Source organism: Pseudomonas syringae pv. tomato str. DC3000 (assembly GCF_000007805.1).
GTDB classification, from domain to species: Bacteria; Pseudomonadota; Gammaproteobacteria; order Pseudomonadales; family Pseudomonadaceae; genus Aquipseudomonas; species Aquipseudomonas avellanae.
Genome location: NC_004578.1, coordinates 2335532 through 2393202, shown reverse-complemented (window position 1 = coordinate 2393202; position 57671 = coordinate 2335532). Strand labels below are relative to the sequence as shown.

Here is a 57671-nt window from a genome sequence, read left to right as displayed (position 1 = left end):
AGCACATGCTCGACCTCGGAGGTGCCGATACCATGGGCCAGCGCGCCGAATGCGCCGTGGGTCGAGGTGTGCGAGTCGCCGCAGACCACGCTCATGCCCGGCAGGGTTGCGCCCTGCTCCGGGCCGATGACGTGGACGATGCCCTGACGCGGGTCATTCATCTTGAATTCGGTGATGCCGTATTCGTCGCAGTTGTCGTCCAGAGTCTGCACTTGCAGGCGCGACACCTGGTCTTCGATAGCCTCGATCCCGCCCTTGCGTTCCGACGTGGTCGGCACGTTGTGGTCGGGTGTGGCGATGATCGAATCGATCCGCCACGGTTTGCGTCTGGCAAGGCGCAGGCCTTCGAACGCTTGCGGCGAGGTCACTTCGTGGATGATATGACGGTCAATGTAGATCAGCGCCGACCCGTCGTCGCGCTGTTTGACCAAATGTGAATCCCAGAGCTTGTCGTAGAGCGTTTTCCCGGCCATCGGACGTACTTCCTCATCAGCTTGTTTCTATGCCTTGGGCAATCGTGACGATGACCCCTTGGCTTGTGCGGTCATCCTATGGAATGTGCTTAAATAACTCAAATCATAATTTTCATGCTTTGGATAACCAAGTGGAATCCGACTATGGACCTCGCCAATCTCAACGCCTTTATAGCCATCGCCGAGACCGGCAGCTTCTCGGGTGCCGGTGAGCGGCTGTACATCACCCAGCCTGCCATCAGCAAGCGCATCGCCGGTCTGGAGCAGCAGCTCAACGTGCGCCTGTTTGATCGCCTGGGCCGCGAAGTCAGCCTGACCGAGGCCGGTCGCGCCCTGCTGCCGCGCGCCTACCAGATCCTCAATGTGCTGGACGACACGCGCCGCGCACTGACCAACCTGACCGGCGAAGTCAGCGGCCGGCTGACCCTGGCAACCAGTCACCACATCGGCCTGCATCGCCTGCCGCCGGTGCTGCGGGCGTTTACCCGTGCCTACCCCAAGGTTGCGCTGGACATTCAGTTTCTCGATTCGGAGGTGGCTTATGAGGAAATTCTTCACGGGCGCGCCGAGCTGGCAGTCATTACACTGGCGCCCGAGCCCCATGCGTTGATCCGCGCCATGCCTGTGTGGGACGACCCGCTGGACTTCGTCGCCGCGCCGGAGCACCCGCTGGCCAACAGCGGGCCGATGCAACTGGCGGATATCGTGCGTTACCCGGCGGTGTTTCCGGGCAGCAAAACGTTCACCCACCACATTGTCAGCGGGCTGTGCGAGGCCGAGGGCCTGAAGCCCAATATAGCCATGAGCACCAACTACATGGAGACCATCAAGATGATGGTCTCCATCGGCCTGGCCTGGAGCGTACTGCCGCGCACCATGCTCGACGAACAGGTGGCGCGCATTCCTTTGCCGGGCGTGCAGCTCAATCGCCAGCTAGGCTACATCCTGCACACCGAACGCACGCTGTCGAATGCCGCCAGAGCATTCATGAAATTGCTCGATGCGCAGACACAGTGAGTAGACCATGCTGCGCCGCAGCAGACTGATCGCTTTATCGGCTTTATTCAGCAAAGGCTCGTGATCACATGCTCAACCTTCCGCCCGACTCCGTGCCGCAAGCCCCTGCACAGCCAACCTCCAGCGGGCGGTCGACGACAGACACGGAGCGCATTCTCGAGGAAACCCGCGCGCGCCTCGAACTGGCGCTGGACCTGGCGCAGATGGGCACCTGGGACCTGAACATCACGCACAGCCGGCTGCAAGCCTCGGCGCGTGCATCGTTTCTGCACGGCATGGACGCACAGCCCTTCGACGATGACTCCAGGCTGTTTTTCGACAGGTTGCCCGTCGAGGAGCGCGATCGGGTCCGCGCGGCCTATACAGCGGCACTTGAAAGCCGGCAGGATTGTCTGCAGATGACCTACCGCTTTCAAATGAAAGACGGCACTTCACGCCTGATTGAAAGCCGTGGACGGATCTACAGGGATGAAATTGGCAACCCCGTCAAGTTGGCCGGCACCCTGCTGGACATCACCCAACAGTGCGCTCAGGCGGCGCTTGAGGCCAGCGAAGAGAAATTTGCCAAAGCGTTTCACTCAAGCCCTGACTCGATCACCATCACTGAAATCGAGTCCGGTCGCTATGTCGAGGTCAACGACGGCTTCTGTCGCCTGACCGGCTTCAGCGCCAGAGAAGTGCTTGGCCGTACCGCCCACGAAATCGGCATATGGACCGACACCGTGCAGCGCGAGTTCATGATCGACGAACTTCGCCAGAAAGGCCGGATGCACCACCGGGAAATGAACGGGCGAGACAAAAAAGGTGCGCCGCTGGTGCTGGATGTATCGGTCGAGTTCATCACCCTGAACAATACCGCCTGCCTGCTGATGAATGCCCGTGACATCGGCCAGTTGAAAAGTGCCCAGGCGCAGATCCAGCACCTGGCGTATCACGACCCGCTGACCGGCCTGCCCAATCGCGCCCTGTTGATGGATCGTCTGAGCCAGCAAGTGTCGCTGCTCCAGCACCAGAACCTGCGCGGTGCCTTGTTGTTTCTTGACCTGGACCACTTCAAACACATCAATGACTCACTCGGCCACCCGGTGGGCGACAGCGTCCTGAGCGTCATTGCCGCACGCCTGGAAGCCAGCGTGCGCCAGGAGGACACCGTGGCCCGACTGGGCGGTGACGAATTTGTGGTGCTGATCTGTGGCCTGGACGGTTCTCTCGAGCACGTCACCCATCAGGTGCGCGTGCTGGCAGACAACCTGCGCGTGCTGCTCGCCGAACCGATGTTCCTCGACGGTCATCGCCTGCAAGTCACACCAAGCGTCGGCATCGTGCTGATTCCGGACGACGGCCTGACCCCTGCCGACCTGCTCAAGCGTGCCGATATCGCCCTGTATCGCGCCAAGGACTCCGGGCGCAACGCCTCGCAGTTTTTCCATGTCTCCATGCAACAGGCGGTCAGTCAGCGTCTGCGCCTTGAAAACGACCTGCGCCTGGCGCTCACCCGCAACGAATTTCACCTGCACTTCCAGGCGCAGGTCGATTGCCGCACCAATCAGATCACCGGCGCGGAAGCCCTGCTGCGCTGGCAGCACCCCGAATACGGGCTGCTGGCGCCCGACCAGTTTGTCCAGATACTGGAAGAGAGCGGCATGATTCTGGAGGTTGGCAGCCGGATTCTCGACGATGCCTGTAAAATCGGCGGGCTTCTGCTGAGTCAGGGGCTGGTCTCGAAAGACCGCTTTCTGATGGGTGTCAATGTCAGTCCGCGTCAGTTTCGCCAGAGCGACTTTGTCGAGCGCGTCGAACACAGTCTCAAACAGCATCACTTGCCGGCGACCATGCTCAAGCTGGAAATAACCGAAGGCATCGTCATCCAGAATCTGGACGACACCATTCTCAAGATGCGCAGCCTGAGGGACCTGGGTGTAGGCTTTGCGATGGACGATTTCGGCACCGGCTATTCATCGCTCACCTACCTCAAGCGCTTGCCGGTGGATACGCTGAAGATCGACCAGTCATTCGTTCAGGACGCCACCAGCGACCCCAACGACGCAGAAATCATCCGTGCCATCGTCGCCATGGCGCAGAGCCTCAACTTGCACGTGATTGCCGAAGGCGTCGAAACCCCGGAGCAACTGGCGTTTCTTGAGCGCGTGGGTTGTTACAACTATCAGGGCTACCTGTTCAGCGAGCCACTGCCGGGGCCTGAATTCGAGACGCTGCTGCAACTCAGGCGGCAGTTGCAGAGGTCTGCTTCTATCGAATGAAAAACAGCAAAGGCGCCCGAAGACGCCTTTGTTGCGTGCTGCGTGCTGCGTATTGATCAGCTGTTCAGTACTTTCTGAGTATTGAGCGGAATACGCTTTGGTTTCGCTTCTTCCGGCACGTTGCGCACCAGGTCGATGTTCAGCAGGCCATGAGAAAGATCGGCCCCTTTGACTTCAATATTGTCCGCCAGCCTGAACGACAGCTTGAATTCACGCCGGGCAATACCCTGATGCAGATACGTTACGTTATCAGCTTCTTGCTCACGCTTGTTGCCGATGACGGTCAATACACCCTTCTCGACTTGCAACTCGAGATCCTGCTCTTGCATGCCTGCTGCAGCGATCACGATGCGGTAATGATCATCGGTATGCCGCTCCACGTTGTAAGGAGGGTAACCGCTGGCTGTCTCATTTCGCGCCGCCGACTCGAAAAGGTCGTTGAAGCGGTCGAAACCCACGGAATGACGAAAGAGTGGAGCCAGTGAAAATGCAGTCGCCATGATAATTTCTCCTGTTTGTCAGCGAGTGGTTTACGCGACCCGTATTCGGCATCGCTTGATCACCAAAATAGGGACGGCCGTTTGCTTTTCAAGAGAGGTTTTTCAGGTTTTTTTTGACCGTTCGTCGGGGTCAGCTTTTAGTGGAGCAACCGAGCAGTACGGTGATTCGGTCGCAGTCGGTTTCGCGACGCAGCGTATTGAACATCAAGGTCGCTTCGGGGTAGCTCTTGGTCAGCAGCACCAGCCATTGCTTGAGGCGACCCGGTGCCTGAACAAGCGTCATCTTGACCAGGCAGGCTTGCCAAAATGTGCGCAACATTGGCTGCAACTCAGCCCAGGTCATCGGCACCACCTCTTCGCCCTTCTGCGCCGCAGCAATCTGCCGGGCCAGATCAGGGCGCGCCACCAGCCCGCGACCAATCATGATGTCCCGCGCGCCGCAGATTTCGCGGCAGCGACGCCAATCCTCAACGGTCCAGATCTCACCGTTGGCCACCACCGGGACCTTGACCACTTCCTGAATGCGCGCAATCCACTCCCAGTGCGCGGGCGGCTTGTAGCCGTCGACCTTGGTGCGTGCGTGAACGACGATTTGCGCTGCCCCGCCGTCGGCCAGCGCTCTGGCGCAATCCAGCGCGCCGTCGGTATTTTCGTAGCCCAGGCGCATCTTGGCGGTGACCGGTATGTCTTTGGGCACAGCACGGCGCACCTGGCTGACGATGGTGTGCAGCAATTCCGGCTCTTTGAGCAGGATTGCGCCGCCACGGGAGCGGTTGACGGTCTTGGCCGGGCAACCGAAGTTCAGGTCCAGCACCGGTGCACCCAGTTCGCAAGCGAACGCCGCGTTCTCGGCCAGACACACCGGGTCGGAGCCCAACAGCTGGAGCCGTAACGGCGTGCCAGCATCGGTCTTCGCGCCGTTGTGGAACTCCGAAGCGTACTTGTAGAAGTAATGCGCCGGCATCAAACGCTCGGACACCCGAATGAACTCGGTCACGCACCAGTCGATGCCACCCACTTTCGTCAGGGCATCGCGCAGGATGTCGTCAACCAGCCCCTCCATGGGCGCCAGAGCAATTTGCATGGGTCATACTCGAAAAAAGTCCGGCAGTTTACTGCCCGGCGTGCGGATTGGGAACGTCGCTGTCGGGAATGGCTGCACCGTAGCCTTCGATGAACTCGGCGGGCATGCGTTTGGGCCGACCGCTGGACAGTTCGATGCAGACAAAGGTGGTTTGCGCGCGTAATAGCGTCAGGTTGTCGGCAGGCCGCTTGAGCTGAAAGCAGCGGGTCATTTTCAGACGGCGATCCCAGTCGGTGATCCAGGTTGCCAGTTGCAGTTCGTCGCTTTCGTAGGCGCTGGCCAGGTAGTCGATCTCGTGCCTGACCACTGCCATGGCCCGGTCCAGACGCTGATATTCGGTCAGGTCCAGGCCCAGAAACTGCGAATGCCGCCAGGCGCAGCGCTCCAGCCAGGAGACATACACGGCATTATTGGCATGCCCCAGCCCATCAATGTCTTCGGCGCCGACGTTCAGGTCAATGACGAAAGGCGTTGCCCGATCCCAGACCATGCGTGCTCCTGCTTGAGTGGATGTGATTGGCGGGAGTGTAGCGAAGTCAGGATCCGTGGGAGCGAACTTGTTCGCGAAATGGCCCGTACAGTCGCAGAAATCGGGTCGCCTGAAACACAGTCTTCGCGAACAATGCGGATCGCCGCCCCGGTCGCCCCCAGCCCTTCGGGCAGAAGCAGGCTTGTGCATGACTATCGTGCCGATGCTCCGCGTCGGCATGCAGTTCTGGACGCTCTGCGTCCTCTTTGTGTTCGTAACGCTCTGCATCAAAGCGGTTCTGCAATGTCAGTGATGTCTGTTTTCGGCTCAGGTCACCTTTTCGCCCCTCGGCGACTTACTTTGAAGGGGCCAAAGTAAGCAAATGTATGGTCAGCCCACCTCCTGCAATCGCAGTTCGATGAGCGGTAAAGCATGCTTGCGCTAATGTATCCGGGCTCATTCTGGGCAATTTCGCTGCCCGGCCCTTGATGAGTATTCGCCGCCTTACTGTCCTCAAAAATCCCTAAAGCCTCGAAGGCTGCATTGCTATCAGGTTTTCAGTCTGGCCATGAGCTGTTTATCGTCATCATCACTGCGTCGCAAAAGCCGGTACGCCTATGTCCTACTCAGATCATTGATGCGTTGTAAGTGCTACCTCGTCTGAGCACCGCCCATACGATTCTTGCCAGCTTGTTCGCTAAAGCACATGCCACCTTGTTCGGATGCTTGCGTGCCAACAAGTCTCTTACCCACTGCCCAAGGGCATCATCGCGGCGTTCTATTCGAATCATGAGCGCTCGAGAACCTTGCACCAACAGGGTTCGCAGGTGCCTGTCACCTCGCTTGCTGATACCCAGCAATACGGGTCTCCCGCCTGTAGAGAACTGTCTGGGAACCAGCCCCAGAAAAGCGGAAAGGTCTCGTGAGGCTCGAAAATTGGAAGCGTCACCCAGATCCGCTACAAATGCGCTGGCGGTAATAGGACCAATGCCAGGAATCGTCATCAAGCGTGTACCAGCATCGTCTTGCGCCAGTTGCTGCTTGATTTGCGCATCACAGGCCTTTATTTCGGTATCAAGGCGATGAATATCCTCCAGCAAATGCTCCATGACCCTTTTGAACTGCAGCGGCAGGTCGCTACGTGAATCGTCAATCAGCTCAGGCACTTTGGCGATCGCTGCCTTGGTGGCTGGCAAGGCAATTCCGAACTCAAGCAAAAAACCATGCACCCTGTTGATGGCTTCAGTACGGTGGCAAACCAGTGACTCGCGAAGACGATGTTGTACAGAAAGTACCTGCTGCTCCACAGTCTTGACGGCAACGTAATGAGTACGTGGTCTGGAGGCCGCCTCGCATATAGCTTCGGCATCGATGAAGTCATTCTTGTTGCCCGTCACGTAGGGCTTCACATGTTGCGGAGCAATCAACTTCACCCGGTGCCCCAGCGAGGCGAGTTTCCTGGCAAGCCAGTGAGAGCCACCGCACGACTCCATTGCAATGGTGCAGGGTTCAATCTGAGCCGCAAACTGCAGAAGGCGATTGCGATTGAAGCACTTGCGTAATACTTGGTGGCCGCCTGCATCATGGCCTATGAGGTGAAAACTGTTTTTACCAATGTCGATGCCTAAGAGCTTGAGGCCGTTTTTCATGAGTGATCTCCTCGACGTTAGAGAGAAACCCGGAAAGTGTAGACACTCCGGGTTTCTCGGATCGGGCTGACCATCTCATTATCCCAGCTCCGTTTCCGGCCCGACTTCGTCGGGTTCCTTCGCCCTGACACTGATCCGGGGGTCGCCGCAACGTGCCATCCCTGGCACGGTGCGGCTAGCTCGGCGTCCTGCCGAGCTACCCCCGGATCAGTGTCAGGGCTCAGCCGTCACTTACGTCGCACTCTGCGTCGTCAGTGATATCGCGATGAAAAAGCGCTTTCGTTTATGTGCAGTGATTACCGGCAAGGCATGACGTCGTGCTGCGGCGTAGATGCGATGAGGGGTGCCACCTGATGCGTGCAAACGCACTGGCACGAGACTTAGTCACGAGGCTTAGTCAGGGTTATGTATGAAGAATAAGAATCAGAAAGAAAGGGTTTTCAAACCCCGGAAAAACAAAAGGGCCATTCAATAATCGAATGACCCTTGGTCCCGCAGAGCGGGAAATCGTGGCGTCCCCTAGGGGACTCGAACCCCTGTTACCGCCGTGAAAGGGCGGTGTCCTAGGCCACTAGACGAAGGGGACGCAAACCTTCAGTCAGGATCACCGAGCGGTGAACCCTGGCAAATTGGTGGAGCTTAGCGGGATCGAACCGCTGACCTCCTGCATGCCATGCAGGCGCTCTCCCAGCTGAGCTAAAGCCCCGGATTTATCGCCTCGCGGCGGAGATCAACGTTGAAGTATCACTCGGTGAAACTGGCGTCCCCTAGGGGACTCGAACCCCTGTTACCGCCGTGAAAGGGCGGTGTCCTAGGCCACTAGACGAAGGGGACAAAACCTTCTCGTAAAAGCAAACGGTCGCTGGATCCGTTTGTTTCACATCGAATCAGAACAATGTAGCTGCGCTCTGAAACGCTAAATTTGGTGGAGCTTAGCGGGATCGAACCGCTGACCTCCTGCATGCCATGCAGGCGCTCTCCCAGCTGAGCTAAAGCCCCACATCAGTGGACGGGGCGCATATTAAGCGTGAGTCGCTGAGCTGTCAAATTTATTTTTTGCAATTTCCAAAGTTTTTTGTCGGTAATACAACCACTTACCCTTCAAGCCCCGGAAAACCGGGGGCGATTCAGACCTGCGGGCATGTCCCTCAGGCGATGGCACCCAGCAGCTTTTCCCATTCTTTGTTTTCTTTCTTCGAAACGCCGCCCAGCAAATCGAGTGCCTGGCGCAGGCGGAAGCGGGTCAGGTCAGGCCCGAGGATTTCCATCGCGTCGGTCACCGAGACCGAATTGGCCTGACCGGTGATCGCTGCAAACATCAGTGGCATGGCGTCACGCAACTTGAGCTCGAGGTGCTCGACGACGGCCTGGATGCTGCCCATGATCCGCTCCTTCTCCCACTGACGCAGCGATTCGAGCTTCCACAGAATCAACTGCATGACCTGACGCACCTGATCCGGCGACAGCTTCTTGTGCTCGAACAGTTTCACATCAGGCGTGACGCCGCCCGCGAAGAAAAAGCCTGCCAGCGGCGCGACCTGGCTGAAGGTCTCTACCCTGCCCTGCACATGCGGCGCGATCTTCATCATGTATTCAGGGTTCAGTGCCCAGGTCTGTAGACGCGAGGCGAATTCCTCGACCGGCAGCTCACGTAGCCACTGGCCGTTGAGCCAGGAGAGCTTCTCGATATCGAAGATCGGCCCGCCCAGCGAAACACGCGACAGGTCGAAGTGGTCAACCATCTCCTGCAGCGAGAACTTCTCGCGCTCGTCAGGCATCGACCAGCCCATGCGGCCCAGGTAGTTGAGCATCGCTTCAGGCATAAAGCCCATGCGCTCGTAGAAGGTCACAGAGGTCGGGTTCTTGCGCTTGGACAGTTTGCTCTTGTCGGGGTTACGCAGCAGCGGCATGTAGCACAGCTGCGGCTTGTCCCAGCCAAAATACTCGTAAAGCAGGATCAGTTTCGGCGCCGATGGCAGCCATTCTTCGCCACGCAGTACGTGGGTGATGCCCATCAGGTGGTCATCGACCACGTTGGCCAGGAAGTAGGTCGGTAACCCGTCGGTCTTCATCAGGACCTGCATGTCCATGCGGTCCCACGGGATTTCGACTTCGCCACGCAGCATATCCGGCACCACGCAGACGCCTTCGGTCGGCACTTTCATGCGGATGACGTGCGGCTCGCCGGCATCCAGGCGGCGCTGGACTTCCTCTTTAGAGAGCAGCAAGGCACGACCGTCGTAACGCGGGGTTTCGCCTTTGGCCTGCTGCTCGGCGCGCATCTCGTCGAGTTCTTCGGCGGTACAGAAACACGGGAAGGCATGACCCAATTCGACCAGTTGCTGCGCGTATTTCTGGTAGATATCGCCCCGTTCGCTTTGACGATACGGACCGTGTGGACCGCCGACGTCCGGGCCTTCGCTCCATTCGATGCCCAGCCAGCGCAGTGCGTCGAAAATCTGCTGTTCGGACTCGCGGGTCGAGCGCAACTGATCGGTGTCTTCAATGCGCAGAATAAACTCGCCGCCGTGCTGTTTGGCAAAGCAGTAGTTGAACAGCGCGATGTAGGCCGTGCCAACGTGAGGGTCGCCGGTGGGCGATGGCGCGATGCGGGTACGAACGGTGGTCATGGAAAATCCCGAAATAGGTCGATCAAGCGCGGAATGTTAACAGGCCGGGGGCATGCGGCTCCAGCGTGAAAGGTAATCGCCGGAACACCTATCGTTCCGCACGCTCTGCGTGGGAATGCCTTTCGTGACGCTCTGCGTCACAAGGCGGTTCTGTGGTGTCAGGTGAACTGGAGTTCGACTCAGGTCACCTTTTCGCCCCTCGGCGAGTCACTTGTGCGCCCAGCATGGGCGCCATCCTAGAGGTGAAAGTCCTCTCTTAAGCTGGCCACAGTGAATGAAGCGAAGCGCAACTGCAGAAGGGCGACCGACTGTGGGGAGGAAGCGTGGAGCGTAAACCGCGAGCCGAGGTACACAAATCGCATTCGAGGCGGATCCGGACAGGGCGAGCAGCCAAGTGACTGCAAAGCTCTTGTGGCCTAAGTGCCGGGTACGTAAATGCGGCGGTTGTGCGGTGAAGGATGGCGTTCTTACCTGGGGAGATCTCGCCTCATGCCTGAAAGGGCGACGGTGTGAGCCGGAGCGAGAAGTCAGCAGCGGTCATAGTAGCTGCGCTGCAGCGAAGGACCAAACGAGAAGAAGTGAGGTTTGACATGACGATACAGCAGGCCATGCATCAGATGCCCGGCAAACCGGGGCGGGACGCAATTGCAGAGGGTGAAACCCCGCGTAAAGCATCCAGCGATGAAGCCGGCTGTCCGCGCAATGACTCAACCCCCACAGGGTCAGGGTTGCTGCAAGCTGCCCTGACAAGAGACAACCTGCAACTGGCGTTTAAACAGGTCCGCGCCAATAAGGGTGCTGCCGGTGTCGACGGTCTTGGGATCGTCGAAACAGCGGAGCACCTGAAGACGGCATGGCCCGGGATACGCGCACAGTTGTTGGCAGGGACGTACCGGCCTGATCCGGTTCGGCGAGTCTTGATCCCCAAACCCGGTGGCGGCGAGCGCAAGCTGGGCATTCCTACGGTGACGGACAGACTTATTCAGCAAGCATTACTGCAAGTATTGCAGCCCTTGCTGGACCCTGACTTCAGCAACCACAGCTATGGTTTTCGTCCGGAGCGCAGTGCACACCAAGCGGTTTTGGCGGCACAGCAATACATCCACTCAGGGCGGCAAATTGTGGTCGATGTCGATCTGGAGCAGTTTTTCGACTGCGTCGAGCACGATGTGCTGATCGCCCGGCTGGGCAGAAAAGTGAAGGATCGCGACGTTTTACGTTTGATTCGAGCTTATCTGAACAGTGGGGCATTGATCGAAGGCATGGTCATGACCAGCACGAGGGGCACACCGCAAGGTGGACCACTTTCACCGCTGCTGGCCAATGTGGTGCTGGACGAGGTAGACAAAGAGCTGGAGCGACGAGGCCATTGCTTCGTCAGGTACGCGGACGATGCGAACGTTTACGTACGTAGCCCCAAAGCCGGACAGCGGGTGATGGCATTGCTCCGTCGCCTTTACGGCCGTCTTGGGTTGCGCGTGAACGAGAGCAAGAGCGCCGTTGCCAGTGCGTTTGGCCGCAAGTTTCTGGGATTCAGCTTCTGGCAGTCTCCCAAAGGCGAGGTCAAACGGCGGGTAGCACTCAAGGCGCTACAGGTATTCAAACATCGCATCCGGGGGCTGACACCGCGTAGTGGCGGTCGCAGCCTGCCGCAAGTGGTGGAAAACCTGAGGCCCTACCTCCTCGGCTGGAAAGCGTACTTTGGATTGTCTCAGGCTCCCGGTTTATGGAAGAGTCTGGACGGCTGGATACGTCGAAGGCTCAGGGCAATTCAGCTCAAACAATGGAAGACTGGCAAAACCACCTACCGAGAGCTTCGCAAGCTGGGTGCAAATTCTGACTTGGCGGCAGCAATAGCCAGCGATAGCCATAGGACCTGGCACAACAGTGCCGGGCTGATCCATGGTGTGCTGACGGTAGCGTGGTTTGATCGGTTGGGTCTGCCTCGACTCTACTGACCTCAACCTCTCGAACCGCCCGGTGCGGACCCGCATGCCGGGTGGTGTGGCAGGGGTGCAGCCAGATGGCTGCCCCCTATGCCGATTGATGGGGCCAAAGTGACCAAAGCCCCTGGCTCCGTTTCCGGCCCGACTTCGTCGGGTTCCTTCGCCCTGTCACTGATCCGGGGGTCGCCGCAACGGACCATCCATGGTCCGGTGCGGCTAGCCTGGCGTCCTGCCATGCTACCCCCGGATCAGCGCCAGGACTCAGCCGTCACTTACGTCGCACTCTGCGTCGTCAGTGCCACCGTGATCGAAAAGCGCGTATGGCGGCCTCATGCAGGCGCAGCAAGACATCGTGCGGCACTAAAGACTTGTGACGCAGAGCGTCACAACTGCATGCCGACGCGGAGCATCGACATGAGAGGTGGCGTGTCCAATGCTTCAAACCGCCAACAACCGCTCGCGCAATTTGCCGATCTCGTCGCGCATTTGCGCGGCGGCCTCGAATTCCAGGTCGCGGGCCAGTTGGTACATTTTTTCTTCCAGTTGGCGAATGCGCTTGTTGATCTCGCTCGGCGAGCGCAACTCGTTTTCGTAACGGGCGCTTTCTTCGGCGGCCTTGGCCATGCCTTTGCGCTTCTTGCTGCGCGAACCCGGCACGGTGGCACCTTCCATGATGTCGGCGACGTCCTTGAACACGCCTTTGGGCGTGATGCCGTGTTCCAGGTTGAAGGCGATCTGTTTCTCGCGACGTCGCTCGGTCTCGCCGATGGCGCGCTCCATCGATCCGGTGATGCGGTCGGCGTACAGAATCGCCCGCCCGTTGAGGTTACGCGCTGCCCGGCCGATGGTCTGGATCAGCGAGCGATCGGACCGCAGAAAGCCTTCCTTGTCGGCATCGAGAATCGCCACCAGCGACACTTCCGGCATGTCCAGGCCCTCACGCAGCAGGTTGATGCCCACCAGCACGTCAAACGTACCCAATCGCAAATCGCGAATGATCTCGACGCGCTCCACCGTGTCGATGTCCGAGTGCAGATAACGCACACGCACGCCGTGGTCGCTGAGGTAATCGGTCAGATCCTCGGACATGCGCTTGGTCAGCGTGGTGACCAGCACCCGCTCCTCCAGCGCCGCACGCTTGTGAATTTCCGACAAGAGGTCATCAACCTGAGTCAGCGCCGGGCGGATTTCGATCTGCGGGTCGACCAGACCGGTCGGGCGCACCACCTGCTCGACAATACGGCCTGCATGCTCCGCTTCATAGTTGCCCGGTGTCGCAGAAACAAAGATGGTCTGCGGGCTGATAGCTTCCCACTCGTCGAAGCGCATGGGCCGGTTGTCCAGCGCCGATGGCAGACGAAAACCGTACTCGACCAGGGTTTCCTTGCGTGAACGGTCGCCTTTGTACATCGCGCCGACCTGCGGCACGCTGACGTGGGACTCGTCGATCACCAGCAAAGCATCGGCGGGCAGGTAGTCGAACAAGGTCGGCGGCGGCGCGCCGGACGGACGACCCGACAGGTAGCGCGAGTAGTTCTCGATACCGTTGCAGTAACCCAGCTCCAGCATCATTTCCAGATCGAAACGGGTGCGCTGCTCCAGACGCTGGGCTTCCACCAGCTTGTTCTGGCTGCGAAGGTATTCCAGCCGCTCTTGCAGCTCGACCTTGATCCCTTCCATCGCCTCGACCAGCGTTTCGCGTGGCGTGACGTAGTGGCTCTTCGGGTAAAAGGTGAAGCGCGGCAGTTTGCGGATCACCTCGCCAGTCAGCGGATCGAACGCCGACAGACTCTCGACTTCGTCATCGAACAGCTCGATACGGATCGCTTCAAGGTCGGATTCGGCCGGGTAGATGTCGATCACGTCGCCACGCACCCTGAACGTCGCGCGGGCAAAGTCCATGTCATTGCGGGTGTATTGCAGGTCCGCCAGACGCCGCAGCAAGGCGCGCTGGTCGAGTTTGTCGCCGCGGTCGACGTGCAGCACCATGCGCAGGTAGGTTTCCGGGCTGCCCAGACCATAGATGCATGACACGGTTGTAACGATAATCGCGTCCTTGCGCTCCAGCAGCGCCTTGGTCGCAGACAGCCGCATCTGCTCGATGTGGTCGTTGATCGACGCATCCTTCTCGATGAAGGTGTCCGACGACGGCACATATGCTTCAGGCTGGTAGTAGTCGTAGTAAGAAACGAAATACTCCACGGCGTTGTTGGGGAAGAACGCCTTGAACTCGCCATACAGCTGCGCCGCCAGGGTCTTGTTCGGCGCCAGCACCAGCGTCGGACGCTTGATCTGGGAAATGACGTTGGCAATGCTGAACGTCTTGCCCGAGCCGGTTACACCCAGCAAGGTCTGGTGCGCGAGCCCCGCGTCGATCCCTTCGACCAGTTGGCGAATGGCCTCGGGCTGATCACCGGCTGGCTCAAAACGGGTAACGAGCTGGAACTCGGACATAAATGACCTCTTGATTCATACCGGACTTGATTCGTACGCGACAGGATCGCGCGAAGGGCTCGCCTGCACCTGACTGGGCAGGCCAGGACGAAATCATCGCCAACGCCCGATCCCGCAGGGAAAGTGCGTACGATGTTTTGAAATGATGTTTACTAGATGGAGCCATATGCTGGCCTTTCAAGTCACGCACCTAAAGCATTGAGGTTTGAACGGCACGAACGTTCTGCAAATATGCGCAAAAACCTGTAAAAAACCCGCCCCGCCCTGTCGCCCGACGAGGGGATGCTCTCTATACTAGCCCCTGCTTGCGCACCGCTCCGGCGCATCGAGCCGCAGCGTGTAGCCCCCTTCCCACTCTTCATCAAGAGCCGCCGCACAATGAGCCTGTTCTCCGCTGTCGAAATGGCACCCCGCGATCCGATCCTGGGTATCAACGAAGCCTTCAACGCCGACACCCGTACCACCAAGGTCAACCTTGGCGTGGGCGTCTACTGTGATGAAGACGGGCGCATTCCTCTGCTGCGTGCCGTGGCTGAAGCTGAAAAGATTCGTGTCGCCCAGCACGCGCCGCGCGGCTACCTGCCGATCGACGGCATTGCCGCCTACGACCAGGCCGTGCAAAAACTGTTGCTGGGTGCCGATTCACCGCTGATCGCCTCGGGCCGGGTGCTAACCACTCAATCGGTGGGCGGCACGGGTGCTTTGAAGATCGGTGCCGACTTCCTCAAGCAACTGCTGCCCAATGCGGTGGTGGCCATCAGCGACCCAAGCTGGGAAAACCATCGCGCGCTGTTCGAAACCGCCGGTTTCCCGGTGCAGAACTATCGTTACTACGACGCCGCCACGCATGACGTGAACCGCGCCGGCATGCTCGAAGACCTGCACAACCTGCCGAACAACTCGGTGGTGGTGCTGCACGCCTGCTGCCACAACCCGACTGGCGTCGATCTGAGCCTGGACGACTGGAAAAAAGTGCTGGAAGTGGTCAAGGCCAAGGGCCACGTACCGTTTCTGGACATGGCTTACCAGGGCTTTGGCCAAGGCATTCAGGAAGACGCGCTGGCGGTGCGCCTGTTCGCCGAGTCGGGCCTGACCTTCTTCGCTTCCAGCTCGTTCTCCAAATCGCTGTCGCTGTATGGCGAGCGCGTCGGTGCGCTGTCGATCATCACAGAATCCAAGGAAGAAACCGCCCGCGTTCTGTCGCAGGTCAAGCGTGTGATCCGCACCAACTACTCCAACCCGCCGACCCACGGCGCGATCATTTCCGCCGCCGTCCTCAACGACCCGGCCCTGCGCGCGATGTGGGAAGAAGAACTCGGCGAGATGCGCGTGCGCATTCAGGGCATGCGCAAGGCGATGGTCGAGCGTCTGGCCGACAACCCGGCCGGCCAGGATTTCAGCTTCGTCGGCCGTCAGTGCGGCATGTTCTCCTACTCCGGCCTGACCGCCGCCCAGGCCCAGCGCCTACGCAGTGAATTCGGCATCTACGCGCTGGACACCGGCCGTATCTGCGTGGCCGCGCTGAATCAGAAAAATATCGATGCGGTGTGTGAGGCGATCAAGAAGGTTCTTTAAGCTGCAAGCTGCAAGCTGCAAGAAAAAGCAGGACCGCTTTAGCTTAGCTGACGCTCCACTGAGTACTTTCCATCGAACGATCCGAAAAACCCTGCCTCGAAAGCTTGTCAGACCCTTTTCTGAATCAGCTATCGAGGTAGTCATGTCCATCGAACCCCAACGTCAGAAAGAACAGCCACCCGGCCAGCACACGCCAGCGGATCAGGGCCCGGATCGCAATGATCCGGCCATCGAGCCGCAGGTTTCGGACGTAGAGCCGGAGACTGAAAAAGGTGACGGCCAGACGCAAGGCCAGACCCCTGCCCCCAGCCAAAGCCAGTCACAAAGTCAGAATCAGAGCCAGCAGTCCAACGGCAGCGCTTACGTGCCTGACTATGAGCCGCAGGAAAAAAAGGAAGACCAGCGCAATCATCAGCCCACTCAAGGCACTGATGCTGATATCGACACCAATGCGGGCTGAATGAAATGACACAAAAGCGCATTTGGGCCAGATGGCCCAAACGCGCTTGCACTCTATTCCTTGACCACCTGCACCTGATACGCCGGATCAGCCTTGATCTGCTGTTCAGTGAACGGCAACACACTCCAGTGCTTTTTTGAAAACGCTTCGGTCTGGTCCCTTGAATGGGCCGACTGCGGGTTGCTCGACTCGGAAAACGCCAGCAAACCTTGCGCCTTCGGGCCATGCTCATCAAACGTTACCACCTGTAAGTAGCTGGTGCCGCTGACCACTTCGCGCTTGCCGTCCCTGCCCGCGACCGTCTGCATGGCGTTATAGATGCCCAGCCCGGCCGGCCCACCGTGAATCGGAATTGGTTTGCCGCTGATGCTGGAAACCTGAATATCGCCCCATCGGGTATCGGCAGAGAGACCGGCCTTGGCCACCTCATCGACCGCCGCAAGCATGGCGGCGCGCAGCGCGGTGGCGACTTCCGGGTATTCAATGGCCAGCCCGCTGGGCGTATGGACCGGGTTCTGCGGGTCGAACACCACCCGCCAGCGAGAGGCGACGGCCTGCATGGACGTCACGATGCGCTGGAAGTACACAAACCCGATACCGCTGTTCAGGTCAGCACGTCCGTCCCAGGCTTTCAGTGCGGTACACAAAGGTGCCAGACGCGCGGCATCGTCACCCAGCTCCGAGGCGCAGAATTTCAGCAGGTCCGGCAGCACTTGCCCGGCGTGATACACCTCGTTGTCCATGACCATCGCTTGCAGGTTCTCGACGCTGACCTTGCCCGTCTTCTCAAGGCTGCTCAGCCGATCCAGTGCAAAACGTGCACGCTGGCCCAGCGGCTGACCGTCCTGGCTGATCAGCGGCGAGAAGTCCTTCAGCGGCGCAGCCGGATTGACCATCCAGGCCGAGTCATTGGAGTGCTGAACGAAATCGGTGCGCAGCAGTTGCGGCTGGCGCGAGGACGGGTAAATACCCGCTTGCGCAGCCTCGGGAGACACGTCCCAGTTGCACTCGCTGCGCGAGCCATCGAGCACGATCAGTTCGGTGCCGATACGCGGGTCACTGCACCTGGCGAGCTTCACAGCGTCAACGTTCGGCACCACCGAAATATTCATGTACAGCGCCTGCCCCTTGGCATCGACTGCCAGGGTGTTGACCCACGGAATGCCCTGAATCCTGTGCACCGAATCCTGAAACGCCTTGAGGCTGTCAGCCTGATCCATCGCATACCACTGCTGCAACACCCGATCGTTTTTCAGGTTGGCATCACGCAGGCTGAAGGCGAACTTGTCATCCCAGTCCAGCTTGCCCGGCCACTGCACCACCGGGCCGAATTTCGATGAATAAATGATGCGCGGCACAGCCTTGAGAGTGCCGTCTGCCTGCTTCACCTCGACGCTGACCTGCTGTTTACCCATCGCGACCGATTTGCCATCCAGCAAGTAACGAGTCGAGTCTTTCGGATCGAGTTGCAAGCGGTGCAGGGTGAAGTGTTTCGATGTATCGACGGTGTGGCTCCAGGCCAGATGCTGGTTGAAGCCGATGTTGATCAGCGGCAGACCCGGCAGCGCCGCGCCCATGACGTCCAGCTTGCCGGGGATGGTCAGGTGCATCTGATAGAAACGCATGCCGCCACCCCACGGAAAGTGCGGATTGGCCAGCAGCATGCCGCGCCCGTTAGCGGACAAGTCACGCCCCACTGCCACTGCATTGCTGCCGCGCTCCAGCGCAAAGCGTTCGTTGCGCGCGGCGGCCAGTTGCAGCGCCTGCACCTGCTGGCTATCAACCTGCAATGGCTTTTGCGTCGAAGGCGGTTTGGCACCGGCAAAGGCTTCGGTGAACTGCCCCACTCCGCCCTCGACCAGCAAACGACGCGTCAGGCGTACCAGATCGTCAGTGCTGATCGGCCGTACCCACTCCGCCGCGCAGGGTTGCGGCAGCCCTTGGGTGGTCTGCTCGGCCAGCGAACGGTTGTAACCGGCGACATAACCCTGCATCAAATGGCGAATCTCGGCTGGCTGGGCTTTCCAGAAATCCGCCAGCGCTTGCGGAGTATTGAGCCATTTGAACAACAGGTCGCTGGCCATGTTATTGCGCTGTTCAAGGGTCGCCTTGTCCGGCCCGAAATAACGAGAGCGCTCGCCGTTGACGGTGACGACTTCATTGGCCAACAGGCACAGGTTGTCCTGCGCATAGGCGTAACCGATGCCGTAACCCAGGCCTCGCTCGTCATCGGCGACGATGTGCGGCACGCCAAAACCGGTGCGCCGGATCTCGGCGCCAGCGGCCTTTTGTTCATGCGCAACCAGCGCCTGCGCAGGCAAAACCACAGCGACCGAAAGGCCTGCAAACAGAAAACCGGGCAATGCTCTAGACATAATCACGCTGACCTCACCTCGACAACACGACCCGAATTGGCCGCCCCCCGTTAAACGAAGCGCGGGCGAAAATTTTTAGCTGATTCGTCCAAACGGTGATCGGCGCTAAATTCCGGCCTGCATTTCTCGTTTAACTGGCAGCTCTGTTTGAAGAGCAGCCCCGAGCCGTCGACTGACTGATATCTCCCCACGCAGGACTCTGCATGAAACGCTCTCGATACCCTCGACGCGCCCTTCTGGTGGCGCTGTGCCTGTTCCCGGTCATTGCCGTGTGTGCCTGGCAGATCCTGCCCGACGGCACGGGCACTGTATCGACCGTGACAGTGACCCGCGGCACTATCGAAAACAGCGTGACAGCACTGGGCACCCTGCAACCGCGCAGTTACGTGGACGTCGGCTCGCAGGCCAGCGGGCAGATCCTGAAGATTCATGCGCAGGTGGGTGATCAGGTCAAGGAAGGCGATTTGCTGGTGGAAATCGACCCATCGACGCAAAAAGCCAAGCTCGACGCCGCGCGCTACGCCATCGACAACCTCAAGGCCCAGCTTCAGGAGCAGCGTGCGCTGCACGAGCTGGCCGAGCAAAAGCAACAACGGCAGAAAAGCCTTGCCGCAGGCGGTGCCACGCGTGCCGAGGACGTGCAGGCGGCGCAATCGGAATTTCGTGCCACCCAGGCAAGGGTCGACATGTTCAAGGCGCAGATTCTCGAAGCCCAGGCCGCGCTACGCAGTGACGAAGCGGCGCTGGGTTACACCCGCATTTACGCGCCCATGAGCGGCACCGTTGTCGCGCTGGATGCCCGCGAGGGTCAGACCCTCAATGCGCAACAACAGACCCCGTTGATTCTGCGCATCGCCCGGTTGTCGCCCATGACCGTCTGGGCCGAAGTCTCGGAAGCCGACATCGGCCACGTCAAACCGGGTATGACCGCTTATTTCACTACGCTTAGCGGCGGCAACCGGCGCTGGAACAGTACCGTGCGGCAGATTCTGCCGGTGCCGCCCAGGCCGCTGGACCAGGCCAATCAGGGCGGCGGCAGCCCGAGCAGTTCGCGTAAAAGCGGTGGTGGCCGAGTGGTGCTCTACACCGTGCTGCTGGATGTCGACAACAGCGATCAGGCGCTGATGGCAGAAATGACCGCGCAGATCTTCTTCGTCGCCGGCAAAGCCGAAAATACCCTCACCGCCCCGCTCGCGGCCCTGCAAAACGGCGCGCAAGCCGATGTTCAGACCGCACAGGTGCTGGCCGCCAATGGTGAGGTACAGAAGCGCCAGGTACGCACCGGGATCAGTGACCGTCTGCGCGTGCAGATTCTCGACGGGCTCAGCGAAGGTGATCGCCTGCTGGTGCCCGCTCCCGTCGGCAGCGGAGGCTAGATGCACACGCCGCTGATCGACCTGCGGGGCATCCGCAAATCCTACGGCGGTGGCGACAGCCCGCGCGTCAACGTGCTGCGCGGCATCGACCTGTCGATCCATGCCGGCGAGTTCGTGGCAATTGTCGGCGCGTCCGGCTCCGGCAAATCGACGCTGATGAACATCCTCGGCTGCCTGGACCGCCCGACCTCGGGTGAATACCTGTTCGCCGGGGAAAACGTTGCCGAACTGGGCGGCGACGAACTGGCATGGCTGCGTCGCGAAGCGTTTGGCTTCGTGTTTCAGGGCTACCACCTGATCCCGTCCGGCTCGGCGCAGGAAAACGTCGAGATGCCGGCCATCTACGCCGGTACGCCCGCCGCAGAGCGCCACGCACGGGCTGCTGCCCTGCTCGACCGCCTGGGCCTGGCGTCACGCACTGGCAACCGTCCACACCAGTTGTCCGGTGGCCAGCAGCAACGGGTGTCCATCGCCCGCGCCTTGATGAATGGCGGGCACATCATTCTTGCCGACGAACCGACCGGTGCACTGGACAGCCACAGCGGTGCCGAGGTCATGACCTTGCTGGACGAACTGGCCAGCCAGGGGCATGTGGTGATTCTGATTACCCACGACCGGGAAGTCGCCGCGCGTGCCAATCGGGTCATCGAGATCAGCGACGGTCTGGTGATCAGCGATACCGCCCGCGATCTGTCCACGCCACGTTCAGCCAACCCGGCCGCCTTGCAGGCCGTCGATCTGCGCAAGCGCCTGAGCGAGGGCAGTGGCAGTCACGGTGCCTGGAAAGGCGAGCTGCTCGACGCGATTCAGGCGGCGTGGCGCGTCATGTGGGTCAACCGTTTTCGTACTGCGCTGACGTTGTTGGGCATCGTCATCGGCGTCGCGTCGGTGGTGGTCATGCTGGCGGTCGGTGAAGGCAGCAAGCGCCAGGTCATGGCGCAGATGTCTTCGTTTGGCTCAAACATCATTTATCTGAACGGCAAGGCACCCAACCCGCGCGCGCCCAAAGGCGTCATCACCCTGGAAGAAGTCGCCGCGCTGGGCGAGTTGCCCGAGGTAAAAATGATCATGCCGGTCAATGGCGGACAGGCCGGGGTGCGCTTCGGCAATGTCGATCACTCAAGCTACGTCGGCGGCAACGACACGCACTTTCCGGCGATTTTCAACTGGCCGGTGGCCGAAGGCAGCTATTTCAGCGAGGCCGACGAGCAAGGCGCAGCCGCCGTGGCAGTGATTGGTTACAAAGTCCGGCAGAAACTGTTCGGCGATCGCATCGACCCTATCGGTCAATACATCCTGATCGAAAACGTGCCGTTTCAAGTGGTCGGCGTGCTCCAGGAAAAAGGCGCGACCTCGGGCGATCTGGACAGCGATAACCGCATCGCCATTCCGTATTCGTCGGCCAGCATCCGCCTGTTCGGCTCGCAGGACCCTGAGTACATCACCATAGCCACCCGCGACGCCAATAACGTCAAGCAAGCCGAAGCCGCGATTCGCACCCTGCTGCAACGCCTGCACAACGGCAAGCAGGATTACGAGCTGACCAACAACGCCGCAATGATCCAGGCCGAAGCGCGCACCCAGAACACCCTGTCACTGATGCTCGGCTCGATTGCCGCCATTTCGCTGCTGGTCGGCGGCATCGGTGTGATGAACATCATGCTGATGACCGTGCGTGAACGTACCCGTGAGATCGGCATCCGCATGGCCACCGGGGCGCGGCAGCGTGACATTCTGCGCCAGTTCCTCACCGAAGCGGTGATGCTCTCGGTGGTCGGCGGGCTGGCCGGTATCGTACTGGCGCTGGCGATGGGCGCGGCTTTGCTGGCGAGCAAGGTGGCGGTGGCCTTCACCCTGTCTGCGGTGATTGGTGCCTTTGCCTGCGCGCTCGTCACCGGCGTGATTTTCGGTTTCATGCCTGCCCGCAAAGCTGCCCGGCTTGACCCGGTGGCGGCCCTTACCAGTGAATGACCATTCGATGAAGCCATGCCTTTCCCTGCTGACCGTCTGCCTGTTGCTGAGCGCTTGCAACACACCTGCCCCGCGTCTGGACAGCGGCGTCCAGCCACCCGCGCGCTGGGCGTTTGCCGAGCGCGCTGCCAGCCAGCGTAATGATGCCCAATGGTGGCAACGCTTCGGCAGCGCGGAACTGAACCGTTTGATCGCCCAGGCAAGTCGGGACAGCCATGAAGTGGCTGCGGCGATGGCGCGCGTGCGTCAGGCCCAGGCCACCGCCATCATCGGTGGTGCGCCGTTGCTGCCGGAACTGGCCTTTGACCTGCGCGGCGAACGCAACAAGTTCGTGCGCAACAGCGACCGCAAGGCCAACCCGTCCGACGACAACAACACCAACAACTTCACCAGCGATCTGACTGCCAGCTACGAAGTGGATTTCTGGGGTGGCATCGCGGCCGGACGCGACAGCGCGTTACAAGGCCTGCGCGCCAGCGAGTTCGATCAGGCGACCGTGGAGCTGACCCTGCTCAGCAACGTTGCCGACCGCTATGCGCAAACCCTGGCGGCGCGTGAACAAGGCCGGATTGCAGGACTCAACCTGGCCAATGCGCAGAGCGTTTTGAAGCTGGTGCAGACCCGTTTTGATTCGGGCTCGGCCACTGCACTGGAACTGGCACAGCAGAAGAATCTGGTCGCCACCCAGCAGCGCGAATTGCCGCGCATTCAGCAACTGGCCAACGAACAGTTGATCACCCTTGCGGCGCTGCTCGGCCAGCCGGTGCAGCACCTCAAACTGAGCGATCAGGGCTTCGACACCTTGAACTGGCCGGACATCGGCGCAGGCGTGCCCAGCGAGCTGCTGACCCGCCGTCCTGATCTGGCCAAGGCCGAAGCCGAACTGACGGCGGCGCAGGCCAACGTCACCGTGGCCCGCGCGGCGATGCTGCCGAAACTGACGCTGAGCGCCAGGCTGGGCACCGAAGCGACCCGCGCCGAAGACTGGCTGCGTGCACCGTTCAGCAGCCTGGCCGCCGGTCTGGTCGGGCCGATCTTCAATAATGGGCGCTTGGGCGCTGAACGCGACCGCGCATTGGCTCGCCAGCAAGAACTGCTGGAAACCTACCGCGGCGCGATCATCAACAGCTTCGCCGACGTCGAAAAAGCCCTGAACAGCATCAGCGGCCTCGACCAGCAACGCTACTGGCACGAAGAGGAACTTAAACAGGCGCAAACCGCCTTCCGCATTGCCCAGAGCCGCTACGAAGCCGGCGCCGAGGACTTGCTGACCGTACTGGAAACCCAACGCACGCTGTACCTGGCGCAGGATGTAAGTGTGCAGTTGCGGCTAGCAAGGGTGCAGACAAGCATTGCGCTGTACAAAGCACTGGGTGGGGGTTGGCAGGTGCGCTGAGCGCACGATCCACTATCGTGCGACGCAGAGCGTCGAGAACTGCATTCCCACGCTGGAGCGTGCGGAACGATAGTCTCAACTATCGTGCGACGCTCCGCGTCGGCATGCCGCTCGCTAAAACCACCTCTCCGGCAACAGATTCCTTGCATACCAAGGTCTGCGCGGTACGCGGCGCAGCAGGTTGCTCAATTTGTCATCCGCCGCAAAGGTAATGCGCAGCGCAAGCTTCATCACTTCCGGGTCCATTTCCATGGTCGTGCCCGCCGTCTGCCCCGGCACGGTGCTGCAACCGTGGGTTTCCGGTCCCAGCCACGGGTCGCTGACTTCAACCCAGCGGCCCGGTGCGAACCATGGCACGCCGTTGACGTCCAGGCGTTTCACTTCGCCCGGATGAAAGCGCTCATGGGCGCGGAACCAGTCGTCGATGCGGTCGTCGATCCAGCCGTGGAACATCCAGAACACCGGGTTCACGTGCGACGAGAACGGGTCGGCGAGAAAGTCGTTTTCCGGCTCGAACCAGCGCTCGGCGAAGTCATCCGAGCGGCGTGCCATCGGCACCGGCTGGCCATTGGCCGGGTCGCGCGCCACCGAGGCCCAGCGCATGTGCAGCCAGTCGTGCAGCTCCAGCTCGACCTGCGAACCGAACTGCCCCAACGTCAGCTTCGACAGAAAACGCGGATCGCGGTACTGCGATTCCCACACCTCAAAATGCGTGTGGTACGTCTCGTGGCTTTTGATGTCGCTGACCAGCTGCGTGTACTCCTCATCACCCTGCGCCAGCCAGTTGGGCGGCAAGGCGCAGCCGTCGTGATTGTCGAAGTAGCGGGCAAAGCCCAGCCGGTCACGCTCCAGCTCCGGTTGCGGCAACGGAAAGCGCGGCCACGACGGCAGGTCTTGAATCTTGCGCGCCTGGATCAGCATGTGCCGGTGCATGTAGAAAAAGTCTTCACCCGACCCATTACGGTCCTTGCGCGGTCCACGGGCATCACGTTCTTTGTCGCGTGGCCCCGGCTGCCAGCCGATACCGCGCAGGGCATCGCGTTTATCCTCGGGCAGTTTGTGCCATTTGTCCCGAGACGCATGCCAGAGCTGGTGAAACAGGCGATGCTCCCTGGAAACCAGCCAGGCCAGAAATGGCGGACTCAAAGCCACCCGCTCCCGCGCTTCGGGGAAAACCTGTTTGATGGCGATCAGGCGGTTTTCCAGCTCCGGCAGGGCCAATGGCCGATCCAGTCGCTCGACACGCCCGCTGAGCGTGCCGCTGCCGGCATTGCCGAACGCGCCCCAGACTTCATCGAGGGTCAGGCTGAATTCGTAATCCGGGGTGTCGCTGTGCGGATCGTTGCCCGCATGGCCGTCCATGACCCGCAGATACAGTTTCGCGGCATTGGCCGGTTGCAGGTCGCCGATCACCCGGAAGCGCGGCATGCCCTCGCCGCGCAACTGCTCGGCCGTGTCGATATAGCCGCGCAGGCCGCGCCCACGCGGGGCAATGTCGAGAAACATTTCCAGGCCTTGCAGCGGAGCTCCGCTCAGTCCGGCATCACGACCCTCGAAACGCAGGGTCCACACGCCACGCAGTTTGTCGGCCAGACGCTGAGTGGCGGTGTCCGCAGGCCCGGCCGTGGCCTCGCCCGGCGTCACGGGTTCCTCGACGCGGGTGAGTTCGCGGTGCGCGTAATAAGCAGCCGGAAGCGCCGCGCCGGTCAGCGCCAGCCCTGCCATGAACCCTCGTCGAGAAATCGTCATTGCCTACCTGTTCCAACCCGAGACCGCCGTTATCCAAGCTAGAACGTAAAACCGGCTGACAAATTTAGCTCAACGCCTGCACACAGCACGTTGTGCTAAATTTTTCGCCCATCCGCTCGTTCTCCACCAGATAGCAACGGCCCTTGCAGGCCGCGCCCCGGTTAATCAAACGAGACGGAAATGACAAGACCGCGTTGGAAAAAGGCTCTCTTCATCGGCCTGCCGCTGGCTCTGGCCATTAGTGCAGGCGCGGGTTTTCTGGCCTGGAATTACGGCTTGCCCGCCAGTTACCCGGTCAAGGTCATGAAGCAGGCCGACGACCTGCAAGAGCGGATCATTTCCTTCGACAGCCACATCACCGTGCCGATGAAATTCGGCAGTGAGGGCAACGAGGCCGACAAGGACGGTTCGGGGCAGTTCGACCTGGTGAAAACCGCCCGCGGCAGGCTCTCCGGCGCGGCGTTGACGATTTTTGGCTGGCCGGAAATCTGGAACGGCGACAACGCCCCGCATCGTCCGACCCCTGGTTTTGTTGACGAAGCACGCCACCAGCAGGAAGTGCGCTACAAAATCATCACCGGCCTGGTTCGCGATTTTCCCCATCAGGTCGGCATTGCCTACACCCCGGACGACATGCGCCGCCTGCACGGCGAGGGCAAGTTTGCGATCTTCATCAGCATGCTCAACGCCTACCCGCTGGGCGACGACCTGAACCTGCTGGACCACTGGACCGCGCGCGGCATGCGCATGTTCGGTTTCAGCTACGTGGGCAATAACAGCTGGGCGGATTCTTCACGCCCCCTGCCCTTTCTCAACGACACGCCCGACGCGCTGGGCGGCCTGTCAGAGATCGGCAAGCAGGCGGTGCAGCGCCTCAATGACCTGGGCGTGATCATCGACGTGTCGCAGATGTCCAGCAAGGCGCTGCTGCAGGTCAGCCAGCTGAGCCGCACGCCGATGGTCGCCTCGCACTCGGCACCGCGCGCGCTGGTGGACATCCCGCGCAACCTCAGCGACGAGGAACTGCAGCTCATCAAACAGAGCGGCGGTGTGGTGCAGATCGTGGCGTTTCCGGCCTATTTGAAGCCACTGACCCAGAAAACCCAGGACAAGCTCAACGCCCTGCGCAAGGATTTCGACCTGCCGCCATTGCCGAACCTGGCGATGGCGCTGATGCCGGGCGATCCGATCATCACCGTCTGGCCCGAACAGCGTTTCGGTGCCTACGCCAGCAAGCTGTACGCGATTCTTGAGGAAGAACCCAAGGCCACGGTCAAGGATTTCGTCGACGCCATCGACTACACCGTCAGGAAGATCGGTATCGACCATGTCGGCATCAGTTCCGACTTCAACGATGGCGGCGGCGTGAAAGGCTTTAACGACGTCAGTGAGGTCCGCAACGTGACCGCCGAGCTGATCGAACGCGGTTACGCCGAAGCCGACATCACCAAACTCTGGGGCGGCAACTTCCTGCGCGTCTGGGAACAGGTTCAGGCCTCGGCGCGCCCGGCGGCCAAACCATGAACCCTTTAAACGCCGCCACCCGATCATCAGGCGAAACCGCTCATGACTGACCGCAGAACCTTTCTCAAGCAGGCCGGGGTACTGGCTGCCGCCCTGCCACTGGGCTCCAGCCTGGCAACAGCAGCCGAACCAATAACAGCGCCCGAGCCAATAGCCACAGACAAATGGACACGCCTCAAACAGCTGTTCAATCAGGACCCGGATTACGTCCACTTTTCCAACTTTCTGGTCACCTCGCACCCCAAACCGGTGCGCGACGCCATTGAGCAGCATCGTGCACACATCGACCGCAATCCTGGCCTGGCCATGGATTGGGACCTGCAGGAAACCGAGCGCCGCGAACATGACGTTCGCGTCTGGGCTGGCAAGTACCTGAATGCCCAACCCGGCCAGATCGCCCTGACCGGCAGCACCACCGAAGGGCTGGCGATGATCTACGGCGGCCTGCATGTGCGCCCGGACCAGGAAATCCTCACCACCGAACACGAACACTCTTGCACCCGTGACATCCTCAAGTTTCGGCAGCAGCGCGAAGGCACACAGGTGCGCAAGATTCGCCTGTTCAAGGACTCGGCCACTGTTTCGGCAGACGAGATCATCGGCTCCATCGCCCGCAGCATTCAGCCGAAGACGCGCGTGCTGGGCATGACCTGGGTGCAGTCGGGCAGCGGCGTGAAGCTGCCTATCGGGGCCATCGGTGACCTGGTCGAAGAACACAACCGCAACCGCGACGACAAAGACCGCATTTTATATGTGGTCGATGGCGTGCACGGGTTTGGCGTCGAGAACCTGGATTTTCCGGACATGAACTGCGACTTCTACGTCGCGGGCACCCACAAGTGGATGTTTGGCCCGCGCGGCACCGGCATCGTGTGCGCGCGCTCGGAGCAGGTGAAGGACCTCACGCCGTTGATCCCGACGTTCTCGGAAGCGACCAACTTCGGCACGATCATGACGCCAGGCGGCTATCACTCGTTCGAGCATCGCTGGGCGCTGAACGAAGCGTTCAAGCTGCACCTGCAACTGGGCAAGGCCGAGGTGCAGTCGCGCATTCACGAGCTCAACAGCTACCTCAAGCAACGTCTTCATGCACAGCCCAATGTCGAGCTGGTGACGCCGATGGACCCTGCGCTGTCTGCGGGTTTCAGTTTTTTCCGGCTCAAGGGCCAGGAAAGTGACGAAGTGGCCGCGTGGCTGATGAAACAACACATGGTGGTCGATGCGGTGAGCCGCGACGTCGGCCCGGTGGTGCGCACTGCACCGGGGCTGCTGAACAACGAAGCCGAGATCGACCGCTTCATGGCCCTGCTCGGCCAGCGCGCCTGACGCGCACGCACTGAATCACCTGTTTTCCGCTTTCCATCGAGACCCGTCATGAAAAATACACTGCTGTCCCTTTCCGCCGTGCTCGGCCTGTTACTTGGAGGCACCGCCCTCGCCGCCACGCCCGTCTCGGTGCCCGCGCCGGTGCCCGCGCCCGGTAAGACATTCAAGGACTGCAAGGATTGCCCGGAAATGGTCGTGCTGCCTGCGGGCACGTTTACCATGGGCGCGCCCGAGGAAGAAATGGGCCGCCAGCCTGACGAAGGCCCGCTGCATGACGTGACCTTCGTCAAACCGTTCGCCATCAGCCAGTTTCAGGTACTGGCCGGCGAATGGGACGCCTATATCAAAAGCTCCGGTTACAAAATGCCGGACGGCGACACCCGTCCGGGCCGCGAGTGCAAGGCCGGCAAGCCACGCTACCCGCTGACCGCGCGCCAGCCCGCGGTGTGCATGGACTGGAACGAGGCCAAGGCCTACGTCGAATGGCTGTCCAAGAAGACCGGCAAGTCTTACCACATGGTCAGCGAAGCCCAGCGCGAATACGCGGCACGCGGCGGCAGCAAGGGCTCGTTCCCGTTCCCGATGGACGAAGGCAAGCCGTACAGCATTGCCAAACACGCCAACACCTACGGCCCGGAAGACGGTTTCAGCTACACCGCGCCCGCTGGCAGCTACAGCCCCAACGCTTTCGGCATCTACGACGCCCACGGCAACGTCTACGAATGGACCGCCGATTGCGAGACCAGCAATTACAACGGCGCGCCCACCGACGGCAGCGCGTGGCTGGCCGGCGATTGCACCTGGAAGATGATTCGCGGCAATGACTGGACCGAAGCACCGATCTTCTCCCGCTCCGGCAACCGCAACAGCCGCCAGCCCGACGTACGTGGCGACTGGCTGGGCTTTCGGGTCGCCCGCGACTTGTAACGCACTTCATGCGCGCGCCCTGCGATGGATGCAGGCCGCACTCACGGACACTGACGAGACACACCATGACCCGCAAAACTGAAAGCCTCGCCCGGGAAACCCTGAGGATCCTCAAGCCGTTCTGGTGGCTGGTGGCGCTGTCGACTGTGCTGGGCATCGTCAGTGGCCTGAGCGTCACCGGCCTGCTGGCCACCATCAACAATGCGCTGAACATGCCCGGCGGGCCAGACACCCACACCGCGCTGCTGTTCGCCGGGCTGTGTGTACTGACGCTGGCCTGCGCGACACTGTCCAATCTGTCGACCAACTACGTCGGCCAGCGCGTGGTCGCCAATCTGCGTCGCGAGCTGGCCGCCAAGGTGCTGGTCGCGCCCATCGAGCAACTGGAGCGCTACCGCTCCCACCGTTTGATTCCGGTGCTGCTCAACGACGTCAACACCCTCAGCACCTTCGCCCTGTCGGTCGCGCCGATGGTGATTTCGTTCACTGTCACGCTCGGCTGCCTGACTTATCTGGCGTTGTTGTCGTGGCAGATTCTGGCCCTGACCGTGCTCACCGTGGTGCTCGGCACGGGCGCGCAGTACCTGGCCCATGCGTTCGGCATGCGCAGCATTCTGGCGGCGCGCAACAGTGAAGACGAACTGCAGAAGCACTATCAGGCGCTGTCCGCAGGTGCCAAGGAACTGCGCATTCAGCGCAAGCGTCGTCAGCACATGCTCGATGAGAAGATTCACGGTGCCACCGAAAACATCTGCCGCTCGAACATTCGCGCCGCCAACATCTTCGTCAGCGCGGAAACCTTCGGTTCGATGCTGTTCTTTGCCGTGATCGGCATGGCCATCGCCTTCCAGGCCATGTGGCCGACCACTGAAAAGACCGTGCTGGGCGGCTTCGTGCTGGTGATGCTGTACATGAAAGGCCCGCTGGAAAGGCTGATTACCGCCCTGCCCGGTATCAGTCGCGCGCAGATCGCCATGCGCCGTATTGCCGAGCTGTCGTGGAAGTTTTCAAGCCCCGAACCACACCTGCTGGTCAGCGACCGCCCTAACTCGCTGGCGAATATGCAGACCCTGGAACTGCACAACCTGCGCTATGACTACCCGCCGGTCGAAGGCAGCGACGCCTTTCATCTCGGGCCGGTCGACTTGAGCATCAAACAGGGCGATATCGTGTTCATCGTCGGCGAGAACGGCTGCGGCAAGACCACGCTGATCAAGCTGCTGCTGGGCCTGTACACGCCGCAGCAAGGCGAAATCCACCTGAATGGCCAAGCCGTAACCCCGGAAAATCTCGACGATTACCGCCAACTGTTCACCACGATCTTCGCCGATTACTACCTGTTCGATGAGCCCCTGCAGGGTGAGGCCGCGTTGCCGCAAGACGCCGGCAAATACCTGGAGCGCCTGGACATCGCGCACAAGGTCAGCATCCAGGACGGCGCGTTTACCACCACCGACCTGTCCACCGGACAGCGCAAGCGTCTGGCGCTGATCAATGCGTGGCTGGACGAACGTCAGGTGCTGGTGTTCGACGAGTGGGCCGCCGACCAGGACCCGGCGTTCCGGCGCGTGTTCTACACCGAACTGCTACCGGAACTGAAGCAGCAAGGCAAGACCATCATCGTCATCTCTCACGACGACCGCTATTTCTACATCGCCGACCAACTGGTGCGCATGCAGGCGGGCCGGATCGAGGTCGAGCAGGCGCAGAGCCAGGCCGCTCAAGCCTGAATCCTCGACATTGAAACGCCCCGCCCGGCCTGGCCGCGAGCGGGGCTTTTTCTTTCCCGGCGTAGCCCGCCGCGGCCCACGCAGATAGCCAAGCGCCATCTTTTTTCGGGTTTTGTGAAAAATTCATTAAATAATCGTTAATCGCTTTCGTTCTCATTAACAGCGAACTGCGTGGACAGCCATTTTCCTGCCTGGTTCCCAATAAAAAAGTTGCTCACCTTTGCCCTGTCGATGGCTGAACCAGACTGCGCAAACCTGAACAACGCTCCCGATCTCCTTGCCGATACCCACTGGAAAGAGCCAATTCATGCACAACCCGTCACGCCTCACCCCGCTCAGCAATGCGTTGCTGCTCCGTCAGATGTTCCGTTCCCGGCCATCCATGGCGGCCATGGGTCTTGCGCTCTGCATGCCAGTCGCCACACAGGCGCAGGAAGCCGCCGCAGACGGTTCGACCCAGACAGCCACGGTCAATCTGGCGCCGACTGCAATCGACTCGCAGTACCTGGGCACCGCCACTGACGGCACCGGCTCGTACACCACGGGCGCGGTGAGCATCGGCAAGGGCGCGCCGCAGTCGCTGCGTGAAACGCCGCAATCGGTAAGCGTGATGACTCGGCAGGTCATGGATGACAACAACCTCAACAGCTTGAGCAAAGTGCTGGAAGACACCCCCGGTATCTCCTTCCAGTACCGCAACTTCGGCGGCCACGTGTACACCTCTCGTGGCTTCTCGTTGCTGGCGGAAAGCTTTCTGGTCGACGGCATAGGCGGTCAGGGCTATCAGATCACCGGCTGGATGCAGCCGGACATGGCCATTTATGACCGCGTGGAAGTGCTGCGAGGTGCGTCCGGCCTGCTGGTCGGTGCCGGTCAGCCCGGCGGTGCGGTCAATCTGGTGCGCAAACGCCCGACGGCAGACAACAAGTTCTCGATCACGACTCGCGCAGGTTCGTGGGACCAGTATCGCGTCGATCTGGACGGCAGCGGCAAGCTCAATGATTCGGGCACGGTGCGCGGGCGCATGGTGGCGGCCTACGATGACAGCGGTTCCTACCTCGACGGCCGCGACAGCCGCACCCCGTTGCTGTACGGCATTGTCGAAGCCGACGTGAGCGATGACACCACCCTGACCATGAGCCTGCGCCGCCAGGAACAGGTCATCAACGGCTACTCGATCTACGGCCTGCCGCGCTACAGCAACGGCCAGTCGCTGGGTCTGTCGCGCTCGACCAACCTGGCGCAGAAGTGGAACCGTCTCGAAAGCGACATGACCGAGGTCTTTACCGAAGTGGCGCACCGCTTCAATGAAGACTGGATCAGCAAGACGTCGTTGACCTATTCGCAGGGTGGGTTTGATCAGGCTATTGCGTTTGCAAGGGGAGCGGTCAACCCTACGACACTGGCAGGCTCTACCTTCCAGAACACACTCTTTCGCAGAGACGAAGTGGACAGCACCGGCCTGAACACTCAACTGGAAGGAAACTTCAACGCTTTCGGCCTCGAGCATCAGGTGACGCTGGGCGCCGACTGGTCGAAACAGAACGCCAATACGCATCAGGCTACTGCCCCAACCCGATCCGCGATCAACATTTTCGACGTCAACCAGAACGCTTTCGCCAAGCCAGCGCGTCCGGCCTGGACCACCGACATCGACACCACCGAAGAACGCGCGGGCCTGTACGCCAACACGCGTATTCACCTGAGCGAGCCGTTGAGCGTGGTGCTGGGCACTCGTCTGAGCTGGTACGACTACACGTACGACGTCAAAACCGGCGCAGCCAACAGTTACGAATCCAAACAGACCCAGGAATTCACCCCGTTCGCGGGCGTGATCTACGACATCAATGACAGTTGGTCGTGGTACGCCAGCTACGCCGATATCTTCACACCGCAGGCCAACTATGTCACCGCTGGCGGCTCGCCACTGGACCCGGCCATCGGCTCCAACTACGAAACCGGCTTCAAGGGTGAGCTGTTCGACAAGCGCATGAACCTGTCGATGGCGCTGTTCTACATCAAGCAGAAAGATGTGGCCGGTGTCGACGTAAACACGACTCAGCTCTGCCCGACCAGCTCCGACGGCTCCTGCTACCTGCAGGACGGCATCAGTCGCAGCAAGGGTGTCGACGTTGAAGCCAGCGGCGAAGTGCTGCCGGGACTGCAAGTGTTCGGCGGCTATACCTTCAACATGCTGCGCAACAACGGTGACTCGGATGTCGCGTACGAAACGCCGAAACACATGTTGCGCCTCAACACCAGCTACAACCTGCCGGGCGCCTGGAACCGCCTGACGCTGGGCACCGGCGTGTCGGCGGATTCGGGCTACGAAGTGCCGTCCAACAAACAGCTGGGTGTCGCTGGCAAGGCCGTCTGGGATGCGCGGGCCTCGTGGAAACTGGACGAAAACTGGAAAGTGTCGCTCAACGCCGAAAACCTCTTCGACCGCAAGTACTACAGCACCTCGATCGCCAACGACCGCTCCAACGTCTACGGCGAACCGCGCAGCTACGTCCTGACCTTGCGGGGGGATTTCTGATCTGAGTCTGGCTCCACAGATCGAGCCCATGCCTCGCGTGGGCATGCACTCCCGGCCGCTCCGCGTCCGACCTTGAGTGCTTGGCGCGGCGCAGATTTGTGGCGCGGAGCGTCACGCAAGGCATTCCCACTGGAGCGTGCGGAACGATAGGTGTCCATAAGAACACCTATCGTGCCAATGCTCCGCGTTGGCATGCCTTTCTGGACGCTCTGCGTCCGGTTTTGATGTGCGACCCGGTGTCGGCTTATGATGCAGACCTGTGTGCACGACCAAACTGCGCAAATACATTATCCTGCACCCTCGCTTTCAACGAGTCATCCCTCCCATGCCAACACCCTCCAACCGTCTGCGCACAGGACGCGTGAAAACGCGTGGCCTGCGTCTGGGCGGGATGGGGCTGGTGCTGGCATTGGCTTTTCAGGGCGAGGCACTGGCTGAAGAGTTCGAGTTCGATATCCCCGCACAGGCCCTGAACAGCGCCCTCAAGGAACTGGGGCGGCAAGGCGACCTGCAAATCCTCTACAACCCCGACGATGTGAACGGCAAGCTCGGCAGCGCGGTGCACGGCAGGTTGACGCCTGAACAGGCAGTGGCGGACCTGCTGAAAAAAGCCGACGTGGCACACAGCTTCGAGGCCAACACCCTGATCCTCGGCGTCGCCGCCTCCGCGCAGCCCATGAACCTGGGGCCGGTGGCGATCAAAGGCGACCATTTCGGCATCACCACCGAAGGCAGCGGTTCGTATGCGGCCACCGGTATCAGCATCAACAAGACCGCACAATCATTGCGCGATACCCCGCAGTCAGTCACCGTCGTGACCCGTCAGTTGATGAACGACAAGAACCTCACCGGCCTGGACGAGGTGATGGCGCAAACGCCCGGCATCACTTTTTCGCAACGCAACTTTGGCTCTCATGTGTTCAGCTCACGCGGCTTTGCGCTGGAAGACGAGAGCTACACCATCGACGGCGTGGCCGGTCAGGGTTACAGCGTGACCGGCTGGATGACCCCGGACATGCAAATCTACGACCGCGTCGAGGTGCTGCGTGGCGCAGCCGGGTTGCTGATCGGTGCGGGCAACCCCGGTGGCGCGGTCAATCTGGTGCGCAAGCGGCCGACCGCCCTCCCGCAGTTTTCGATCACCACCCGCGCCGGCAGTTGGGACCAGTACCGCGTCGATCTGGACGGCAGCAGCAAGCTCAACGATTCGGGCAGCGTGCGCGGGCGCTTTGTAACCTCTTACGAAGACCGTGGCTCTTTCATCGACGGGCTGCAAAAAACCGCGCCGCTGCTGTACGGCATTCTGGAAACCGACCTGAGCGAAGACACTACTCTGACCCTGGGTCTGCGCCATCAGAGCGCGGACATTCACGGCTTTTCGATTTTCGGCCTGCCCCGCTACAGCAACGGCAAGGCTATCGATCTGCCGCGCTCCACCTCGCTGGCCCAGAACTGGAACCGCCACCAGACGCGGACCGACGAAGTGTTCAGTGAGCTGGAGACACACTTTGACGAGAACTGGAGCGGCACGCTGTCAGCGACCCACTCCGAGGGCGCGTTCGAGCAGAAAGTCGCCTATGCACAAGGGGCCATAGACCCTGCGACGCAAAGCGGTTCGCGACTGGTCAAAACCCTGTTTCGCTCGGACGCGCTGCGAAGCGACGGTTTCGACAGCCATCTGGATGGTCGTTTCGATGCCTTTGGCCTGACCCATCAGGTGATGGTCGGTGGCAATTGGTCCGAGCAAAAACGTGATTCTCGCTACGCCACGGTCAACGCCAATCAACCGCTGGACATCTTCAATACCGATCACAACGCGATTACCGAACCTGCGCGCCCGGCCTGGCGCAGCACCGATTACAGCGACAAGCGTTATGGCGTTTACAGCAACCTGCGCCTGAGCCTGACCGAGTCGTTGAGCCTGGTCATGGGTGGGCGAGTCAGTTGGTATGACTATCAGAGCCAGTCCGCAGGCGTGACCACTCGCGCCCAGGAAAACAATCAGGTCACGCCGTTTCTGGGTGTGATCTACGACCTGAACCGCGACTGGTCGTGGTATGCCAGCTACACCGATATCTTTCTGCCGCAGAGCGGTTATCGCAGCGCATCCGGCGCATTCCTTGACCCGGCGATCGGCGCCAGCCATGAAACCGGTATCAAGGGCGAGCTGTTCGACAAGCGCCTGAATGTGTCTTTTGCGCTGTTCTATGTGAAACAGAAAGACGTGGCGGTCGAGGACGATGCCCATGCAGGCCAGTGCCTGAGCAACGACGCTTACGGCACCTGCTATGTGAATGGCGACATCCGGCGCAGCAAGGGTATCGACATGGAAATCAGTGGCGAGCCGCTGCCTGGGTTGCAGACCCTGGCCGGTTACACTTTCAACCTTACACGCGGCAGCGATGGGCAATCTATTTCGGCAGAAACACCCCGGCATATGGTGCGCCTGTCCAGCAGCTACACCCTGCCCGGCACCTGGCGTCGCCTGACTGTCGGTGCCGGTGTGTCGGCGCAGAGCGGCTACTCGGAACACGAGACGACCCAGCCCATCGACAACCCTGGCCGCGCCATCTGGGACGCGCGGGCCTCGTGGAAGATCGACGAACACTGGTCAGTGGCCCTCAACGGCAACAACCTGCTGGATCATAAATACTACAAGGCCACCGGCGACATCGACCGCGGCAACTACTACGGAGACCCGCGCAACTACGTCATGACGTTGCGCGGGGATTTTTAGCAGACTGGCGATCAAGACCGAACGCGGAGCGTCGCACGATAGTTGAGATTATCGTTCCTCACGCTCCAGCGTGGGACTGCCGTTCGTGACGCTCTGCGTCACGCAAGCCGTTCGGCAAGCCCCTGCAGAAAAGCCTCCGCGAGCACCACGTTGTCATGCCGCTGATCAACCGTTGTCGAGCTGCGGAGCCCGTTCACTGAGCACTGTTCAAGCAGCACCGTTTCAGCTTTGGCAATCTGCCCGGGCGCGCGGCTCTGCCCGGCCCACCAGCAATCGGCCTGTACGTTGAGCTTTTTCAGGGTAAACGCCTGGCTTAGTTGCGCGTTGGCTTCCAGTAATTTGTAACCGGTTTCGATCTCGTCCTGTACGGCGATGTCCTGGAAGATGCTGCGCAGGTTGTCGGCGTTCATTCCGGCTTGCTGTGCAACTTCGTCCACCACCCAGTCAATCACCTCGCCCTCGCTGGCAACCGAGTGCCGAGCGGTGTCGATCAGGCCGACAATCGACGCTTCCTGCAAGCCCGGCACAAACGCCTGCAAGCTTTTGATCAGGCTGCGGTAATAGTTTTCGCCCTGTTTCTGTGTGGTGACTTCAGGCGCTTCCTCGACCCACTCCATCGCCAGCGACGCAGGCAGTTGCGTGTCCACCAGCCCGAGAAAACTCACCGTGTCGCCCTCACGCTCGAGTACATGCGCCACCTCGATAGCCAGCGCGCCGCCCATCGACCAGCCCAGCAGGTTGTAAGGCCCCTGCGGCTGTGTCGTACGAATCTGCTCGACGTAATAAGCGACCATTTCCTGCCAGGACGTATCGAACCAGCCCGGCACCACGTAGGCCTTGTTGACCAGCCCGTAAACCGGTCGGCTGTCGCTCAATTGACCCGCCAGCGGGTAATACGAGTACGTGCCGCCGCCGCCCGGTGGCAGGCAAATCAGTGGCGCAGCGCCCGATTGATTGGCGTTCATGGCGATAACGGCTGACTTGACCCTGGCCTCATCGGCGCGCATGAAATCGGCCAGTTCACCGAGGGTCTGCATCAGCAGAAAATCATGCAGCTTGATGGAGATATCGAACGTCTCGCGAATCCTCCCCGCCAGCGAAACTGCCAGTAGCGAGTGCCCGCCCAGCGCGAAGAAGTTGTCGTTCAGACCGACCTGTTCGACCTGCAATACCTGCTGCCACAGCGCCGCCAAACGCTGCTCGAATTCCGTACGCGGCGCGACGTAACCCTGCTGCGACCGGCTGACATCCGGTTTGGGCAGTGCCCGGCGATCCAGCTTGCCGTTGGCGGTCAGCGGCATCACATCAATGAAGACAAACCAGGTCGGCACCATGTAATCCGGCACGTGAGCCTTGAGATGCGTCTTCAAGGCTTCGCGCAGAACGTCCGGGCCTTGATCAAGGTCGGCCAGCACAAGATACGCAACAAGCTGTTTGCCGGAAGGCCCGTCGATGTCGATCACATTGGCTTCGCGCACGCCTGCATGCTCATGCAGGCGCGCTTCAATTTCGCCCAGCTCGATGCGCAGGCCACGAATCTTCACCTGATGGTCGATACGCCCGGCGTATTCGATAACGCCTTCGTTGCGATAGCGCGCCAGATCTCCGGTGCGATAAAGACGCCCGCCCTGCTCGTCAAACGGATCGGGCACAAAACGCTCGGCGGTCAGCGCCGCACGGTTGTGATAACCCCGCGCCAGACCCACGCCGCCCAGATACAGCTCTGCCGCAACGCCTTGCGCGGCGGGCAGCAAACCGTCATCCAGAATGTGGGTTTTCAGGTTGTCGATAGGGCGACCAATCGGCACGCTGAGCACGTCGTCCGTGGTACAGGTCCAATGCGTCACGTCGATAGCGGCTTCGGTCGGGCCGTAAAGGTTATACAGACTTGCCTGCGGCAGACGCTTGAGCACCTGACCAGCCAGTTCGGCAGGCAATGCTTCACCGCTGCACACCACACGACGCAGGCTGTTACAGCTTTCTACCTGCGGATGAGTCAGAAACGCCTGCAGCATCGACGGGACAAAGTGCAGCGTCCTGATCTGATGTTCCTGGATGGTCTGCACCAGCCGCTCGGGGTCGCGATGATCACCCGGCAGCGCCACTGCCAGACGTGCGCCGGTCAGCAACGGCCAGAAAAATTCCCAGACCGACACGTCGAAACTGAACGGGGTTTTCTGCAAAACAGTGTCGCTACCGTCCAGCGCATAAGCCTTTTGCATCCAGTGCAAACGGTTGACCAGAGCGCGATGGCTGTTGCCCGCGCCTTTTGGTTTGCCGGTCGAACCGGAGGTGTAAATCACATAGGCCAGATTCTGCGGATGACTGAGGTTGACCGGGTTGGCAGTGCTGTAGCCGGCCAGCCAGTCGCCGTCCTGATCCAGGCAAATGCTCTGCACGTGCTCAGGAACCGGCAGGCATTCCAGCAACGAAGTCTGGGTCAGCAGCAAGCCAATCCCGCTGTCCTGCATCATGTACGCCAGCCGATCCTCGGGGTAATCCGGGTCCAGCGGCACGTACGCGCCACCAGCCTTGATGATCGCCAGCAAACCGATGACCAGTTCCAGGCTGCGCTCAACGCAAATCCCCACCAGCACATCCGGCCCGACGCCCGCTTCACGCAAGCGATGGGCAAGCTGATTGGCGAGGGCATTGAGTTGCGCGTAGCTCAGTTGTTCGGCCGCAAAGATCAGCGCCGGGGCATTTGGCGTGGCCAGCACCTGGGCTTCGATCAGGCTGTGCAGGCAGTGTTCGTTCGGGAAGTCGGCAGTGGTCGTGTTCCAGCTACGCAATACCTGTTGCTGTTGGTGATCATCCAACAGCGCCAGCTCGCCAATCGCCGCCTGCGGATCACGCGCCAGCGCCTGCAAAACCTGCCGCAGATGCGCCGACAACTGCGCCATGTGCAGCTCGCTGAAAGACTGACGGGCATAGCTGAAACGCATCGACAACGTTTCGCCCAGATTGACCACCAGGGTCAACGGGTAATGAGTCTGCTCCTGCGTGTGCAGGCCGCCGAACACCAGCCCCTGCGGCGCGGACTGCTGTAATGCCTCGGACACCGGGTAGTTTTCGAACACCAGAATGTTGTCGAACAGCGCCTCGCCAGCACTGCGTGCCCAGCGTTGAATGTCGTATAGCGGCGTGTGTTCATGCTCACGCAGGGCGATGTTCTTGGCCTGCACCTGCTGCACCCAGTCCGCCACCCGCTGTTCCGGGCGCGGGCTGGCGATCACCGGCAGGGTGTTGATGAACAACCCCAATTGCTCTTCGACGCCCGGCAGTTCAGCCGGACGCCCAGCCACAGTTGCGCCGAAGGTCACGCTGGATTGGCCGGTGTAGCGTTGCAACACCAGCAACCAGGCCGACTGCACCAGCGTATTGAGGGTGACGCGCTGTTCGCGGGCGAACTCGCTCAACTGGCGGGTATTCTCGGCATCAATCAGTTGCAGATAATCGCCATGCCCCTGCCCGTTCTCTGGCGCTTTGAACGCTTGAACCAGCCGGGTCGGCTCGTCCAGCCCGGCCAGCTGGCCGGTCCAGAAACGTTCGCTGAGCGCAGCATCCTGACGTTGCAGCCATTCGATGTAATCGCGATAACGACTGACCTGCCTCGGCAGCGTCTGGCCGCTGTAGCGTTGCAGCACTTCGCCCAGCAGCCGCGAGCTGCTCCAGCCGTCCATGAGGATGTGATGGCTGGTGTAGATCAGTTGATGCGTCTGCTCGCCGGTACGCAACACGGCCAGACGTAATAATGGCCCTTGAGTCAGATCGAAGCCCTGCTGACGGTCCGCATTCGCCCAATCGTCAACCCACTCGCTGGCTTGCCCGCGAGCATCCCGCTCGACAAACGGCATGCTCACATCGCGCAACACCACTTGCAGCGACTGCTCCAAGTGACTGACAAACCCGCTGCGCAGCACCTCTTGGGCATCCAGTGTTGCCTGCCAGGCGGCACGGAAACGCGGCACGTCCAGGCCGCTGACTTCGACGCGCATCTGGTTGATGTAATTGCCCGCTTCCTGCTCGAACAGGGTGTGAAACAGCATGCCCTGCTGCATCGGCGCCAGCGGGTAGATGTCCTCGATCTGCGCCGCAGGCATCGGCAACCGGCTCAGCTGCGACTGGGTCAGGCGCGCCAGCGGGAAGTCCGAAGGAGTTACCCCAGCCACGCCTTCGGTGGTGCAATGCGCAATCAATTGTTGCAGTTCAACCGCGTATTCGTCGGCCAGCCGCTGCACGGTGTCACGTTCAAATACCGCACCACTGAAGGTCCAGCTCAGGCGCAATTGGCCGCCATACACCTGACCATTGAGGCTGAGCGGCGCAGCCAGTGGCGCATCGGCACTCTGCGACGCGCCACTGCTGTCGGCCGAGGGCGTGAACAGCGCGCCTTGTGCGTCAAAGCTGCCGTCGAACTGGCCCAGGTAATTGAACACGATGCTGCCTTGCGGCAGTGCTTGCAGGGTGCGCCGTGCCGATTCGCTGCCCAGATAACGCAACGCGCCGTAACCAATGCCCTTGTCAGGCACTGCGCGCAATTGCTCCTTGATGGTCATGATCGACTCGGCCAGCGTGGCCTGCGGGGTGAGCCGGACCGGGTACAGGTTGCTGAACCAGCCGACCGTGCGGGTGATGTCCAGCGCGTCGAACAGGTCCTCGCGGCCATGCCCTTCCAGACGAATCAGCGCGTGCGGCTGCGCAGTCCAGCGGCTGACCACCCGCGCCAGCGCGGTCAGCAGCAGGTCGTTGATCTGCGTGCGATAGGCCGCTGGTGCGTCTTGCAGCAGTTGCCGGGTCAGTTCGCCATTCAGTTGCGTGGCCACTGACAGCGCGTGCTTCTGTTGCTGGCCGCCGTGCGGGTAATCGCAAGGCAAGGCGTCGCTGACCTCCTGCAACTGCGCCTGCCAGTAACCCAGTTCCTGCTCCAGCGCCGGGCTTTGCGCATAGGCCTGCAAATGTTCGGCCCAGCTTTTCAGCGAGCTGGTTTTCGCCGGCAGCGACAATGGCCTGCCTGCCACGATGGCGACATAAGCCTGTTGCAGGTCTTCAAGCAACACGCGCCACGACACGCCGTCCACCGCCACATGGTGAATCACCAACAGCAGACGCTGCTCACCCTGCGGCAGGTCGATCAGCACTGCACGCAACAAGGGGCCGTTTTTCAGGTCCAGGCTGCGTTGCGCTTCATCAGCCAGTTCGCTCAGGCGCTCGACACTGTCCAGTTCATGAGTCCACAGCACGTCACGCGTGTTCAGCGCGCCGAACGCGGCCTGCCACTGGCCGTTTTGTTGCGTGAAACCGAGGCGCAGCGCGTCATGCTGTTCGATCAGCGCGGTGAGTGCCGCTTGAAGAGGGATTGCATCCAGCGTTTGCAGGGGCTTGAGCATCAGCGCCTGATTCCAGTGCTGACGCTCAGGGATGTCCTTTTCAAAGAAACGCGCCTGAATCGGCAGCAGCGGCAGCGAACCGCTGACCTGCTCTGCCGCCGCTGCGGGCTTTTTCTCGATCAGTCTGGCCACAGAAGCCAGTTGGCCGATGGTCTGTTTTTCGAACAATTGCTTAGGGCTGAGCTTGATGCCCTGACGCTTGGCGCGGGCAATGATTTGCAGACTGAGGATCGAATCGCCGCCCAGTTCGAAGAAGTTGTCGGTGCTGCCGACCTGCTCCAGCTTCAGAACGTCGGCCCACACGGCGGCGAGCTTTTCTTCGATCTCGCCGACCGGTGCGGTATAGCGCTGTTTGACTACGCCCGGCTTGGGCAAGGCGCGTTTGTCGAGCTTGCCGTTGGCGGTCAGTGGCAGCTTTTCAAGCAACATGAACTGCGCGGGCACCAGGTATTCCGGCAGACGCGCCGCCAGTTGCTCGCGCAGAGATTCAACGTTCAGGCGCACACCCACCGCCGCGACGCAATACGCCACCAGTTGCAGACGTGTTTCGTCGCTTTCCAGCGGCTGGGCCAGCACCACGGCTTCGGCGACGTTTTCCAGGGTTTGCAACACCTGACCGACTTCGCCCGGCTCGACCCGATAACCGCGGATTTTCACCTGATCATCCGCACGACCCAGGTACTCCAGCACGCCATCCACCCAGCGCGCTCGGTCGCCAGCCCGATACAGACGCTGGCCATCGGCGTCCGGGTCCGGCACGAAGCGTTCGGCGGTCATCGCCGCACGGCCCAGATAGCCCTGCGCCAACCCTTGACCGCCCAGGTACAGCTCGCCCGACACACGTTCGGCGACCGGGTTCAGATAGGCGTCCAGCACCCGCGCCTTGCAGTTAGCCAAGGGCTGACCGACCGGCACGCTGCGGCAGGCATTGAGACGCTCCGCCACCTCATGGGTGAGGATGCCGACCGTGGTTTCGGTCGGGCCATAGTGATTGACGATCCGGCAGCCCGGTTTCAGCGCGCGGACTTGCTCGATCAACGCCCAGGAACTGGCCTCGCCACCCAGCATCAGCAACTGGCTCGGCAGTACGTCGGCCGGGTGTGCGGCTTGCAGCAAGCCCTGCAAATGGCTGGGCACAATCTTCAGCACTTCAACCTGATGCTCGGCCATGTAGCGGGCAAAACCGTCAGGGTCGAACGCTTGCTCGTGGGACAGCAGATGCAGCGGGCGCCCGGACGCCAGCGCACCGAACAGCAGCGTATGGCCCAGGTCTGCGGCGACCGTCGAGACCATCGCCATGCTCGCCCCGTCATTCAGCGACAGGCGCGCAAGCACGCCCTGTACGTAATTAGCCAGCGCGCCGTGGCTGATCACCACGCCCTTCGGCTGCCCGGTGGAGCCGGAGGTGTAGATGATGTAAGCCGGTTGCTCGGCGATGATGCGCACGCTCAGCTCACCGCCATCGACCTCGGACCACAACGCAGCATCGAAGGCCAGCACCGGGCACACACCCAATTGCGCAGCCTTGTCGTCGCCGGACGCGTGAATCAACAATGCCGCGCCGCTGTCACGGGTTAGTTGCTGCAAACGCTCGGCGGGCTGCGCGCTGTCCAGCGGCAGGTAAACGGCACCGAGTTTGAGCACCGCCAGCAGGCTGACCACCCACTCCACAGAGCGGTCCAGGCACAGCGCAACGGCCATGCCCGGCTGGATGTCCTGCGTATGCAGGTAGCGAGCGAACTGATTACTGCGCTGTTCAAGTTCGTCAAAGCTCAGCGTTTGCTGCCCCACACGCAAGGCGGTCTTGCCGCGCCCGATGTGCAGGCCCTGTTGCCAGAGGCTGAGGAAGTCGCGGCAGGCAAAATCAGCGCTCTGCTCAGCGGCGGGCAACGAAACGGTTTGCGGCTGATCGGCCAGACGCTGGTCAGTGTCCGCGACCAGCGCTTGCAGCACAGCACGCAGTGCGTTGGCCATGCGCTCGATGGTCGGTGGCTCGAACAGGTCGGTGGCGTAGGTGAAATAACCGCGTATGCCGCCCGGCGTATCGGTGAAATCGAACGCCAGATCGAAGCGCGCATCGCTGCTGCCCATCGGAAACTCGTCGACGGTCAGGCCCGACACACGTTGCCCACTGTCTTCGGCCGCCAGCACGTGCTGATTGATCTTGAACTGGAACAGCGGGTTGTGGCCCAGGTTACGTTCTGGGGCCAGCGCGTCCACCAGGTGTTCAAAAGGCAGCTCCTGATGCGACTGAGCGCCGGTCACGACCTGTTTCACCTGATCCAGCAATTGCGCAAAGCTCTGCCGCTCGTCCACCTGCACACGCAACACTTGAGTGTTGATGAAGAAGCCGATCAGCCCTTCCAGTTCGCTGCGGGTGCGCCCGGCGTTGGGCGCGCCGATGCGAATATCAGCCTGACCGCTGAAGCGCGACAGCACCACCGACAGCGCCGCCAGCATCAGCATGAACAAGGTCTGGCCGCTGTTGCGCGCCTGGGTTTTCAGTTGTGCGGACAGGTGTTCCGGCAGATCAACACGCACAGTTGCGCCGCGCTGACTGGGCTGCAGCGGACGCTCGTGGTCCAGCGGCAGACTCAGCAACGGATGCTCGCTGCCCAGTTGCTGTTTCCAGTACTCCAGTTGCCGCTCGCCCTCCCCGGCCTCCAGCCAGGCGCGTTGCCAGATGGCGTAGTCGGCGTATTGAATCGCCAACGCAGGCAATTGCGCGGGCTGACCGGACACCTGCGCCTGATACAACTGCACACATTCGCGAATCAGCACTTCGCCGGACCAGCCATCCGATACGATGTGATGCATGCACACCGTCAGAACGTGTTCGGTGTCGCCCAACTGAAACAGTTTGACCCGCAGCAAGGTGCCGCTCAGCAGGTCGAAAGGCTTGTGCAGCTCGGCACGCACCTGGTCTGCAATGTCGGCAGGCTCAACTGAGGCGAACTCAAGCGCGACGGTCGCCTGCTGAAGAATCTCCTGATAGAACGCGCCGTCCTCGGAAACAAACCGCGTGCGCAGGGTTTCGTGGCGCTGCACCAGTTGGTCCAGCGCTGCGCTCAACGCCTGACGGTCCAGCGGACCGCTGAGGCGCACCGCCATGGGAACATTGTAAGCAGCGGTGTCCGGTTCCATCTGCCAGAGGAACAGCATGCGTTGCTGCGCGTAGGACAGCGGGATGCGCGCTGCGCCATGCCGGGTGACGGCGATGGGCAGCAGTTTGAAGCTTTGCCCGGTCTCGTGCATCTTGGCGAGGATCTGCCGCCGCTGTTCCACGGGCAACCCGGTGAAACGCTGGGCGATACGCTCTGCTGCAGACTTGTCCATGTCAGATACCCGCCATTTCATTCATCATTTTTTCGATATCGGACAAGCCGTCCTCGGTCAGCGACAGGCCACTGCTGGCGAAGGCCTGAATAAATTCGTTCAATTGCGGTTTCTCGAAAATCAGGCGCAGCGGGATGTCGATCCCAAGGCCCGTGTGGATTCTGGAAATCAGTTGCGTGGCCAGCAGCGAATGGCCGCCCAGCTCGAAAAAGTCATCGCTCAGCCCGACCCGTTCAACCTTCAATACATCGGCCCAGATCGCCGCCATCTGCTGCTCCTGTTCGCTGACCGGCGCGACGTACTGGCGCTGCAATTGAGTGGCGTCCGGCGCGGGCAGCGCCCGACGATCCAGCTTGCCATTGGCGGTCAGCGGCATGCTGTCCAGCACGATGAAGTGCGTGGGCACCATGTAATCCGGCAGCGACGCTTTCAGATGCGCCTTTAACAGCTCACGCAGGTGATCGCTGCGCTGTTCAACCACCAGATACGCCGCCAGTTGCTTGCCGGACGGACCATCAACGTCGATGACCACCGCTTCCTGAACGCTGTCGTGTTCCAGCAGGCAGGCTTCGATTTCGCCCAGTTCGATGCGCAGGCCGCGAATCTTCACTTGATGGTCGATGCGCCCGGCGTATTCGATCACGCCCTCGTCGCGATAACGCGCCAGATCGCCAGTGCGATAAAGACGCCCGCCCTGCCCGTCAAACGGATCGGGCACAAAACGCTCGGCGGTCAGCGCCGCACGGTTGTGATAACCCCGCGCCAGACCCACGCCGCCCAGATACAGCTCTGCCGCAACGCCTTGCGCGGCAGGCAGCAAACCGTCGTCGAGGATATGGGTTTTCAGGTTGTCGATAGGGCGACCAATCGGCACGCTGAGCACGTCGTCCGTGGTGCAGGTCCAGTGGGTCACGTCGATAGCGGCTTCGGTCGGTCCGTACAGGTTGAACAAGCCGACCTGCGGCAGACGCTTGAGCACCTGGCCGACCAGTTCGGCAGGCAATGCTTCACCGCTGCACATCACACGACTCAGGCTGTTACAGCTTTCTACCTGCGGGTGAGTCATAAACGCCTGCAGCATCGACGGCACAAAATGCAGGGTGGTGACCTCATGTTGGCGGATAGTTTGCACCAGCCGCTCGGGGTCGCGATGATCGCCCGGCAACGCCACGGCCAGGCGTGCGCCGGTCAGGAGCGGCCAGAAGAACTCCCAGACCGATACATCGAAACTGAACGGGGTTTTCTGCAACACCGTATCGCTGTCATCCAGCGCATAGGCCTTTTGCATCCAGTGCAGTCGGTTGACCAGGGCGCGATGGCTGTTGCCTGCGCCCTTGGGCTTGCCGGTCGAACCGGAGGTGTAAATGACGTAGGCCAGGTTCTGCGGATGACTGAGGTTGACCGGGTTGGCAGTGCTGTAACCTTCAAGCCAGTCGCCGTCCTGATCCAGACACATGCTCTGCACCTGAACCGGCAAGCGCTCCAGCAACGACGTCTGGGTCAACAGCAAACCAATGCCGCTGTCCTGCATCATGTACGCCAGCCGATCCTCGGGGTAATCCGGGTCCAGCGGCACGTACGCGCCACCAGCCTTGATGATCGCCAGCAGGCCGATGACCAGTTCCAGGCTGCGCTCAACGCAAATCCCCACCAGCACGTCCGGCCCGACGCCCGCTTCACGCAGGCGATGCGCAAGCTGGTTGGCGCGGGCATTGAGTTGCGTGTAGCTCAGTTGTTCGTCCGCAAAGATCAGCGCCGGGGCATTTGGCGTGGCCAGCACTTGGGCTTCGATCAGGCTGTGCAGGCAAAGCTCACTCGGGAATTGCGCAGCCGTGGCGTTCCACTCACGTACGATCTGCTGCTGTTCGGCAGCGTCAAGCATCGGCACATCAGCGATGCGCTGACCGGCATTGGCGCAAATGGCCTGCAGCAACGCGAGCCAGTGCCCGGCCATGCGTTCAATAGTGCTGCGCTCGAACAGCGCGGTGGCGTAGGTCAGGGCTGCGCTCAGGCCGCCGTTCTGTTCGGCGGTGTTCAGGGTCAGGTCGAACTGCGCCGGGTAGCTCTCCGACACCAGCGCTTCAACCTGCAAACCGGGCAACGCGCGCACTTCGGCGCTGGCCTGGCTCTGGTGGTTGAACATCACCTGAAACAGCGGGCTGTGGCTGAGGCTGCGTTGTGGCTGCAAGGCTTCGACCAGTTGTTCGAACGGCAGCTCCTGATGCGCCTGGGCTTGCAGCGCGGTGTGTTTGACCTGTTGCAGCAGTTCGCTGAAGGTTGTGTGCAAGTCAAATTCGGCGCGCAGCACTTGGGTGTTGACGAAAAAGCCGATCAAGCCTTCGGTTTCCGCGCGGGTGCGGTTGGCAATCGGCACACCGACACGAATGTCCAGCTGGCCGCTGTGGCGATGCAGCAAGGTCTGAAACGACGCCAGCAACAGCATGAACAGTGTGACACCCTGTTGCCGCGCGACCTGTTTCAAGTCGTCGATCAACGCTGGCGCCAGTTCGACCGCCAGCCGCGCACCGACGTGGCTTTGCACGACCGGGCGTGGATGATCGGCAGGCAGCTCCAGAATCGGCTGCTGGTCGCCCAGTTGCTGCTTCCAGTACGCCAGTTGCCGTGCCTGCTCACCGGCGTCCATCCAGCTGCGTTGCCACAGCGCATAGTCGGCGTACTGCATGTCCAGTTCAGCGAGCAGCACCTCGCGGCCCTGGCTGTAGCCTTCGTACAGGCGCACCAGTTCATCGACCATGATCGGCATCGACCAGCCATCGGAGACGATGTGGTGCTGGGTCAGGATCAGCACGTGTTCATCGGCGGCCAGATTCAGCAGGCGAACGCGCAGCAGCGGACCCTGTTCCAGATCGAACGGGCGCTGCATTTCCTGCTCCACACAGGCCTCAAGGGTCTGCCCGGCGGGCACGGATTCAACCGTCAGGGTCAGGGCACGCGGCGCATGAATGATCTGCACCGCCTGTTCGCCCTGCTGGCGGAAGGTGGTGCGCAGGGTTTCGTGACGGGCGATCAGCGCGCTGAAGCTGTGCTCCAGCGCCGCGATGTCCAGCGAGCCGCTCAGGCGCAGGGCTGCAGGAATCGTGTAAGCGGTGCTTTCAGGGTCGAGCTGCCAGAGAAACCACTGACGCTGCTGCGCGTAAGACAAGCCCAGCGGCTGGTTGCGGTCGGCCTTGATGAAGCGTGGCGCGTCATTGCCCTGCCCTGCGCCCGCCGCTTGGGCAAAGGCTGCCAGATCGCGGGCTTCAAACAGGTCGCGTAACGAGAGTTCAACATCCAGTTGCTGACGAATACGCGAGATCACCTGCGTGGCCAGCAACGAATGGCCGCCGAGTTCGAAGAAATTGTCGCTGCGACCGACCTGCCCGACTTTCAGCACATCGGCCCAGATAGCTGCCAACTGCTGCTCCAATTCACCTTGCGGCGCGACGTAGGCCGCCTGCAACTGGCTCGCGTCCGGCGCTGGCAGCGCCTTGCGGTCCAGCTTGCCGTTGGCGGTCAGCGGCAGCTTGTCGAGGAAGATAAAGTGGGTCGGCACCATGTAATCCGGCAGGTTCGCACGGAGCTCGGCTTTCAGGGTTTCACGTAGCGCTTGTTGATCCTGGTCAGGCTGAGCCGGCAGCAGATACGCCGCCAGTTGCCCGTCCACGGCCAGCACAATCACTTCGCGCACAGCCGAATGCGCTTGCAGCCGCGCTTCGATTTCGCCCAGTTCGATGCGGAAGCCACGGATTTTCACTTGATGGTCGATACGCCCGGCGTATTCGATGGTTCCTGCGGTTTTATAACGGGCCAGATCGCCGGTGCGATACAAACGGCCGCCGTCGTTGGAGAACGGATCTGGCACAAAGCGCTCAGCGGTCAGTGCAGCACGGTGGTGATAACCCCGCGCCAGACCGGCATGGCCAATGTGCAGTTCGCCGCTGCAACCCTGGGCGACCGGGTTGAAATCGGCGTCCAGCACGTACCACGACAGGTCCGCAATCGCCTCGCCAATCGGGCTGGCCGGGTTGTGCGTATCGGCCAGGGTGATGGGCCTGTAGGTCACATGCACGGTAGTTTCGGTAATGCCGTACATGTTGATCAGTCGTGGCATCTGATCGCCGAAGCGTGCGAACCACGGCTTGAGGCTGGCGACGTCCAGCGCTTCGCCGCCGAAGATGACTTTTTGTAACGACATCGGCACAGGCGAATCACAAGCCACGCGCATCAATTGCTTGAAGGCGGATGGCGTCTGGTTAAGCACCGTGACCTGCTGGTCAACCAGCAGCGCATGGAACTCTTCCGGCGAACGGGTTACCTCGCGAGGCACGATGACCAGTCGGCCACCGTGCAGCAGCGCGCCGAAAATCTCCCAGACCGAGAAGTCGAATGCGAAGGAATGGAACAGCGTCCAGACGTCTTTTTCGTTGAACTTGAACCAGTCGTCCGTAGCCGCGAACAGGCGCATCAGGTTGTGATGAGCCAGCAAGGTGCCTTTGGGTTTGCCGGTCGAACCTGAGGTGTAAATCACGTAGGCCAGATTGTCTGGCGAGGTCTGGTTGATCGGGTTTTCGGTGCTGTAGCCATCTAGCGCATCCGCCAGATCCAGCGTCTGAACGTGTGCAGGAATCGGCAACTGACCCAGCAACTGCGTTTGGGTCAGCAACAATTCGATACCGCTGTCCTGCATCAGGAAGCTCAAGCGATCCTGCGGGTAATCCGGGTCCAGCGGCACGTACGCGCCCCCGGCCTTGAGGATCGCCAGCATCCCCACGATCATCTCCAGGCTGCGCTCAGCCGCAAGCCCCACGCGAACATCCGGGCCGACGCCCTGCTCGCGCAGTTTGTGGGCCAACTGGTTGGCGCGGCTGTTGAGTTGCTGGTAGCTCAATTGCTCGGCACCCAAGCTCAGGGCAATGGCCTGCGGGGTGCGTTCTGCCTGGGTTTCGATGCGTTGATGGGCGCACTGCTCAGTCGGGTAAACCGCAAGCTTGTGGTTCCAGTCGCGCAGGGTATTCTGCCGCTCTTCAACGCTCAGCAATGGCAAGTCGGCGATGCGCTGATTGGCGTCGCGGCACATGCCGCTCAGCAGGTTGCGCCAGTGCCCGGCCATGCGCTCGATGGTTGTGGCGTCGAACAGGTCGGTGGCGTAGGTCAGCGAGGCAGCCAGGCCGTTCTGGCGTTCGCAAGTGTCCAGGGTCAGGTCGAACTGCGCGGTGTGCTTGTCCGACACCTGATACTCCAGGCGCAGACCGGCCAGCTCGCGGGCTTCGTTGTAGCCTTCGCTCTGGTGGTTGTAGGCCACTTGAAACAGCGGGCTGCGGCTCAGGTCGCGCTGCGGCTGCAAGGCTTCGACCAGTTGCTCGAACGGCAGGTCCTGATGGGCCTGGGCCTGCACGGCAGTCTGTTTGATCTGTTGCAGCAGGTCGGCCACGGTGGTCTGCGCGCCGAACTCGGCCTTGAGCACCTGGGTATTGACGAAGAAGCCGATCAGCCCTTGGGTTTCGCTGCGGGTGCGGTTGGCGACGGGTACGCCAACGCGTATGTCGGCCTGACCGCTGTAGCGGTGCAGCAAGGTCTGCAACGACGCCAGCAACAGCATGAACAGGGTGATGCCCTGCTGCCGCGCCAGTGCCTTGAGGGTGTTCAAAAGCGCGGCGTCCAGTTCGATGTTCAGTCGCGCGCCGTCGTAGCTGCGCAGCGCCGGGCGCGGTCGATCGGTGGGTAATTCAAGAATCGGCTGCTGATCGCCCAGTTGCTGCGTCCAGTAAGCCAGTTGGCGTTCCTGCTCGCCCATCTCCAGCCAGTTACGCTGCCAGATCGCGTAGTCGGCGTACTGGATTGGCAGTTGGGCCAGTTCGGCCTCGCGACCCAGCGAGGCGGCCTGATAGCACTGCATCAGCTCGTCAACCATGATCGGCATCGACCAGCCATCGGAGACGATGTGGTGCTGGGTCAGCACCAGCACGTGTTCCTGTTCGCTCAGTTCAAGCAGCCTGACCCGCAACAGCGGCCCATGTTGCAGATCGAAAGGCCGCTGTACTTCCAGATCAACATAGCTTTCGACCGTTTCGCCCAGCGCCAGTTGATCAACGTTGAGCGCAAACGGCGACGCGGGATGCACCACCTGCAACGCCTCGTCGCCCTGCTGTTCAAACGTGGTGCGCAGGGTTTCGTGACGCTCGATCAGCTGTTCAACGCTGCGCCGCAACGCCTCGACATCCAGCGCGCCATGCAGGCGCAGCGCCAGCGGAATGTTGTAGGCCGCGCTGTGCGGTTCCAGTTGCCAGATGATCCATTGCCGCTGCTGCGCATACGACAGCGCAGACGCTGCCGGCGTCTCTCGTCTGGCAATCGGCGTGACCCCGTAGAGATTCACCCCCTGGCGCTTGAGCAGGATCGCCAGCGCCTTGCGTTCACGGGCGGACAGCGATTTAACGGAGTCAAGCAACTGTTGCACTGGGGTCTCTCCTGCTAAGCAATCAAATTATCAATTTCCTCCGCTGATAAACGTTTGAGTGCCTCCAGTGATTTAGTCAATTCGTCCAGTGCATGATCACTTTCGCCATTTTTTTCTTGCAGCGCGGCGCAGAAGTCAGCCAGCACCGGCTGTTCGAACAGGTCCTTGAGGCCGACCTCGCGCTGTAACTGCTCGCGAACCCGCACCAGCATCTGCACCGCCAACAGCGAATGCCCGCCGAGCTCGAAGAAGTTGTCGCTGCGTCCGACTTGCTCGACTTTGAGCACGGCGCTCCAGACCGACGCCAACTGTTCTTCCAGCTCGCCTTGCGGCGCCACGTAAGCCGCTTGCAACTGACCGGCGTCCGGCGCAGGCAGCGCTTTGCGGTCCAGCTTGCCATTGGCCGTCAGCGGCAGCTTGTCGAGGAAGATGAAGTGGGTCGGCACCATGTAATCCGGCAGGTTCGCACGGAGCTCGGCTTTCAGGGTTCCACGTAGCGCTTGTTGATCCTGGTCAGGCTGAGCCGGCAGCAGATACGCCGCCAGTTGCCCGTCCACTGCCAGCACAATCACTTCGCGCACAGCCGAATGCGCTTGCAGCCGCGCTTCGATTTCGCCCAGTTCGATGCGGAAGCCACGGATCTTCACTTGATGGTCGATACGCCCGGCGTATTCGATGGTTCCTGCGGTTTTATAGCGGGCCAGATCGCCGGTGCGGTACAAACGGCCGCCGTCGTTGGCGAACGGGTCTGGCACAAAGCGCTCAGCGGTCAGTGCAGCGCGGTTGTGATAACCCCGCGCCAGACCGGCGTGGCCGATGTGCAGTTCGCCGCTGCAACCCTGGGCAACCGTGTTGAAATCGGCGTCCAGCACGTACCACGACAGGTCCGCAATCGCCTCGCCAATCGGGCTGGCCGGGTTGTGCGTGTCGGCCAGGGTGATGGGTCTGTAGGTCACATGCACGGTGGTTTCGGTAATGCCGTACATGTTGATCAGTCGTGGCGTCTGATCGCCGAAGCGTGCGAACCAGGGTTTCAGGCTGGCAACGTCCAGCGCTTCGCCGCCAAAGATAATTGTTTCCAGCGATAACACCGAAGTGGAATCACAAGCCACGCGCATCAATTGCTTGAAGGCGGATGGCGTCTGGTTAAGCACCGTGACCTGCTGGTCAACCAGCAGCGCATGGAACTCTTCCGGCGAACGGGTTACCTCGCAAGGCACGATTACCAGTCGGCCACCGTGCAGCAGCGCGCCGAAAATCTCCCAGACCGAGAAGTCGAAGGCGAAGGAATGGAACAGCGTCCAGACGTCTTTTTCGTTGAACTTGAACCAGTCGTCCGTAGCCGCGAACAGGCGCATCAGGTTGTGATGAGCCAGCAAGGTGCCTTTGGGTTTGCCGGTCGAACCTGAGGTGTAAATCACGTAGGCCAGATTGTCTGGCGAGGTCTGGTTGATCGGGTTTTCGGTGCTGTAGCCATCTAGCGCATCCGCCAGATCCAGCGTCTGAACGTGTGCAGGAATCGGCAACTGGCCCAGCAACTGCGTTTGGCTCAGCAACAATTCGATACCGCTGTCCTGCATCAGAAAGCTCAGGCGATCCTGCGGGTAATCCGGGTCCAGCGGCACGTACGCGCCCCCGGCCTTGAGGATCGCCAGCATCCCCACAATCATCTCCAGGCTGCGCTCAGCCGCCAGCCCCACGCGAACATCCGGGCCTACGCCCTGCTCGCGCAGTTTGTGGGCCAACTGGTTGGCGCGGCGGTTGAGCTGCTGATAGCTCAATTGCTCGGCACCCAAGCTCAGGGCGATGGCCTGCGGCGTGCGTGCAGCCTGAGCTTCGATGCGCTGATGGGCGCAGTGCTCGCTCGGGTAACGCTGCACGGTTTGCGTCCAGACGGCTGGCAGGGCCAGTTCGCCAAGACGCGCCGTTGCTGATGCACTAAGGCTCTGCAGCAGGTGATCGAAGTGCGCCGCCAGTTGCAGAATGCCTTCGGCACTGAAGTGTTGCCGGTCGTAACTGAAACGTACCGACAACACGTCGTTGGCCTCGACCACCAGGGTCAGCGGGTAATGTGCCTGCTCTTGATTGCGCAGGTCGCTGAAGACAAGACCGTCCGGCGCACGCTGCAAGGCTTCGGACACCGGGTAGTTCTCAAACACCAGAATGTTGTCGAACAACGCTTCGCCACTGTGCCGTGCCAAACGCTGAATAGTGTAAAGCGGTGTGTGTTCATGTTCGCGCAGGGCGATGTTTTTCGCCTGCACCTGCTGCACCCAGTCGCCGACGGTCTGTTCCGAACGCGGGCTGGCGATCACCGGCAGGGTGTTGATGAACAAGCCCAGTTGCTCTTCGACGCCCGACAATTCAGCCGGACGCCCGGCCACCGTGGCGCCAAAGGTCACGCTGGACTGGCCGGTGTAGCGTTGCAGCAGCAACAGCCAGGCAGATTGCACCAGCGTATTGAGGGTCACGTGCTGCTCGCGGGCAAACTCGTTCAAGCGGCGAGTGCCGTCGGCGTCGATCAACTGAATGTAATCGCCATAGCCCTGCTGATCGGTTGATGTTTTGAAGGCTTGCAACAAGCGGCTCGGCTCATCCAGTTCGGCCAGCTCTGCGGTCCAGAAGCGCTCGCTGACATCAGCGTCCTGATCCTGCAACCACTGGATGTAATCGCGGTAACGCCCCGCCTGTTTCGGCGGCATCTGACCGCTGTAGCGTTGCAGCACTTCGCCCAGAAGCCGCGAGCTGCTCCAGCCGTCCATCAAAATATGGTGGCTGGTGTAGATCAATTGCCAACGGTCATCTGCAGTGCGCAGTACCGCGAGGCGCAACAGCGGCCCTTGCGCCAGATCGAAACCCTGCTGACGGTCGGCCTGCGCCCAGTCATCGAGCCAGTTTTGGGGTTTGCCCCGCGCATCCAGCTCGACAAACGGCAGCGTCACCTGACTCTGTACCACTTGCAGCGACTGCTCGCTCTGGCTGACAAAACAGCTGCGCAGCACCTCGTGATTATTGACCGCTGATTGCCAGGCGTTGTGGAATCGCGGCACATCCAGCCCACTGATGTTCACCCGCATCTGATTGATGTAGTTGCCCGCGCCTGAGTCGAACAACGAGTGAAACAACATGCCCTGCTGCATCGGTGACAACGGGTAAATGTCTTCGATCTCGCCCGCCGCAATCGGCAGCGCGTCGAGTTGTGCCTGAGTGAGATGCGCCAGAGGGAAGTCAGACGGCGTGACGCCTTGATGCCCGGCGATGCAGTGTTCGATCAGCGTAGTCAGCGCCTGCTCGTAACGACGCGCCAGGGTGTCGATGGTCGAAGCCTGATACACCTCGCGGCTGAAGGTCCAGTCCAGTTGCAACTGGCCATCGAACACCTGACCGTTGAGGCTCAGCCAGTTGCCCAGCGGGCCGTCTTCGCACAGCGCTATACCGACACTGTCGGCGCTTGGCACGAACAGCGCGCCTTGTTGCTCATTGAAGGTGCCGTCGAACTGGCCCAGGTAATTGAACGTGACACGCGCCTGGGGCAGCGCGGCCAATGGCTGCGCAAACGTCGAGTCAGCCATATGACGCAATACGCCGTAACCAATGCCTTTGTTCGGCACGGCACGCAACTGTTCTTTGATGCCGCACAGGCTCGCACCCGGCGCAATGTGCGGGGTAAGGCGGACCGGGAACAGGCTGCTGAACCAGCCGACTGTGCGGCTGAGGTCAGTGTCGTCAAACAGGTCTTCGCGGCCATGCCCTTCCAGCTGCACCAGCACCGACGGCTGCTGGCTCCACTCGCAGAGCACTTGCGCCAGCGCGGTCAGCAGCAGGTCGTTGACCTGCGTGCGATAGGCGGCAGGCGCGACTTTCAGCAGTTTGTGGGTCAGGTCCTTGCTCAGCCATGACGAGGCATGGGCCGCGTCGCGAGTGCGCATCGAGCCTTCGGGCTTGTCGCGGGGCAGCGGCTGATCGTCGCCCTGTAAAGCGCGCAGCCAGTAATCGCGCTCGGCCGTCAGCACGGCGCCGGTCGCATACTGCTGCAATTGCTCGGCCCAGCGCTTGAGCGACGTGGTTTTCGCTGCCAACGCCACAGGCTGGCCCTTCGTCAAGGCGACGTAAGCCTGTTGCAGATCTTCCAGCAGCACCCGCCAGGACACGCCGTCCACCGCCAAATGATGAATCACCAGCAGCAAACGTTGCTCGCCGTGTGGCAGGTTGACCAGCACTGCGCGCAGCAACGGACCGTTTTTCAGGTCCAGGCTGCGTTGTGCTTCGTTAGCCAGTTCGGTCAATCGTTCAGGGCTGTCCAATTCGTGAACCCAGAGCAAATCCCGAGTGTTCAGCGCGCCGAACGTGGCTTGCCACTGGCCGTTCTGTTGCGTGAAACCGAGACGCAGCGCGTCATGCTGTTCGATCAGTGCCGTGAGTGCCGCTTGAAGATGGGTTACATCCAGCGTTTGCAGGGGCTTGAGCATCAGCGCCTGATTCCAGTGCTGACGCTCAGGGATGTCCATTTCAAAGAAACGCGCCTGAATCGGCAGCAGCGGCAGCGAACCGCTGACCTGCTCTGCCGCCGCTGCGGGCTTTTTCTCGATCAGTCTGGCCACAGAAGCCAGTTGGCCGATGGTCTGTTTTTCGAACAATTGCTTGGGGCTGAGCTTGATGCCCTGGCGCTTGGCGCGGGCGATGATTTGCAGACTGAGGATCGAATCGCCGCCCAGTTCGAAGAAGTTGTCGGTGCTGCCGACCTGCTCCAGCTTCAGAACGTCGGCCCACACGGCGGCGAGCTTTTCTTCGATCTCGCCGACCGGTGCGGTATAGCGCTGTTTGACTACGCCCGGCTTGGGTAAGGCGCGCTTGTCGAGCTTGCCGTTGGCGGTCAGCGGCAGTTGGTCCAGCAGCAGGATCTGCGCGGGCACCATGTAGTCGGGCAAGCGCGCCGTCAGTTGCTCGCGCAGGCTGTCGACAGTCAGGCTGGCAGCGGCTGCGGCGACGCAATAGGCCACCAGTTGCAGGCGCGATTCGTCTTCATCAACAGGCAACGCCAACACACTGACTTGCGCGACAGAAGGCAGACTCAGCAGCACCTGCGCCACTTCAGCAGGCTCGACACGATAGCCGCGCACTTTGACCTGATCGTCGGCGCGGCCGATGAATTCCAGCAATCCCTGATGATTGTGCCGCATGCGGTCGCCACTGCGGTAAACCCGTGCGCCATCTTGCGCAAACGGGTCCGGCACGAAGCGCTCGGCAGTCAGCGCAGGCTGGCCGAGATAGCCCAGCGCAACGCTGTCACCACCGATGTACAGCTCGCCTGCGACCTGCGTGGCGACGGGGTTGAGCACGTCATCCAGCACGTAAGCGCTGGCCCCCGGCAATGGCGCGCCGACCGGCACGCTACGCAGAGGGTCGCCAGAGTGTGCAGAGCATTGTGGGAAACGTGAGACCTGTGGGATCGCATTCAACTCCGATAAAGCAGGCACCTCATGGGTCAGTACGCCAACCGTAGTTTCGCTCGGGCCATAGTGGTTGATCACCCGGCAACCCGGCTTGAGCTGACGCACCTGCTCGACCAGCGCTGGCGAACAGGCTTCGCCACCGACGATCAGCGCATGCTGCGGCAGCACGTCGGCGGGTTGAGCGGCTTGCAGCAGCGCAGCCAGATGACCCGGCACGATTTTCAGCACGCCGATCTGATGCTCGGCCATGTAGGTCGCAAAGGCGTCCGGGTCGAAACCCAGCGATTCGGTCAGCACATGCAGCGTTCGCCCTGAACACAGCGCGCCGAACAACACGGTATGGCCGAGGTCGGCGGCGATGGTCGAGACCAGTGCCATGCTCACCTCGGGGGCCAGTTGCAACTGCTCAAGCAAGCCACGCACGTAACTGGCCAGCGCGCCCTGGCTGACCACTACGCCTTTGGGCTGGCCGGTGGAGCCGGAGGTATGAATCACGTAGGCCGCAGAATCGGCTGGCAACTCGATATCGGGACGGCTGGTCGGCAAGCTCTGCCACAGCGCAGGCGTCCAGGCCAGGCCCTGACAACCCGCAACGTTCAAAGATGTTTCACGCCTGTCGCCTTCGGCACACAGCAGCACCTTGGTCTGGGCATTGCTCAACATCTGTTGCAGGCGTGCATCGGGGGCTTTGACGTCCAATGGCATGTACACGCCACCGGCCTTGAAGATCGCCAGCACCGCCGTCAGCCAGTCCAGCGAGCGCTCCATCAACACCGCGACCGGCTGGCCTTCGCGGACACCCAGTCCGATCAGGTGATGAGCCAGCTGATTGGCCGCCTGATCCAGCTCGCGTGTGCTCAGGGTACG

At 61.1% G+C, this 57671-nt stretch carries 26 protein-coding genes and 4 tRNA genes (2 of these 30 running past the window's edge); 14 read left to right on the top strand and 16 right to left on the bottom strand.

Features of this window, described 5'->3' with window-relative positions:
* Nucleotides 1-473, bottom strand: the 5' end (the start) of a protein-coding gene (gene leuC / locus PSPTO_RS11290) for a 3-isopropylmalate dehydratase large subunit (RefSeq protein WP_007244781.1). It extends 955 nt beyond the left edge of the window; the window shows 473 of its 1428 coding nt (coding positions 1-473); the start codon lies at nt 471-473; its stop codon lies off the left edge, out of view.
* A gap of 144 nt (nt 474-617) precedes the next feature.
* On the opposite strand from leuC, the gene PSPTO_RS11285 reads away from it, so the two are divergent.
* Both PSPTO_RS11285 and PSPTO_RS11280 read left to right on the top strand, forming a co-directional pair.
* A complete protein-coding gene (locus PSPTO_RS11285) occupies nt 618-1490 on the top strand; it encodes a LysR family transcriptional regulator (RefSeq protein ID WP_011103885.1) in 873 nt (290 codons plus the stop codon).
* Nucleotides 1491-1558: 68 nt separating this feature from the next.
* Nucleotides 1559-3751, top strand: coding sequence for a putative bifunctional diguanylate cyclase/phosphodiesterase (locus PSPTO_RS11280; RefSeq protein WP_011103884.1), 2193 nt, complete (start codon nt 1559-1561; stop codon nt 3749-3751).
* 56 nt (nt 3752-3807) lie between these two features.
* Here PSPTO_RS11280 and PSPTO_RS11275 read toward each other — a convergent pair whose 3' ends face one another.
* The 9 genes from PSPTO_RS11275 to gltX form a co-directional block, all read right to left on the bottom strand.
* Complete coding sequence (locus tag PSPTO_RS11275) at nt 3808-4251, bottom strand: Hsp20 family protein (RefSeq protein WP_005769669.1); 444 nt, start codon at nt 4249-4251, stop codon at nt 3808-3810.
* Nucleotides 4252-4381: 130 nt separating this feature from the next.
* Nucleotides 4382-5335, bottom strand: a complete 954-nt coding sequence (locus tag PSPTO_RS11270; protein WP_005769670.1) for a tRNA dihydrouridine(16) synthase DusC — start codon at nt 5333-5335, stop codon at nt 4382-4384.
* A 28-nt stretch (nt 5336-5363) separates the two neighbouring features.
* Nucleotides 5364-5825 (bottom strand): acyl-CoA thioesterase, encoded by a 462-nt coding sequence (locus PSPTO_RS11265; RefSeq protein WP_005769671.1) that lies wholly within the window; start codon nt 5823-5825, stop codon nt 5364-5366.
* Between the two features lie 605 nt (nt 5826-6430).
* Nucleotides 6431-7453, bottom strand: coding sequence for an IS110-like element ISPsy7 family transposase (locus PSPTO_RS11260; RefSeq protein WP_011103120.1), 1023 nt, complete (start codon nt 7451-7453; stop codon nt 6431-6433).
* Nucleotides 7454-7963: 510 nt separating this feature from the next.
* Nucleotides 7964-8039: transfer RNA gene (locus PSPTO_RS11255), tRNA-Glu, on the bottom strand.
* Nucleotides 8040-8083: 44 nt separating this feature from the next.
* Nucleotides 8084-8159 (bottom strand) — tRNA-Ala (locus PSPTO_RS11250).
* Nucleotides 8160-8211: 52 nt separating this feature from the next.
* Nucleotides 8212-8287, bottom strand: a tRNA-Glu gene (locus PSPTO_RS11245).
* An 89-nt stretch (nt 8288-8376) separates the two neighbouring features.
* Nucleotides 8377-8452, bottom strand: a tRNA-Ala gene (locus PSPTO_RS11240).
* A gap of 149 nt (nt 8453-8601) precedes the next feature.
* Nucleotides 8602-10083 carry a glutamate--tRNA ligase gene (gene gltX, locus PSPTO_RS11235; RefSeq protein ID WP_005738107.1) on the bottom strand — a complete coding sequence of 494 codons (1482 nt, stop codon included), beginning with the start codon at nt 10081-10083 and terminating at the stop codon, nt 8602-8604.
* Between the two features lie 590 nt (nt 10084-10673).
* Here gltX and ltrA point away from each other — a divergent pair.
* Nucleotides 10674-12041 carry a group II intron reverse transcriptase/maturase gene (gene ltrA / locus PSPTO_RS11230; protein WP_011103883.1) on the top strand — a complete coding sequence of 456 codons (1368 nt, stop codon included), beginning with the start codon at nt 10674-10676 and terminating at the stop codon, nt 12039-12041.
* A 426-nt stretch (nt 12042-12467) separates the two neighbouring features.
* On the opposite strand, the gene uvrB is transcribed toward ltrA, so the two are convergent.
* Nucleotides 12468-14483: an excinuclease ABC subunit UvrB gene (gene uvrB / locus PSPTO_RS11225; protein ID WP_005769676.1), complete on the bottom strand. Its 2016-nt coding sequence runs from the start codon at nt 14481-14483 to the stop codon at nt 12468-12470.
* Nucleotides 14484-14861: 378 nt separating this feature from the next.
* Here uvrB and PSPTO_RS11220 point away from each other — a divergent pair, with 378 nt between their 5' ends.
* Both PSPTO_RS11220 and PSPTO_RS11215 read left to right on the top strand, forming a co-directional pair.
* Nucleotides 14862-16058 carry an amino acid aminotransferase gene (locus tag PSPTO_RS11220; protein WP_011103882.1) on the top strand — a complete coding sequence of 399 codons (1197 nt, stop codon included), beginning with the start codon at nt 14862-14864 and terminating at the stop codon, nt 16056-16058.
* Between the two features lie 142 nt (nt 16059-16200).
* The gene (locus PSPTO_RS11215) at nt 16201-16518 is read left to right on the top strand and encodes a hypothetical protein (RefSeq protein ID WP_005769679.1); all 318 of its coding nucleotides are present in this window, start codon (nt 16201-16203) and stop codon (nt 16516-16518) included.
* Between the two features lie 53 nt (nt 16519-16571).
* Here PSPTO_RS11215 and PSPTO_RS11210 read toward each other — a convergent pair whose 3' ends face one another.
* The gene (locus PSPTO_RS11210) at nt 16572-18893 is read right to left on the bottom strand and encodes an acylase (protein WP_011103880.1); all 2322 of its coding nucleotides are present in this window, start codon (nt 18891-18893) and stop codon (nt 16572-16574) included.
* 203 nt (nt 18894-19096) lie between these two features.
* Between PSPTO_RS11210 and PSPTO_RS11205 the strand changes: the two genes are divergently transcribed.
* Genes PSPTO_RS11205 through PSPTO_RS11195 form a run of 3 tightly spaced genes read left to right on the top strand, consistent with a single transcriptional unit; the run spans nt 19097 to nt 23636 of the window.
* Complete coding sequence (locus tag PSPTO_RS11205) at nt 19097-20269, top strand: efflux RND transporter periplasmic adaptor subunit (RefSeq protein ID WP_005769683.1); 1173 nt, start codon at nt 19097-19099, stop codon at nt 20267-20269.
* Nucleotides 20270-22240, top strand: a complete 1971-nt coding sequence (locus PSPTO_RS11200) for a MacB family efflux pump subunit (RefSeq protein WP_005769685.1) — start codon at nt 20270-20272, stop codon at nt 22238-22240. It begins immediately after the preceding gene.
* Nucleotides 22241-22247: 7 nt separating this feature from the next.
* Nucleotides 22248-23636, top strand: coding sequence for an efflux transporter outer membrane subunit (locus PSPTO_RS11195; RefSeq protein WP_046463311.1), 1389 nt, complete (start codon nt 22248-22250; stop codon nt 23634-23636).
* 114 nt (nt 23637-23750) lie between these two features.
* Here the strand turns inward: PSPTO_RS11195 and PSPTO_RS11185 are convergent, their stop codons facing one another.
* The gene (locus PSPTO_RS11185; RefSeq protein ID WP_011103878.1) at nt 23751-25385 is read right to left on the bottom strand and encodes a twin-arginine translocation signal domain-containing protein; all 1635 of its coding nucleotides are present in this window, start codon (nt 25383-25385) and stop codon (nt 23751-23753) included.
* Nucleotides 25386-25565: 180 nt separating this feature from the next.
* Here PSPTO_RS11185 and pvdM point away from each other — a divergent pair, with 180 nt between their 5' ends.
* From pvdM to PSPTO_RS11150, 6 genes are all read left to right on the top strand, one after another.
* A complete protein-coding gene (gene pvdM / locus PSPTO_RS11180; protein WP_007246323.1) occupies nt 25566-26909 on the top strand; it encodes a pyoverdine-tailoring dipeptidase-like protein PvdM in 1344 nt (447 codons plus the stop codon).
* A gap of 42 nt (nt 26910-26951) precedes the next feature.
* On the top strand, nt 26952-28235 hold the full coding sequence (locus PSPTO_RS11175; protein ID WP_011103877.1) for an aminotransferase class V-fold PLP-dependent enzyme: 1284 nt from the start codon (nt 26952-26954) through the stop codon (nt 28233-28235).
* A gap of 48 nt (nt 28236-28283) precedes the next feature.
* Nucleotides 28284-29162, top strand: coding sequence for a formylglycine-generating enzyme family protein (locus tag PSPTO_RS11170; protein WP_044390144.1), 879 nt, complete (start codon nt 28284-28286; stop codon nt 29160-29162).
* A gap of 65 nt (nt 29163-29227) precedes the next feature.
* Nucleotides 29228-30892 carry a cyclic peptide export ABC transporter gene (locus PSPTO_RS11165; protein WP_011103875.1) on the top strand — a complete coding sequence of 555 codons (1665 nt, stop codon included), beginning with the start codon at nt 29228-29230 and terminating at the stop codon, nt 30890-30892.
* 307 nt (nt 30893-31199) lie between these two features.
* Nucleotides 31200-33431: a TonB-dependent siderophore receptor gene (locus PSPTO_RS11160; protein WP_005769699.1), complete on the top strand. Its 2232-nt coding sequence runs from the start codon at nt 31200-31202 to the stop codon at nt 33429-33431.
* Nucleotides 33432-33756: 325 nt separating this feature from the next.
* Complete coding sequence (locus PSPTO_RS11150; RefSeq protein ID WP_046463309.1) at nt 33757-36168, top strand: TonB-dependent siderophore receptor; 2412 nt, start codon at nt 33757-33759, stop codon at nt 36166-36168.
* Nucleotides 36169-36266: 98 nt separating this feature from the next.
* Here the strand turns inward: PSPTO_RS11150 and PSPTO_RS11140 are convergent, their stop codons facing one another.
* The 3 genes in view from PSPTO_RS11140 to PSPTO_RS11130 are tightly spaced (at most 14 nt apart) and all read right to left on the bottom strand, a layout consistent with a single transcriptional unit that may run on beyond the window.
* Complete coding sequence (locus PSPTO_RS11140) at nt 36267-44894, bottom strand: amino acid adenylation domain-containing protein (RefSeq protein WP_011103873.1); 8628 nt, start codon at nt 44892-44894, stop codon at nt 36267-36269.
* Nucleotide 44895: 1 nt separating this feature from the next.
* Entirely contained in the window at nt 44896-51351 is a 6456-nt protein-coding gene (locus tag PSPTO_RS11135) for a non-ribosomal peptide synthetase (RefSeq protein WP_011103872.1), read from the bottom strand.
* Nucleotides 51352-51365: 14 nt separating this feature from the next.
* Nucleotides 51366-57671, bottom strand: the 3' portion of a protein-coding gene (locus PSPTO_RS11130) for a non-ribosomal peptide synthetase (protein ID WP_011103871.1). 1572 nt of this gene lie beyond the right edge of the window; the window shows 6306 of its 7878 coding nt (coding positions 1573-7878); its start codon lies off the right edge, out of view; the stop codon is at nt 51366-51368.

Coding starts and splice junctions, on each gene's coding strand:
- PSPTO_RS11285 (WP_011103885.1), top strand. CDS start 618: ATGGACCTCGCCAATCTCAACGCCTTTATAGCCATCGCCGAGACCGGC.
- PSPTO_RS11280 (WP_011103884.1), top strand. CDS start 1,559: ATGCTCAACCTTCCGCCCGACTCCGTGCCGCAAGCCCCTGCACAGCCA.
- PSPTO_RS11275 (WP_005769669.1), bottom strand. CDS start 4,251: ATGGCGACTGCATTTTCACTGGCTCCACTCTTTCGTCATTCCGTGGGT.
- PSPTO_RS11270 (WP_005769670.1), bottom strand. CDS start 5,335: ATGCAAATTGCTCTGGCGCCCATGGAGGGGCTGGTTGACGACATCCTG.
- PSPTO_RS11265 (WP_005769671.1), bottom strand. CDS start 5,825: ATGGTCTGGGATCGGGCAACGCCTTTCGTCATTGACCTGAACGTCGGC.
- PSPTO_RS11260 (WP_011103120.1), bottom strand. CDS start 7,453: ATGAAAAACGGCCTCAAGCTCTTAGGCATCGACATTGGTAAAAACAGT.
- gltX (WP_005738107.1), bottom strand. CDS start 10,083: ATGACCACCGTTCGTACCCGCATCGCGCCATCGCCCACCGGCGACCCT.
- ltrA (WP_011103883.1), top strand. CDS start 10,674: ATGACGATACAGCAGGCCATGCATCAGATGCCCGGCAAACCGGGGCGG.
- uvrB (WP_005769676.1), bottom strand. CDS start 14,483: ATGTCCGAGTTCCAGCTCGTTACCCGTTTTGAGCCAGCCGGTGATCAG.
- PSPTO_RS11220 (WP_011103882.1), top strand. CDS start 14,862: ATGAGCCTGTTCTCCGCTGTCGAAATGGCACCCCGCGATCCGATCCTG.
- PSPTO_RS11215 (WP_005769679.1), top strand. CDS start 16,201: ATGTCCATCGAACCCCAACGTCAGAAAGAACAGCCACCCGGCCAGCAC.
- PSPTO_RS11210 (WP_011103880.1), bottom strand. CDS start 18,893: ATGTCTAGAGCATTGCCCGGTTTTCTGTTTGCAGGCCTTTCGGTCGCT.
- PSPTO_RS11205 (WP_005769683.1), top strand. CDS start 19,097: ATGAAACGCTCTCGATACCCTCGACGCGCCCTTCTGGTGGCGCTGTGC.
- PSPTO_RS11200 (WP_005769685.1), top strand. CDS start 20,270: ATGCACACGCCGCTGATCGACCTGCGGGGCATCCGCAAATCCTACGGC.
- PSPTO_RS11195 (WP_046463311.1), top strand. CDS start 22,248: ATGAAGCCATGCCTTTCCCTGCTGACCGTCTGCCTGTTGCTGAGCGCT.
- PSPTO_RS11185 (WP_011103878.1), bottom strand. CDS start 25,385: ATGACGATTTCTCGACGAGGGTTCATGGCAGGGCTGGCGCTGACCGGC.
- pvdM (WP_007246323.1), top strand. CDS start 25,566: ATGACAAGACCGCGTTGGAAAAAGGCTCTCTTCATCGGCCTGCCGCTG.
- PSPTO_RS11175 (WP_011103877.1), top strand. CDS start 26,952: ATGACTGACCGCAGAACCTTTCTCAAGCAGGCCGGGGTACTGGCTGCC.
- PSPTO_RS11170 (WP_044390144.1), top strand. CDS start 28,284: ATGAAAAATACACTGCTGTCCCTTTCCGCCGTGCTCGGCCTGTTACTT.
- PSPTO_RS11165 (WP_011103875.1), top strand. CDS start 29,228: ATGACCCGCAAAACTGAAAGCCTCGCCCGGGAAACCCTGAGGATCCTC.
- PSPTO_RS11160 (WP_005769699.1), top strand. CDS start 31,200: ATGCACAACCCGTCACGCCTCACCCCGCTCAGCAATGCGTTGCTGCTC.
- PSPTO_RS11150 (WP_046463309.1), top strand. CDS start 33,757: ATGCCAACACCCTCCAACCGTCTGCGCACAGGACGCGTGAAAACGCGT.
- PSPTO_RS11140 (WP_011103873.1), bottom strand. CDS start 44,894: ATGGACAAGTCTGCAGCAGAGCGTATCGCCCAGCGTTTCACCGGGTTG.